The 57,671-nt window shown below is 60.9% G+C and carries 38 protein-coding genes and 1 pseudogene (1 of these 39 running past the window's edge); 6 read left to right on the top strand and 33 right to left on the bottom strand.

The features are described from left to right. Both E4O98_RS02750 and E4O98_RS02745 read left to right on the top strand, forming a co-directional pair. Positions 1 to 1,447: the 3' portion of a carboxy terminal-processing peptidase gene (locus E4O98_RS02750; protein WP_228309648.1), read on the top strand. Its footprint begins 635 nt before the window's first position; 1,447 of the gene's 2,082 nt are visible here — the last part of the coding sequence; the start codon falls outside the window, past its left edge; its stop codon occupies positions 1,445 to 1,447. A gap of 180 nt (positions 1,448 to 1,627) precedes the next feature. Beyond that, positions 1,628 to 2,668, top strand: a pseudogene (locus E4O98_RS02745) (GGDEF domain-containing protein); the annotation flags it as partial. Here the strand turns inward: E4O98_RS02745 and E4O98_RS02740 are convergent. The 4 genes from E4O98_RS02740 to E4O98_RS02725 form a co-directional block, all read right to left on the bottom strand. Beyond that, positions 2,665 to 3,036, bottom strand: a complete 372-nt coding sequence (locus tag E4O98_RS02740; protein WP_005786715.1) for a hypothetical protein — start codon at positions 3,034 to 3,036, stop codon at positions 2,665 to 2,667. The pseudogene E4O98_RS02745 and the gene E4O98_RS02740 overlap by 4 nt on opposite strands. After that, complete coding sequence (locus tag E4O98_RS02735) at positions 3,033 to 3,371, bottom strand: helix-turn-helix transcriptional regulator (RefSeq protein ID WP_103735457.1); 339 nt, start codon at positions 3,369 to 3,371, stop codon at positions 3,033 to 3,035. The genes E4O98_RS02740 and E4O98_RS02735 overlap by 4 nt, the downstream gene beginning before the upstream one ends. Positions 3,372 to 3,468: 97 nt before the next feature. Beyond that, positions 3,469 to 3,924, bottom strand: coding sequence for a DUF1232 domain-containing protein (locus tag E4O98_RS02730; protein WP_005786711.1), 456 nt, complete (start codon positions 3,922 to 3,924; stop codon positions 3,469 to 3,471). Between the two features lie 291 nt (positions 3,925 to 4,215). Further along, positions 4,216 to 4,956: an FKBP-type peptidyl-prolyl cis-trans isomerase gene (locus E4O98_RS02725; protein ID WP_005786709.1), complete on the bottom strand. Its 741-nt coding sequence runs from the start codon at positions 4,954 to 4,956 to the stop codon at positions 4,216 to 4,218. Positions 4,957 to 5,203: 247 nt separating this feature from the next. Between E4O98_RS02725 and E4O98_RS02720 the strand changes: the two genes are divergently transcribed. Together E4O98_RS02720 and E4O98_RS02715 are read left to right on the top strand one after the other, a co-directional pair. After that, positions 5,204 to 7,012 carry a di-heme-cytochrome C peroxidase gene (locus E4O98_RS02720; protein WP_148852238.1) on the top strand — a complete coding sequence of 603 codons (1,809 nt, stop codon included), beginning with the start codon at positions 5,204 to 5,206 and terminating at the stop codon, positions 7,010 to 7,012. Continuing rightward, positions 7,009 to 8,175, top strand: coding sequence for a catalase family protein (locus tag E4O98_RS02715; RefSeq protein WP_248134088.1), 1,167 nt, complete (start codon positions 7,009 to 7,011; stop codon positions 8,173 to 8,175). The genes E4O98_RS02720 and E4O98_RS02715 overlap by 4 nt, the downstream gene beginning before the upstream one ends. A gap of 270 nt (positions 8,176 to 8,445) precedes the next feature. Here E4O98_RS02715 and E4O98_RS02710 read toward each other — a convergent pair whose 3' ends face one another. Next, positions 8,446 to 8,637, bottom strand: coding sequence for a hypothetical protein (locus E4O98_RS02710; RefSeq protein ID WP_050549313.1), 192 nt, complete (start codon positions 8,635 to 8,637; stop codon positions 8,446 to 8,448). A 189-nt stretch (positions 8,638 to 8,826) separates the two neighbouring features. On the opposite strand from E4O98_RS02710, the gene E4O98_RS02705 reads away from it, so the two are divergent. After that, entirely contained in the window at positions 8,827 to 9,402 is a 576-nt protein-coding gene (locus E4O98_RS02705; RefSeq protein WP_050549314.1) for an acyl-homoserine-lactone synthase, read from the top strand. Here the strand turns inward: E4O98_RS02705 and E4O98_RS02700 are convergent. The 22 genes from E4O98_RS02700 to E4O98_RS02595 form a co-directional block, all read right to left on the bottom strand. After that, positions 9,395 to 10,933, bottom strand: coding sequence for an amidase (locus tag E4O98_RS02700; protein ID WP_078820789.1), 1,539 nt, complete (start codon positions 10,931 to 10,933; stop codon positions 9,395 to 9,397). The two genes, E4O98_RS02705 and E4O98_RS02700, sit on opposite strands and share 8 nt — an antisense overlap. Positions 10,934 to 10,970: 37 nt before the next feature. Further along, positions 10,971 to 11,675: a LuxR family transcriptional regulator gene (locus E4O98_RS02695; RefSeq protein WP_050549315.1), complete on the bottom strand. Its 705-nt coding sequence runs from the start codon at positions 11,673 to 11,675 to the stop codon at positions 10,971 to 10,973. Positions 11,676 to 11,866: 191 nt separating this feature from the next. Beyond that, positions 11,867 to 13,258 carry an aromatic ring-hydroxylating dioxygenase subunit alpha gene (locus E4O98_RS02690; protein WP_032877002.1) on the bottom strand — a complete coding sequence of 464 codons (1,392 nt, stop codon included), beginning with the start codon at positions 13,256 to 13,258 and terminating at the stop codon, positions 11,867 to 11,869. A gap of 39 nt (positions 13,259 to 13,297) precedes the next feature. Further along, positions 13,298 to 15,286, bottom strand: a complete 1,989-nt coding sequence (locus tag E4O98_RS02685) for an alpha/beta fold hydrolase (protein WP_050549316.1) — start codon at positions 15,284 to 15,286, stop codon at positions 13,298 to 13,300. A 34-nt stretch (positions 15,287 to 15,320) separates the two neighbouring features. After that, positions 15,321 to 16,898 carry a class I adenylate-forming enzyme family protein gene (locus E4O98_RS02680; protein ID WP_248134086.1) on the bottom strand — a complete coding sequence of 526 codons (1,578 nt, stop codon included), beginning with the start codon at positions 16,896 to 16,898 and terminating at the stop codon, positions 15,321 to 15,323. 69 nt (positions 16,899 to 16,967) lie between these two features. Further along, positions 16,968 to 17,351: a Rieske (2Fe-2S) protein gene (locus E4O98_RS02675; RefSeq protein ID WP_248089449.1), complete on the bottom strand. Its 384-nt coding sequence runs from the start codon at positions 17,349 to 17,351 to the stop codon at positions 16,968 to 16,970. Then, positions 17,341 to 17,583 (bottom strand): hypothetical protein, encoded by a 243-nt coding sequence (locus E4O98_RS02670; protein WP_032877005.1) that lies wholly within the window; start codon positions 17,581 to 17,583, stop codon positions 17,341 to 17,343. The genes E4O98_RS02675 and E4O98_RS02670 overlap by 11 nt, the downstream gene beginning before the upstream one ends. A gap of 144 nt (positions 17,584 to 17,727) precedes the next feature. Beyond that, positions 17,728 to 19,965 carry a polyketide synthase gene (locus tag E4O98_RS02665; protein ID WP_248134084.1) on the bottom strand — a complete coding sequence of 746 codons (2,238 nt, stop codon included), beginning with the start codon at positions 19,963 to 19,965 and terminating at the stop codon, positions 17,728 to 17,730. Further along, positions 19,962 to 20,282 carry an acyl carrier protein gene (locus tag E4O98_RS02660; RefSeq protein WP_032877008.1) on the bottom strand — a complete coding sequence of 107 codons (321 nt, stop codon included), beginning with the start codon at positions 20,280 to 20,282 and terminating at the stop codon, positions 19,962 to 19,964. The genes E4O98_RS02665 and E4O98_RS02660 overlap by 4 nt, the downstream gene beginning before the upstream one ends. Further along, on the bottom strand, positions 20,276 to 21,049 hold the full coding sequence (locus E4O98_RS02655; RefSeq protein ID WP_078820783.1) for an SDR family oxidoreductase: 774 nt from the start codon (positions 21,047 to 21,049) through the stop codon (positions 20,276 to 20,278). The genes E4O98_RS02660 and E4O98_RS02655 overlap by 7 nt, the downstream gene beginning before the upstream one ends. Beyond that, entirely contained in the window at positions 21,046 to 22,401 is a 1,356-nt protein-coding gene (locus E4O98_RS02650; RefSeq protein WP_032877009.1) for a fatty acid--CoA ligase family protein, read from the bottom strand. Before E4O98_RS02650 ends, E4O98_RS02655 begins: the two co-directional genes overlap by 4 nt. A gap of 47 nt (positions 22,402 to 22,448) precedes the next feature. Next, positions 22,449 to 23,378, bottom strand: coding sequence for a VOC family protein (locus tag E4O98_RS02645; RefSeq protein ID WP_032877010.1), 930 nt, complete (start codon positions 23,376 to 23,378; stop codon positions 22,449 to 22,451). Continuing rightward, a complete protein-coding gene (locus tag E4O98_RS02640; protein WP_103735464.1) occupies positions 23,375 to 24,739 on the bottom strand; it encodes a cytochrome P450 in 1,365 nt (454 codons plus the stop codon). The genes E4O98_RS02645 and E4O98_RS02640 overlap by 4 nt, the downstream gene beginning before the upstream one ends. A 125-nt stretch (positions 24,740 to 24,864) precedes the next feature. Further along, on the bottom strand, positions 24,865 to 25,716 hold the full coding sequence (locus tag E4O98_RS02635) for a 4'-phosphopantetheinyl transferase superfamily protein (RefSeq protein ID WP_078820780.1): 852 nt from the start codon (positions 25,714 to 25,716) through the stop codon (positions 24,865 to 24,867). 60 nt (positions 25,717 to 25,776) lie between these two features. Then, complete coding sequence (gene ileS / locus E4O98_RS02630; protein ID WP_078820779.1) at positions 25,777 to 28,869, bottom strand: isoleucine--tRNA ligase; 3,093 nt, start codon at positions 28,867 to 28,869, stop codon at positions 25,777 to 25,779. A gap of 82 nt (positions 28,870 to 28,951) precedes the next feature. Beyond that, positions 28,952 to 29,890, bottom strand: a complete 939-nt coding sequence (locus E4O98_RS02625) for an alpha/beta hydrolase (protein WP_103735466.1) — start codon at positions 29,888 to 29,890, stop codon at positions 28,952 to 28,954. 45 nt (positions 29,891 to 29,935) lie between these two features. Continuing rightward, the gene (locus E4O98_RS02620) at positions 29,936 to 33,511 is read right to left on the bottom strand and encodes a beta-ketoacyl synthase N-terminal-like domain-containing protein (RefSeq protein ID WP_248128358.1); all 3,576 of its coding nucleotides are present in this window, start codon (positions 33,509 to 33,511) and stop codon (positions 29,936 to 29,938) included. An 11-nt stretch (positions 33,512 to 33,522) separates the two neighbouring features. After that, positions 33,523 to 34,266, bottom strand: a complete 744-nt coding sequence (locus tag E4O98_RS02615; RefSeq protein WP_032877017.1) for a polyketide synthase — start codon at positions 34,264 to 34,266, stop codon at positions 33,523 to 33,525. Positions 34,267 to 34,319: 53 nt separating this feature from the next. After that, entirely contained in the window at positions 34,320 to 35,087 is a 768-nt protein-coding gene (locus E4O98_RS02610; protein WP_032877018.1) for an enoyl-CoA hydratase/isomerase, read from the bottom strand. Continuing rightward, the gene (locus tag E4O98_RS02605; protein WP_032877019.1) at positions 35,084 to 36,349 is read right to left on the bottom strand and encodes a hydroxymethylglutaryl-CoA synthase; all 1,266 of its coding nucleotides are present in this window, start codon (positions 36,347 to 36,349) and stop codon (positions 35,084 to 35,086) included. Before E4O98_RS02605 ends, E4O98_RS02610 begins: the two co-directional genes overlap by 4 nt. After that, on the bottom strand, positions 36,346 to 37,584 hold the full coding sequence (locus tag E4O98_RS02600; protein ID WP_032877020.1) for a beta-ketoacyl synthase N-terminal-like domain-containing protein: 1,239 nt from the start codon (positions 37,582 to 37,584) through the stop codon (positions 36,346 to 36,348). The genes E4O98_RS02605 and E4O98_RS02600 overlap by 4 nt, the downstream gene beginning before the upstream one ends. Next, entirely contained in the window at positions 37,571 to 37,807 is a 237-nt protein-coding gene (locus E4O98_RS02595; RefSeq protein WP_032877021.1) for an acyl carrier protein, read from the bottom strand. The genes E4O98_RS02600 and E4O98_RS02595 overlap by 14 nt, the downstream gene beginning before the upstream one ends. A 161-nt stretch (positions 37,808 to 37,968) precedes the next feature. Between E4O98_RS02595 and E4O98_RS02590 the strand changes: the two genes are divergently transcribed. Continuing rightward, positions 37,969 to 38,979 (top strand): SDR family NAD(P)-dependent oxidoreductase, encoded by a 1,011-nt coding sequence (locus E4O98_RS02590; RefSeq protein WP_248134082.1) that lies wholly within the window; start codon positions 37,969 to 37,971, stop codon positions 38,977 to 38,979. A 20-nt stretch (positions 38,980 to 38,999) separates the two neighbouring features. On the opposite strand, the gene E4O98_RS02585 is transcribed toward E4O98_RS02590, so the two are convergent. The 6 genes from E4O98_RS02585 to E4O98_RS02560 form a co-directional block, all read right to left on the bottom strand. Further along, a complete protein-coding gene (locus E4O98_RS02585) occupies positions 39,000 to 39,251 on the bottom strand; it encodes an acyl carrier protein (protein ID WP_032877023.1) in 252 nt (83 codons plus the stop codon). Positions 39,252 to 39,307: 56 nt separating this feature from the next. Then, on the bottom strand, positions 39,308 to 40,330 hold the full coding sequence (locus E4O98_RS02580) for a zinc-binding dehydrogenase (protein ID WP_032877025.1): 1,023 nt from the start codon (positions 40,328 to 40,330) through the stop codon (positions 39,308 to 39,310). Positions 40,331 to 40,353: 23 nt separating this feature from the next. Then, entirely contained in the window at positions 40,354 to 41,097 is a 744-nt protein-coding gene (locus E4O98_RS02575; RefSeq protein WP_032877026.1) for an SDR family NAD(P)-dependent oxidoreductase, read from the bottom strand. A 40-nt stretch (positions 41,098 to 41,137) separates the two neighbouring features. Next, complete coding sequence (locus E4O98_RS02570) at positions 41,138 to 41,416, bottom strand: phosphopantetheine-binding protein (protein ID WP_032881025.1); 279 nt, start codon at positions 41,414 to 41,416, stop codon at positions 41,138 to 41,140. Positions 41,417 to 41,494: 78 nt separating this feature from the next. Next, positions 41,495 to 42,754, bottom strand: a complete 1,260-nt coding sequence (locus tag E4O98_RS02565; RefSeq protein WP_032877027.1) for an NADH:flavin oxidoreductase/NADH oxidase family protein — start codon at positions 42,752 to 42,754, stop codon at positions 41,495 to 41,497. 32 nt (positions 42,755 to 42,786) lie between these two features. Continuing rightward, positions 42,787 to 57,633 (bottom strand): SDR family NAD(P)-dependent oxidoreductase, encoded by a 14,847-nt coding sequence (locus tag E4O98_RS02560; protein ID WP_248134079.1) that lies wholly within the window; start codon positions 57,631 to 57,633, stop codon positions 42,787 to 42,789. Positions 57,634 to 57,671 lie beyond the last annotated feature (38 nt).

Below are 57,671 nucleotides of genomic sequence, written 5' to 3'. Positions count from 1 at the left end.
CTTCCAGGCCTACATCAACACCTTCGCGATGTCCTACGACCCGCACACCAATTATCTGTCGCCGGATAACGCGGAAAACTTTGATATCAACATGAGTCTGTCCCTGGAAGGCATTGGTGCCGTCCTGCAAAGCGACAATGACCAGGTCAAGATCGTACGTTTGGTGCCGGCAGGCCCGGCAGACAAGACCAAGCAGGTCGCCCCGGCAGACAAGATCATCGGCGTGGCCCAGGCTGACAAAGAGATGGTCGATGTGGTCGGCTGGCGCCTGGACGAAGTGGTCAAGCTGATCCGTGGCCCCAAAGGCAGCGTGGTGCGCCTGGAAGTGATTCCGCACACCAACGCACCGAACGACCAGACCAGCAAGATCGTGTCAATCACCCGTGAAGCGGTGAAGCTCGAAGACCAGGCGGTGCAGAAGAAAGTCCTCAACCTCAAGCAGGATGGCAAGGACTACAAGCTGGGCGTGATTGAGATCCCGGCCTTCTACCTGGACTTCAAGGCGTTCCGTGCCGGTGACCCGGACTACAAGTCCACCACCCGCGACGTGAAGAAGATCCTGACGGAACTGCAGAAAGAAAAAGTCGACGGCGTGGTCATCGACCTGCGCAACAACGGCGGCGGCTCCCTGCAAGAAGCCACCGAGCTGACCAGCCTGTTTATCGACAAAGGCCCAACCGTGTTGGTCCGCAATGCTGATGGGCGTGTCGACGTGTTGGAAGACGAGAACCCGGGCGCCTTCTACAAGGGGCCGATGGCGTTGCTGGTCAACCGTCTCTCGGCCTCGGCTTCAGAGATTTTCGCCGGCGCCATGCAGGACTATCACCGTGCGCTGATCATCGGCGGCCAGACTTTCGGCAAGGGCACCGTGCAGACCATTCAGCCGCTGAACCATGGCGAGCTGAAACTGACGCTGGCCAAGTTCTACCGGGTTTCCGGGCAGAGCACCCAGCATCAGGGCGTGCTGCCGGATATCGATTTCCCGTCGATTATCGACACCAAGGAAATCGGCGAAAGCGCACTGCCTGAAGCCATGCCATGGGACACCATCCGCCCTGCGATCAAGCCGGCGTCGGATCCGTTCAAGCCGTTCCTGACGCAGTTGAAGGCAGACCACGACACCCGCTCTGCCAAGGATGCCGAGTTCGTGTTTATCCGCGACAAGCTGGCCCTGGCCAAGAAGCTGATGGAAGAGAAAACCGTCAGCCTCAACGAAGCGGATCGCCGTGCACAGCACTCCAGCATCGAGAATCAGCAATTGGTGCTGGAAAACACTCGCCGCAAAGCCAAGGGTGAAGATCCGCTCAAAGAGCTGAAGAAAGAAGATGAAGATGCCTTGCCGACCGAAGCGGATAAAACCAAACCGGAAGATGATGCCTACTTGGCCGAGACTGGCCGGATCCTCCTCGACTACCTGAAGATCACCAAGCAGGTGGCCAAGCAGTAAATGATGGCAATTTAATGTGACCGCTCCACGCAGTGTCATCATATAGACATCATTCTGTCGTGAAATGAAAGGACCGCAGGCTTAACGCCTGCGGTCCTTTTTTTTCGATCGAGATCGCCATGACCGTGACCGAACCGCTGAATGCATTGGGCTCAATCCTGGCTCAAGGCAGTTTGCACACCGCAGGAAGCGCGCCTGATGTTGCCCAAGCCGGATAACACCACGACTGCCCTCAGCGATGAAGGCAGTGACCTCAGCGCCCTGCTGAACGAACAGCCAGCGGTGGATCAAGACACCGCCACGGCTCAAGTGCTGGAAGCGTTCCATCACCAGGCCAATCTCAATTCACTGGCGGTGCTGGATGGCGGCGGTCGCCCGATTGGAATTGTGCACCGACACTCGCTGTCGGACGCGCTGCTCAAGCCGTTCGCGACCGACTTGTTTGCGCGCAAACCGATCAGCCGATTGATGAGCGATGATTTCCTGGCGGTGGAGTTGAGCCAGTCCTTGCAACAGGTCAGCCGTTTATTGACCAGCCGCGCACGGCAGCGCATCGAAGAAGATTTCATCATCACGTTGAACGGTGACTATCTGGGCCTGGGCCGGGTGATCGACGTGCTCAAGCTGATCACCGAACTGAAAATCCAGCAGGCGCGCTACGCCAACCCGCTGACTTTGCTGCCAGGCAACGTACCGATCCAGCAATGCCTGGCTCGGCTGTTGCAGCAACAGCGCGAGTCGCTGATCTGTTATGTGGATATCGACAGTTTCAAGCCGTTCAACGATATCTACGGCTACGGGCGTGGGGATGAAGTGCTGCTGTGCCTGGCGCAATGCCTGAACGACCAGGTAGACCCCAGCCGCGACTTTGTCGGGCATATTGGCGGCGATGACTTTTTGCTGGTGCTGGGCCCGCAGGATTGGCGCAAGCGGCTCAACCAGTTGCTGGACGACTTCCATACCCAATGCCGACGCTTTTACCGCGCCGAGCACGTGGATGCTGGTTGCTTCGTGTCACTCAACCGTCAGGGCGTGCGCCAGGAGTTCGCCTTGCTATCGCTGTCTATCGGTGTGGTGCATCTGTATCCACAGGCCTGTGCGCAACTCGATGCCAGCCAGTTGGCAGAACTGGCCTCGCAAGCCAAGCACCATGCCAAGGACGTGGCCGGCTACAGCATCCATGTGATCGACAGCCTGGACATGTACTCAGCAGCGCTTTAAGCCTCGGCGGATTCCGGGTATTCGTACTCGAACACCCGCACCACTTCCGAAGCGTGCCAGGACGCAGCCGCCACGCCATCGGAGGGTCCACTGAAGCGCCCGAGACGCTCCACACACTCAAAGAACCCGGTACGTGGCAGGCGGCTGGCACCCTGGCTGATCACCAGGGAACTGCGCAGCGGCTGCTCGGCCTTGGCATCCAGCGCCGCCAGGTGCTCCAGGGCAGCCGCCAGGGTCTGCATGGCTGGCGTCGGAAATTGCAGGCGCTCAAGCAGCGCCCGGTACGTCAACAAATGGCGCTGGCGACGGGCCTGATCCAATTCGTTGAGCAACCCATCCCAGTGTTGACGGCTGATACGTAGGCTCAAGACTCATCCCTCCAACCTGCCACGCCCAATTCCCAGGCCAGGCTGCGGCGAATGGCGGCATCCGGCTGGCGTTCACCACTTTCAATCAAACCAAGGTACGAGGGGCTGATCCCCACCGTGCGTGCCAGGGTCTCGATAGCCAGGCCCTTGGCTTCACGCAGGCCGCGCAGGTCTGCGAGCGGTCGCAGGTCCTGGTCGATGGCGGCAGAGGCGGCAGGAGAAGAAGCGGGTGTAGGTGGCTGCTGACCGGCAGCTCTTAGCAGTGCCTGGTACTGGTCCCATGGCAACACCGCATATTCGGGTGCGCCATCGCGTGAAATGATCTGAATATCCATGACTGCCCCGTAGGATAAAAACACTTACTAAGTAAGTTCTTTCCTTAGAAGTGTAATCCTAACAGCCGCGAAGGTCGCTGGGGGATCCCCGGCATCATTAGTTTTTTTGTGGGTTTTCCTGGGCCAGCAGCTCAGGCGTTGCAGGGAGGCGCTCAACCACCGCGAGTTTTTCCGGGCGTTGCGCATCCCGCCAGGCGCGAAAGGCGCTCAGTTCGCCGCTCAGGGTCTTCATGACCCATGCCAGCACCGCGATGTCGTCGAACATGCCGAACATCGGGATGAAGTCCGGGATCGCGTCAATCGGGCTCAGAAAGTACATCAACCCCGCCACCACCGAGATCAACGCCTTGGGGCTGATCGCTCGGTATTCGCCGCGCCAGTAAGCCAGGCAAAGGGCTTGGAGCAATTTGAGATCATCCTTGAGCTGGCCCAGGCGATTGCCCTGGCTTGAGCCTTTGGCCGCAACGGCAAACAGCAAGGTCGGCAAACGTCCACGGCCCAGCAGGCGCGCGGCCATGGGCAGAAAACGGGTGAAGTTGAAGGGTGGTTTCATCAGGCACTCCAGTTCCAGGCGAGGTAAAAGGTTATCCACACAAATTGTGGATAACCTTGTGAACAGAGCCTGTTTTATCAGCTGAAAGCCACGGTCTATAAGGCTTACAGTCAGATCGGGCGTTTTTTGCGCACATAAAAAAAACCCAAGATTTCATTGACTTGGCCTGTATGTGCGGCTACCCGTGCTCGAGTCTTACATCAGACTGCGCGCAATGCTGCGGGTTCTATCGGATTTACCCAGAAACAACAACGCCCCGTCGAGACGGGGCGTTGTGTGTTCAGGCGCCGATTACTTCTTGGCGGCTGGTGCAGCAGGTGCGTCAGCAGCTTCTGCCTTGGCTGGGTCCTTGATGCCCAGCAGTTCCAGGTCGAATACCAGCACGGAGTTGGCTGGAATCGCCGGGCTCGGGCTCTGGGCGCCGTAGGCCAGGTCGGACGGGATGTACAGCTCGACCTTCTCGCCAACGTGCATCAGTTGCAGGCCTTCGACCCAACCCGGGATCACGCCGCTGACCGGCAGGTCAATCGGGCTGCCGCGATCCACGGAGCTGTCAAAGGTGGTGCCGTTGGTGAGCTTGCCGGTGTAGTGCACAGTCACCACGTCGGTTGGCTTGGGCTGTGCGCCGTCGGCCTTCTTCACGATCTTGTACTGCAGACCGGAAGCGGTGGTGACGACGCCGTCTTTCTTGGCGTTGTCTTCGAGGAATTTCTTGCCGGCAGCTGCCGACTCTTCGCTCATTTTGGTCATGCGCTCTTCGGCACGCTTTTGCAGCGCGGCGAAGGCTTCAACCAGCTCGTCATCTTTGAGCTTCTGCTCTTTCTTGCCGACAGCATCTTCGATGCCTTGGGCTACCGCTTTGGAGTCCAGGTCATCCATGCCTTCTTGGGCAAGGCTCTTGCCCATGTTCAGGCCGATGCCGTAGGAAGCTTTTTGCGCCGGGGTTTTCAGCTCTACGCTGGTCTGCGAATCACAACCCGCAAGTACCAGGCTAACCAGGGCCACCGCCGCCGCCAACCGATGCTGTTTCATGCTATTTCCTTGTTCATGCGCCAAAAGGGCATTCGAATAAAGTCGCGAGCTTATCAGGCGGCCACGACCAATGGCTACCGGCATGTGAGCAGGAAACTTCTGATAAGTTCACGTGTTTAAAAGCATTTCCATTTATCATGGGGCACCGCGACGGATCGCGGGACCGCCTGCCAGCAGGCTCATCGCTACTTGCCGCACCTGTGGCGCAGTGGCATAACAACGCGACAATTCGACAAGGATAGTTATCTTGCGCACTTTTTCCCGTGTTTTACTCCTGATACTGATCGCCCTGGGCCTGATTCTGGCCGTGGTGCTCTATTACACCCTCAACCCCAAGCTACCGGACTACGTGCCAGTAAAGCAGGTGCACTACCAGGATCAATGGAGTGCCGCTGACCGCCAGACCTACTACTTCACGCCCCAGGGCACCCAGGTAAAGGGCCTGCACTATGATTGGTTCACGGCCCTGGAGCTGCCGTTCTCCGAGCAACGCTTTGCCGCGCCGGAGTACCTGGCGCGCTTTGGTTTTCTGGTCGACCCCAAGCAAGTGCCCACCCCGCAAAACCCTGGCAACCTGCCGGTAGGTTTTGCCCGACACCAGAACGCCGACAGCCAGGTTCAATACCTGGATATCACCTGTGCGGCCTGCCACACCGGTCAATTGCACTTCAAGGGCCAGGCCCTGCGTATCGACGGTGGCTCGGCGCAACACGTGCTGCCCTCCAGCGTACCCACCTTGCGGGGCGGCAGTTTTGGCCAAGCCCTGGTCGCCAGCCTTGCCGCTACGTATTACAACCCGTGGAAGTTCGAGCGCTTCGCCCGCAAAGTCCTGGGTGATCAGTACGATACCCAGCACAATCAGCTGCGCCAGGACTTCAAACAATCGCTGAACCAGTTCCTCAAAGTCGCCTGGAATGATACCCATCGCGGCCTCTATCCCACCGAAGAAGGCCCCGGTCGTACTGACGCCTTCGGGCGCATCGCCAATGCCAGCTTTGGCGACGCTATTTCCCCCGACAATTATCGTGTCGCCAATGCCCCAGTGGACTACCCGCAGTTGTGGGATATCTGGACATTCGACTGGGTGCAGTGGAATGGCTCGGCTCAGCAGCCCATGGCGCGCAATATCGGTGAAGCCCTTGGTGTAGGCGCAACCCTGGCCTTCTTCGACAGTGCCGGCCAACCGCTCCAGGGCGACGCTCGCTACCCGTCCAGCGTACGCGTGCGGGACCTGCACCTGATCGAAGAAACCCTGCAACGCCTCAAGCCGCCAACCTGGCCGGAGGACTTGTTCGGCGCCATCGACAAACCCCTCGCCGCCCAAGGCCGCGCACTCTTCGCCGAAAACTGTGCTGGCTGCCATATACCCGCGGTCACCGAGGAAAATGGCCGCCCGGTGCAGCAGTTGAAAATGCTGCCGGTGGACTACATCGGCACCGACCCCGGCACCGCCAGCAACATTGCCGACCAGCGTTATGACCTCAGCGCCCTGCAATGGGATCCGGCCGAACTGGCCCAACTCAATGTTGAACTACACCCTGCGCCCACCGCGCCACTGGATCTGAAAAAAATGTCCGTGGCCCAGGGGCTGGCCTACGTCACCGCCTTTGTCGAAGAACATGCCTACCGCGCTGCCGGCGTGACCCCGGCCGAGCGCCCGAGCCTGGACGGGTTCGGCCTGCCGATTGGCGTGCGCGAATTGCGTGCCTATAAAGCGCGACCACTGGCAGGCGTATGGGCTACCCCGCCGTTCCTGCACAACGGTTCGGTGCCGACGATCTACCAACTGCTTTCGCCCCAGGACGAACGCAGCACCACCTTCTATAAAGGCACGTTCAACTACGATCCACGCCATCTGGGTTTTGAAACCGCCTCGTTCAAGAATGCCTTCCTGTTCGATACCCGAATCACCGGCAATCACAACAGCGGTCACGAATTCCGCGCAGGCGCACGGGGCAATGGCGTCATTGGTCGTGGCTTGCTGCCCCAGGAGCGCTGGGCGCTGCTCGAATACCTCAAAGTACTGGGCGGCCCGCTGGAGCACCAACTGCCATGATTATTCGATCACAAAACAAGGAACGTTCCATGCTCGCTCGTCTCTGGCTGCGTCTCGGCGCTTTTCTCGGCAAGACCCTGTTGTGGCTGGTGGGCGTTGGGCTGTTGGGGTGGCTACTGGCGACCGTATGGTTCGCCTGGCAGCACAGTGGCCCGGTGTCAGCGGATGAACAGATCCCGCCGGGTGAAGCAGCGATGACCCAAGGCATCATCCAGACCGCCGTACGCATCGTTGACCAGCACCGCGAAGGCACTCGCTACCTGCGCGATGCCCATGCCAAGGCCCATGGTTGCGTGAAAGCCGAGGTCAGCGTTCTGGCGGATCTCGACCCGGCCTTGCGCCAGGGCGTGTTTGCAGAGCCGGGCAAGGTCTGGCAGGCGACGATGCGCCTGTCCAACGGCAACGCCTACCCGCAATTCGACAGCATCCGCGATGCCCGCGGCATGGCGATCAAGCTATTGGATGTGCCGGGCAAGCAACTGATGGCCGACCAGCAAGCCCGCACCGAGCAGGATTTCGTGATGTTCAGCCACCCGAATTTCTTTGTCAGCGATGTCGCCGAATACGCGCAGAACATCGGCGCGCAAGCGGATGGCAAGAAGGTCCTGGCGTTCTTTCCCAAGCTCGACCCGCGCAGTTGGCAAATACGTCACCTGTTTATCGCCCTGGCAACGCTGGCGCCCGCACCGGCCAGCCCGACGCAGACGACTTACTTTTCAGTGTCGCCCTACAAGTTTGGCGCGGCCAACGCCAAGTTTCGCGTCGCGCCCGACCCGCAAAGCTGCCCGGAATACGTACTGCCTAAACAGAACCAGGCCCTGCCGAACTTCCTGCGCAGCGCCCTCAATCAGCAACTGTCCACCGACCGCGTAGCGGCCTGTTTCGTGCTGCAGATCCAACGGCAGAACCCGCAAAAGTTCATGCCCATCGAAGACACCAGCATCGAATGGAAAGCAAGCGATGCGCCGTATGAAACCGTGGCCAAGGTCAGGATTCCTGCCCAGGATTTCGACACGCCGGCGCAGAACCTGGCCTGCGATAACCAGTCGTTCAACCCTTGGTTCGGTGTGGAAGCACACCGCCCCATCGGCGGCATCAACCGGTTGCGAAAGGCGGTGTATGAAGCGGTCAGCGACTACCGTCACAGCCGCAATGCGCCGTAGCGGCCGTTGCGCGTAAAGAGCGCGTAACAATGGGCCCGGCGCCGTAAGGTTTGCGTCGGGTCTATTGAAGCCAGGAAGCCGAGGCCCTAGCGTGATCGTCAACTCAAATCTAAGCAGGAAATCACCGTGGAAAGCTCAACTCTCGGCATGCTCGTGCTTTCAATAATTGCAGTGTTCGGCACCGCGTCGTTTATTTTCGAACACTTGGCCGTTCGCCAGACACGCAAGAAAAAACTCAAATAACCCAGCAGTACTCGCCAGGCTTGGGAGTCAGCCGAACCTGTCCGAGGCAGACTTGCCCATACGCTCGAACTCCAACTCAAGATCATCGTCTGCAATAACCCCTGCGCAGTACAAGCGCAGCAGCATGTACAACGGAACAAGCATCCGCCCCGTCTTTTCAATTCGACTTCCTGAACTCTGGGTGACACCAAATTTCGCCCAGAAATCCGCTTGGGTCATCCCTTTTTTCGTTCGAAAAAAAATGACCTCATTCACAAACTTTGAACATCTATACATACACGCCCAACTCCCGCTCAGAAGAAGGGGATCTTCACATACTCCTTGATATCAGGATACCTATCAACACTTATAGTTTAACGCTTATGCAATCTGCATAAAGCTATGCACTTCGAAGCCGAGGAAGCCAGCATGAAATATCTAATAGACAAACGCGAGAACATATCACCACGTTATCTGGAGGGCATGCATAAACTTCGGGCTTCAATCTTCAAGGATAAAAAAGGCTGGGATGTGTCGATAATTGCCGACATGGAGATAGATGGTTACGACGCCTTGGCCCCCACTTATATGCTGCTGATCGATGATATCAACGAAAACAAAGTGGCGGGCTGCTGGCGTATATTGCCAACCACAGGTCCCTATATGCTCAAAGACACGTTCCCCAACCTGTTGACCACTAAAAAACCTCCGCGTGCCGCCAACATCTGGGAGCTTAGCCGATTTGCCATAAGTGCCAGTGAGCGCGGCGGCTTCGGCTTTTCCAATACCGCCATGAAGGCCATTGGTCACCTCATCAGGCATGCGCACTCGCAGCACGTTGAAAAGCTCATCACCGTTACTTCCGTGGGTGTCGAAAAGATGCTGATGAAAGCGGGGCTGGAGTTGGTCAGACTAGGCCCGCCCCTGACTATCGGCGTAGAACGAGCCATCGCTGTTGAAGTTAACTTGAGCAACAAGACCCTGGACGCAGTCAATGCTATTTGATCTGAGTACTTGACGCCGCTGAAGAGTGAGGCGGGCTACGATGTCGCCAGGGCCGTGCAACTTCAAGCGAACGTGCAAGTTGCAGCAGCAAGGCCTCATTGCCCATCTTTGCGATGAACTGTGTGCCGATGGGAAGTCCTGTTTCGTTCCAGTACAGAGGCACACTCATCGCCGGTTGCCCGCTCATATTGAACGGTGTCGACCACCCCATATATTCCATGACAGTGCGCGAATGTTCTGCAAGGCGATTGCCCAGTCGCAGGGGCCAGTCCATTCCCCATTTACCTAATACTCTACGCGATAGGCGATCCTCCAACGGACTCAAGCGAAACGCTCCCACCTTCGATGCCAACTGGTTGGCTACCGGCGTCACCAGCACATCGTAGTGTTCATGAAAGGCGCTCATGATGCGCCCCTGATGAAGCGCCAACTCTCTCGCCCTGGCGAGATCGACCGCTTTGAGGATATGGCCCTGCCGGGCCAGGGCCCAGGTCCCGCTCTCGAAATCCGCGTAAGTCGCCACGCGATCAAGCATGCGCCCCGCGTTCTGCACCAGGCTCGCCATTTCCCCGCACACCAGGGTCAGCATGGCTTCGCATAATTGATCGGGGGATGCCAAGGGTGGATGGGCTTCAACCACCTCGTGCCCAAGGTCCGTCAACAGCTTCAAACTGCTTTCCAACGCGGCGCGACAGTCGGGACTCAAATCCCCACCCAGAAAAGGCTTGAAGGTGTAAGCAATGCGCAGCCTGCCAGGCGCATCGCCGATACCCGCAAGAAACGATTGAGCCGGTGCGGGCCAACGGTAAGCATCAGCATCATCACTCCCCGCAATCAGGATATCGAGCATGGCAGCACTGTCGCGCACGCTTTTTGAGACCGCGTGTTCAACTACCAGACCCTGCCATAACTCTGAAAAATGCGGCCCGCAGGGAGACCGACCACGTGTTGGCTTGAGGCCGAAAACCCCGCAATGGGAAGCGGGTAGCCGAATTGAGCCACCTCCATCGCTGCCGTGGGCAATCGGGGTCATGCCCGCCGCGACCGCTGCACAGGCACCGCCGCTGGAGCCGCCCGGCGACAATTCCAAGTTCCAGGGGTTACGTGTGGCACCGGTTGCATCAGACTCGGTATAGGGATGCAAGCCCAACTCCGGCGTCGCGGTTTTACCGACAAAGATCAACCCCGCCTGTCGATAACGCTTGATCGTCTGCGAGTCCTCCCTGGCAACATAGTGCGCGAACAGCCGGGAGCCGTTACGTGTGGGGCAGCCCTGAATCTCCGCAAGCAGGTCCTTGACCAATAGGGGGACGCCGGACAACGGGCCGTCTGCCAATGGCACCTCGCATTGTGCCTTGGCCTCGCGCTCAAGAAGATGCACCACCGCGTTGATCGCGCCATTTCCTGCGTCGATCCGCTGAACGGCGGCGCTCACAAGCTCCAGAGGGGTTACTTCTTTAAGGCGCACCATCTCAGCCAGCGCAATGCCGTCCAACTGGTCGTATTCAGGAAAGTGGAACGCGCTGACCATAAGAACCCTTAATTGAAGGCGTTATCGATAATCCGCATCAGGGCGTGACCAGGCCGGAACGGATGCCGCTGATCACGGCGTGCTGGCGTGATTCAGCATTGAACTTACGCATAAAGTTGGTGACATGGTAATTAACTGTAACTTCTGCACAGGACAGAATTCGCGAAATTTCCCAAGAGGTTTTACCGGCGGCCACCCACTTCAGACATTCCAGCTCACGAGCGGTCAACTTCGGTGGTTTTTCGACCTCCTTTTCAGCAGCACTCTGTATTTTCTGGAACGATTCGATCAGATAATCACGCATCAAGGCAAATTGTGGCAGCCCCTTGGAACGAATGACGTCGGCCGGTGACTTCTCATCCGTAATAAAGTTCAACATTCCGAACTCTCCGCGCGGCCCATGGATGGGCATACACAGCCCCGAACAAACACCACTGGCACTCGCAGCCTCATACAATTGCTGTTCGGGCTTGTTAATAAAATTTTCCTTTGTCCAGACCAACGGCAATGAACTGTTCAAGCAATGAAACACAACAGGGTCGACTTCGTAATAGGCATTCGCGTCATAGATACTGCGCCATGACCTGGAATAATTACTGATGATGGTCGAAGAGCTGAAAGGCGTACTGATCGTGGGCTTAACCCCAAACAGCACCGAAGAAAATCCATACTCTTTCGCCAAGGCAAACAGCACTTTACTCCAGGCCTCCAGCGTCTCACACATTAGAATGTCTTCAAGCATCTTAACCTCCTTGTTATATGGGGACTATTAGTGGCCGCCCCACATTGAATGGCCACTATTCGAAGAGCAACGCTCACCTTGTTAGGCAGGTTGGATCCAATCCACTTCAAGAAGTAAGTTAACGAAAAAACATAGATTGTCAAATTAAACAAAAGTCATAATGGCGCGCATTAAGTCCCGCGACGAATGGTTCAATCGCGCCTGTCAAGATAGTGCATAAGTGTGTTATGGAAGTGCCGTATCCTGGATTCATGAAGATCGCTCAATACCAGCGGGTCATTGCTCAAGGCTTGCAGGCCCGCACGCATATTCTTGATATTGTCCATGTCCTGATCGTATACATAGCCTAACCAGTCAGGCAGTACACCGGCGTGCTCATAGGTGTCGTCCGGCCCCATTTCCACGGTCGCTGCAGGCTCGGGTCGCTGCGCGCCCTTGGGTATGTCGACCAAGTAGAAAAGATCGAAGATGCAGCTGTTATGGTCGTTTTGGTTGGGGCGAAAACGCAGCACGGGCGGCAGAGAAATGCCGCGAAAGAAGATCATATTCGGGAACAGCGAATACTGCAGTACATCGACGGCTTCAGCGTCAGACAACCCACTGACATCCCTGCCACTGGCCAACCCGTATTGCAAACGCATCACACTGGCCATGTAGCGCCTTGCTGTCATGCCGGCCTGAAGGTGAGGGGCGTAGGGGCCGCTTTTCCCATTGAGTACGTTGCGATGAAATTGATCCATGATCGCCTGTTCGGACAGCGGCTCATGATCCTCGCAGACCGACAGCCCGACCGCGTGAAAACTGCGGCTCACATGACGCTCATCGGGTCGAACATCGTATTGCAGGGTATCGCTCAGATGGGCCCATGTATGCCCGTGCGTCTCGGGGGCATGCAACCCTTCCATGAAGGACTCCATGACGTTTTTCCAGTTCGCCGGGAGTATGTGCCGGCTGTGCCCCGCAATGTACTTGCCCTCATACTGATTGATGGCCAACTCACCGGGCAGGCTCTCCATATAATCGGCCAAAGGCTCGCAGGCAGGATCCATATTGATGAAAATGAAACCGCCCCAGGTGTCTGTCTTGACCTCCAGCAAACGGCGACCCTCCCAGTCAAGGTGGGCAAAATCCCATGCCGCCGGTATGCGCTTGAGGGTGCCATCCAGGTCCCAGGCAAATCCGTGATAGGGGCAACGCAGTTCTCGCACGCTCGAATCGCCCGAGCACAGGCGCCGGCCACGGTGACGACAACTGTTGTAGTAGGCCTTGATTTCCAGTGCTTCGTTACGAACGAGGATGAAGGATAACTCGCCGATCTCGTAGAGCGTCAAATCCCCCGCCTCTGGAATTTGCTCCTCCCGCGCAGCCATCTGCCAAACTCGAGACCACATCCGATCCATTTCCAGTTGATGAAAACCGGCAGACAGATAGGCGTCGCGATCAACCTCCATCCTGTACCGGCCTGCGGGAAAATGCTCCCGCATATCGGCCGGGACACTGCTCTGATCGTCGCGTGCCAGGACCTCTTGATAATCGATGGGCATGGACAAGTCCGCGACGTGCTCGATCAATTTGCTTTTCATCTTCCCTCCTTTGATGCCGTGTGGATGAGCAGGCTGGACTTATGCATCCGCCTGGGAACCCGGCATCACCGGGCTGAGGTTCTTGATATACGCCGTCACCACCCCCAACAACCCCAGGTGGTTATACAAACCAAAATGATCCATGCCAGCGATTTCCGAATAGTCAGCACCCTCATGCAGTTCGATAAAGCGCTTTGACTCATGGGGGCTCACAGCTTCATCACAGGTGCCGGCGATGACATGGCACGGCACCCCGAGTTGCTCATCCTGCAGCGGGTACTCGCCGACTTGCAGCGCGGTAATAGCCCGGCTATAGCAATACAGCGACTCCGCGGATTCAAAGGGCAGGCTCGTCAGGTGGATAAGGTTCGGATCCGTCGCGTCGAGGATCTCGCTGGATTGGCGGCTCTGTGTCGCACTCTCGGTATTTTCACTGCCGGAGCGCGCAAAAAACGACGCGTGAAAGCGCTCTGCCTGGCTACGCGACTGTGAAATAAGCGGCAACACCTGCCGCAGGTTGCGCATGAAAGCGGTCTCCTCTTCCTCTGCGCTCACCAGGCCATACGCGCCACTGATGAGCGTCAGGCTCGCGACTTCTTTCAACTTGCGGGCGTGATAGGCGATGTAGGCCCCCGAACACCAGCCGATCAGATGTGCTTTTTCTATATTGAAGTAATCAAAAATCCGCTGCAGGTCGCCGATATGCGCCGCAACACTGACGTCAATGGTGTCGATATCATCCACGGGGCTGGGGATACCGCGGCTTTCCCAGGTAACAAAGCGGAAGTCATCTTCCAGGGCCTCCCTGAGGCGGTTGGCCAGTTCCAAAGGCATGCCGACTGCGTTGATGAAGACCACGGTTTCCTTGCGCTTGTCCGCCGAGGCATAGACATTGAGGGGCACCCGGTCTTGTGTATCGATCACGTATTGACGCAAGAGGTCAGGTTTGCGTTGGCTCAGCGCCACCACCCCACCCTTGATGTAGCCCTCGACGTCTGCAATCGTCAGCGCACAGCCGCCTCCGTCGGCCCGAAGAAAGGTCTTGGTGTTGTGGATGTAGGGGTTGTAAAACACGGTTTTACGGGCCAGCAGTTTCTCGATGGCCGAGGGGTTTTCCAGCCCGCTTTCATCGATCTGCAAACCACTGAGCTCAATGGCCCGGGAAATAATATCGAGCAACACGCGCACTTCGATATTGGTCGACGACGTGGCGTGGAAGATGCCCCGCGGGCAACTCGCCAGATTGTCGTACACCCGCATGATGTCCTGGCACACCTGATCTACTGGCACCAGGTTGACCCTGGCGTGGGGCTTACCCGACAGGCGCACGGTTTGTTCAGTGTTGCGCATGGCGCGCTTGAGGCGGTTGACCTCCCTCAGGAACCCATACAGGCCAGTGGTGCTGCCACCTGCGGATTGAGTGGCCTGCGGACCGATAACAATCGACGGTCGGATAATCACCAACTCAATTCCACTGGCAGTGCACAGGCGGTCAATCAAGTGCTCGGCCGCACATTTGGTTTCTTCGTAATAGTTATTGAATTCAGTGCTCTGGTGCAGGCATTCCTCCACCTCACCCGAACCAACGCCTGCGGTATAAGCAGTCGAGATATAGAAAAACGTCTGGCAGCCCAACGCCTGTGCTGCATGGAACGCATGGGTCAGGCCGTTGATATTGTGCTCATAGATAATGTCGCGGTTCTTTTCTTCGAAATTGAGCGATGAAGCAAAGTGCAGGAAGACCGCCTGCTCCGAGGCCTGCGCCCGGGACTGAGCGATATCCATCCCCGCCAACGGCTGGGTGATATCGGCGCGCCGGGCTTTCAAGCCGGCAAAAGAGAGTCGCGCGTCAGTGGCAGGATAATGCTGGCCCGCCGAGAGCACCGCATCGCGGATACGATGTCGGCACTCATTGTCGTCGCGCCCCCTGACCAGGCAGGTCACATCGAACTCACCGGTGAGCAAATGCCGATAGATAAAATGGCTTCCCAGAAAACCAGTGCCGCCGGTCACATAGAGCTTTTTCATGTCGCCTTCCTCAAACGGTAAATGACGGGCCTGCTCAGGCCGGTTCATGGGCCTGTTGCAAAGCCATCTGGCGCAATTGATTTTTGGCAATCTTGCGCAAGCCGGCACGGGGAAAATCTTCCAGGAAAATAATTTCGCGAGGCCGCTTGAAGTCGGCCAGGCGCTCGCGGCAGGCCTGTTCGATATGCCGCCTGGCGAGCGCCTGGTCCTCACGACCTCTAGCGTTGAGCACGGCAAACAACACCGGTGTTTCCGTCAACAAGGGATCGGGGCGCGACACTACCGCCACTTCGCTGATCATGGCGCTGGCGTACGCAGCGAACTCAATCTCCGAAGCCGATACGTTTTCCCCGCCCACCTTGATGATGTCTTTCAAGCGCACATCAAAAAACAGCACGCCCTCGGTAGTCTCGAAAAAGCGGTCGCCGGTGATGTACCAACCGTCCTCTGTGAAGGCGTCGCGGGTTTCGCCAGGCTTGTTGAGATAGCCCAGAAACAGATTCTTGCCGGGTTGCGCGTTGAACTGCAGATCGGCACTGATTCGCGCATTGAACGGCCCGGCATTCGTGACGGGATCGGTCAACCGATAGCGGTAGCCACTCACTGGCTTGCCAATCGAATAATTGAGGTCCGCGCTGTGCTGCTCGCTCGTCACACTGCCAATGGCAAACAGCTCAGTCATGCCCCACCACCCTACGGTCTTCACACCAAACAGCGCCTCCACGTCGGTGTTGCGGCTGGGAAAGCCCCAAAACCTGAAGCTGTGTCGAACCGGTTTCTCCAGGGCTGCCAGGGCATGACAAACGAACGGCAGGATCGCGGCCCATGTGCATTCAAAGTGTGCCGCATCGCTCCAGAAGCGTTGGGGGTTGAACACCCGCCGTAGCACCATGGCGGCTCCCGAAAACAATGAGGTGAGCACTTGATAGGAAAAAGCCATGGTGTGGCAGAGCGGAAAAAACACCAGCGTCACATCGTTTTCGGTGACCTGCAGGTGCTCGATATTGGACTGCGCTGACCACACCAGGTGCGCGTGGGAGATGACGACGCCCTTGGGCTGGCTGGTAGTGCCCGACGTATAGAGGATCAGCGCTGGATGATCGCCTGCGACGCACGCCATGCCGACGCAGGCCCCCCGCATGGAGACGAGCTCATCGATGCCAGGAAAAACGGAGCACTCGCCGGTGTCCTCGTCCGAGGCTGCCACCACTACCATGGAAGTATGCAGGTCGCCGGCAAACAACCCCAGGTCATTGAGTGAGGTGACGACCATCTTCGGCGCAGCATCGCTGACGATGTAGCGCATTTCTTCCTGACTGAGGCGATTACCCACTACTACAGCGGTCGCTCCGAGATAGGCGCAGGCGAATACCAGGATCAAGGCATGGGCTTCGACATCGAGGCACAGCACGATTCGATCGTCACGCTTGATACCCAGCCCGGCCACGGCCACCGCTGCGTTGCTGATAGCTTGATGAAGCTGGGCATAGGACAGCTTCGCGGCACTGCCCAGATCCGGTAAGTGCAGCGCGGTACGCTGGGCATGCCGATCGCACACCTGCGCGAATGCCAGGCATACATTTGCACCGACGCCAGGGGTCAACTGTTCCATCTCACATTCCCTTGCCATACCAAAAATAGAAGACGCACATTGCCAGCCGCGGTGCCAGGCGAAGCAGGCTCACGTACCGCACTCCGGCCTGGCCTGTGCGCGTTGCTCGATCATCACGTCGCTGTCGATCAGATGCACCTTGTAGGTCGTCAGTGCGCAGCGGGTATGCGGCCCCAACGCCTCGCCCGTCTCCAGGTCGAACCTGGCGCCGTGGTGCGGGCAGATCAGTTGGCCGCGCCGGATCAAGGCGCCGTCCATCGTCTTACCCTGATGCGGGCAGCGGTTTTCCACGGCATAGACCGCCTGCCTGGCCTGGCAAAGCAATATCGGCTGCCCTTCTACTTGAACAGCCAGCGTGCCGCCTTCCTCCAGCGCATCCCGCTTCGCGGCGAACTGACAAGCGGGCGGATGCTCTACCAACGGCGACGACGCCTTCACGACCTCACTGCTCACGTTGGGCGAACCACTGGACGATCTGGTCGATACTGCAACCGTAGAGGCCAACTGCATCTTTTTGCGCAACGGTGACCTGGCTGACACGCTCAAGCTGCGCGAACAGTGCCATCATGGTCAGCGAGTTGATTTTCAATCGAGTCTCGATCAGTGGCACATGTGGCTCGACCGTCACGGCTCGGCCCAGGGTGGCCTGCAACGCGTCCTGGACGGTCTGGCGAGTGATCTGCATCTACGCCTCCTGTGGATGCCGGCGACCCGGGCATCGGTGCGGATTGGATTTTTATATTCCCCATCTTCCTGGCGGCCATCAACCTATAAGCCTTATGGGGAGACATCTTCCCGCGCCCATGAAAAACTTACCGCACGCGGGCTTTCAGTCTTCAACTGGCCAATAGCGTTGACGGGCGAACGGATACGTGGGCAGTGACAGTTTCTGTGCCTTTACCAAGCGGTAATAATCCAGCCAATCAAAGCTGATTCCGGCCTGCACAACGTCGCAGGCAAAGCGTTCCACGTCAGCGAACGTCAGCATTTCCTCGGCCAGATGCACGCAACGCCCGGACGATGGCACGGTTACAGCCCAGGCCTGGCGGCTGACGACGAGCACTGCAACCTGGGCCGAATCAGGCCAGCCAGGGGAAGCAAGCTGGGCGGCGCCCTGCCCCTCCTGCACAAACGCGCTCAACCACTCAGGGCTAGCGTCTAGTGCCGACGATGCGCCGCACCCGAGCTGCAGACAGCGGTTGATCCAGTGGCCGTAACCCCTGTCGATCACGGCCTCGAACACCATCCCCCAGCGCACCAACTGTTGATACAGCGCCACTTCGAACGCTAGTTCGGCGCAGCGAGCCGCCGCTTCAACGGTCTGTGGCGTACTGGAGAGACGGCCCAGGCACTCTGCGTAATCATCGGCCATGCGCTGGTATCTCGGCGCCACCAGCCATGCCTGCCGACTGGCATCGTCAAGGTGCTGCGGCTGCTCGCACAGGTAATACACCAGGCGCGGCGTGAACGTCGCCGGCGCATCCAGCACGCTGTGTGCGGCCTCTTCAAAAAACCTGTCCACGTCTATGCCTGCTTTCAACACACCAGCGAACCGCTCGCGATGTGCGCTGCGGCTGATGTTTATGGTATGCGCCAGCGCCAGACGATCAATTGGCCCGCTGTCACGGACGAAATGGGCGAACCGCAGCAGGTATTGGCGTAGTTGCTCTCGCGTTGCGGCAGACAGACAAATCGGCACGTCCACCGCTGCGTCGGTCCCGCGCACCAGAGCTGGCGCAACGGACTGCAGCACGCTGAACACATTGGTGCCGCCGATCCCCAGGCAATTGATCGCTGCCAACCGCGCAGTGTCGGCGGGTTGCTCCAGCGCCTGCGACCACACCCGGGTGTCCTGGCTGACCCGGAACGGCGAATGCTCGAAATCGATGCGCGGATTGGGCGTGGTGAAATTGAGTGAAGGCACCAGGGTGTCGTGCTTTAGCATCAACGCCACTTTGATCAGGCTGGCGATGCCGGCTGCCTGTTCAAGGTGACCAATATTGGATTTGACACTGCCTATCGCACAAAAACCGTGGTCCTGGGTATCCAGGCGGAAGGCTTTTTCAAGCGCCTTGATTTCCAGAGGGTCGCCCAGGCTGGTGGCGGTACCATGACACTCCACATAACTGATCTGCCGCGCATTGGCGCGCGCCAGCGTGATCGCCCGCACCATGGCTTTGGCCTGCCCTGGCACACTGGTGGCGGTGTAGCCGATTTTCATCGCCCCATCATTGTTGACATGGCTGGATTTGATCAGCGCATACACATGATCACCATCGCGTATCGCGTCGGCGTGGCGGCGCACGATGACGCTCGCCACGCCGCTGCCGAACAACGTGCCGCTGGCATCACTGGAAAACGGACAGCAACGACCGTCGCGAGACAATAACGGGCTCTGTCCGAGGGGATAACCGGTATGGTGCGGAATACGAATGGCGGCTGCCCCCACCAGCGCAGTGTCGACCTCCCCCAGGCGCAGAGCGTTGCAGGCCAGGTGCAACGCCACCAGCGAACTTGAACACGCGGTCTGCACGGTCATGCTCGGGCCTGTCAGGTTGAGCTTGAAGGACAGGCGCGTGGCGAGAAAATCCTTGTCGTTACCCTGGTGAACCAGGCTGGCGGTTTCATGATGCAAGGGGTCGAGACGGTCACCAAACTGATGCAAATAGCTGGTGGTGATGCCCCCCATGCATGCATAGACACCCGTCACGCCGGCTTGAGCCGCCTTGACATGCCCGGCATCCTCAAGCGCCTCATACCCCACCTCCAGCAACAGTCGATGCTGCGGATCGAGCAATATGGCCTCGCGCGCGGAAACCCCGAAGAACCGCGCATCGAACCATTCGATGCCTTCAAGCACCGGGCTGCGCCGGATATAACCAGGCTCGCTCCATTGCTCGCGGGTGACACCCGCCGCGCTCAGTTGCTGATCGTCAAGGTCAACGATCGACTCGCGGCCCTGGCGCAGGTTCTCCCAGAACACTCGCTGGTCAGGTGCACCCGGAAAGCGGCATGCCAACCCGACAACGGCCAGGTCGCCCAGATGGCTCTCTAGGGCCTGGCTCACAGTTGGCGCAGATCACGCAGTTGGGCGTCCAGCGGGTCCGGACTCGGCCCCGGCACACCCTGTTGCGCATACGCTCGACACAAGTCCGCCACGGTCACGATGCTGGTGATCGCCACGGCATCGGCGAAGGGGTCTGTTCCATAAACCGCTTCCAGGTTGCTGATCAGCGTCGCCAGATCCAGGGAGCTCAGGCCCAAGTCGCTGAAGCGGCTGTCAATTTCCACCGCCACCAAAGGCCCACCCTTCGCCCCCAGAACCTGAGCGATCTGGTGCTCTACTTGATCGAATACTTGATCCATGACTTGATGATTCAGCATGTGAAACCTCCATCGACTGCGATGTTTTGACCGGTGACAAAGGTGCCCCGGTCTACCAGGTACAGGATCAGATCCGCGACTTCCTGCTGGGTACCCAGACGCCCCAACGGTGTGCGGCGCTCGATCCTGCTGAGTGTCTGGGGGCTCAGGTCCTTGACCATGTCGCTGGAAAAGTAGCCAGGCGAAACTGAGTTGACGCGAATGCCCCGTGGGCCCAGCTCCTTGGCCAGGCTGCGGGTCAAGCCATCCATCGCGGCCTTGGTTGCGCTGTAAACCGTCAGGCCGGAATGACCCCGCAGGGCATTGATAGATGACACATTCACCACGCTGCCCGCGCCACGCTTGAGCAGCTTGGCCGTGACCAGCTTGGTCAGGTACAACTGGCCCTTGAGGTTGATATCAAGCGCACTGTCGATGTCCGCCACGCGCATCGTGCTGAGGATGCCTTCAACACCGGTGGCGGCATTGTTGACGAGCCCGTCGAGGCCACCGAAGCGCTTTTCCACCTGCTGGACGAAGGCGGTGAGCGCTGAGTAGTCGGTGCAGTCCAGTGCCTGCCAATGAAAGTCGGCACGCTCGCTCAACTCCGTGACAGCCGGGGACTCTCGACGACTGAAGGTCGCGACGTTATAGCCTGCCTCCAGGAAACATCGGACCGTCGTCAATCCCAGGCCCTGGCTACCGCCACTGACAATGATGGTGCCCTTTACCGCAGATGGAGCGCTGTCATGGCGAGTGTGTAAAGCGTCAGAAACTGCATCAGTCATTGCGAGGCCACCTTGATTTTCTTGAATCGATCGCTGTGCAGGCGCCCGGTCACAAATTCGATATGACGCGGCACCTTGAAATCTTCCAACCCTTGCTGGCAATGCAGCATGATCTGGCGCTTGGCGTCGTCGGTGTCCAACTCACCCTCCAGAACGACCGTGGCGGCCACGATCTGCCCGGTGACCGGACTCTTGCGCCCCCATACCACGGCATCCTTGACGAAGGGGAGGCTCAACAGCCGACTCTCGACTTCTACCGGCAGCACTTTGAGCCCTCCCACATTGATCAGGCTTTCTCCACGCCCGAGGATGCGGAAATAATCGCCACGGGTTTCAACCAGATCCCCCGTGCATAGCCAGCCCTCCTGATCGATCACCGACGGCGCGTTCAGATAGCCGAGCATCGCGGTGCGGGTCTTGATCCACAGAATCTGATCAACCACCTTCACCTGCACATCGTCAGTGGCAATTTGAATCCACAGCGAGTCACTCGACTCCGAGCGCGTGGAGAGGATGCCCAGCTCGCTCATGCCATAGGTCTGCTTGAAACGCACAGCCGGGAACACCTCGTTCAGCGCGGCCAGGGTCGATTCGGGCATGGTCTCGGTGCCGTAGGTCACCAGTTCCAGGCTGGAAAGATCGTAGGTCTCGTACGCCCGTCCCCATAGCAGCATGTTGAGAAATGTAGGGGTGGCGGGAAGGAGCTGGATCCGGTGTTCAGCAATCTGCCGGCAAATGCTCACGGCGTCGCGGGAATCGAGCTTGACCAGTGTCGAGCCGCTGAATAAACAGTGCAGCAACGTATTGAAACCGCCGATATGGTCCAGCAACAGGAATGCAGCCGTGGTACGAGGCCTTGAGCGCGGCGCATCGCGGTATTTGGCAAAAAGCCTTTCGAGGCTGAGCAGGATGGCCTTGGGCTCGCCGCTGCTGCCTGAACTGAGCAATATCAGACCGGCTTCTCGGCGATCGAACAGGCCTGCCACCAACTCGTGGGTGGGCAACTGTGTGGTTAACGCCTGCAGATCGCCGGGGTGATCGGCGTCGATGATCCAACTGGCCCCTGTCGTACGTGCCACCGCCGCGCAGCGTTCAGACGAACTGCGATTGAGTGGCACCACCACGCAATGCCGGGTGTACAAGGCCAGAATCGCCCCCACCATCGCGCAGCTATAATCACCATTGACGATTACCGTGCAGCACGCGATGTTCTGGTGCGCCAGAAGCGCCTGCCAGGACATCATCGCTTGCCCTATGGCGTTGAAGGAGGACTGCTGGCCATCGGCGATCAGCGCAATGCCGTCGCCGAACGAAGCCAGGCGGTCGCTGATCCAATTACGTTCCTCTCTCATGTCTGCCTGTGCTCCTGTTGCTGTTTGCCAAAACACCGCACGAACGCTCAAGGCGATGCGCGAGCCATCCTGGCCGACAACCCGACCAGCCCTCCAATCAGTAACCGCGCCAGCCTGGCCAACCTTCCGGGAGCGCGAAAGCCCCAGATGGCATCCATCCAGGCGGGCAATTGCAGCAACTCCACCGACAGCCCAGCGCGGCTGCGCAGGTACACCACGTGGGATAACCCACCGCCAACCGGCGGCGTGCTTGAGCTGAAGCCTTCACGCAGCACGCGTCGGTAAAGGGCATTGAAGTGGCTTGGGCGGCGTACGCCCAGGGCGACATTCATCAGTCCGGGTTCATTGAGTGGTCGTACGGCGCCCACGCCTTGGCGGTGCACCAGTTCGATCCAGTGCTCACCCGCATCCAGGGCGCAGCGCGGCGTGTCGCAGCTGACCGTGGCCGAGGGCTGGCACGCCGACAGCGGCAGCCCCAGCGCCCGATGAAAATAATCCACGGCGTCCTCCAGATCTTCGACCACCAGCCGTACGCCGATAATGCGCCCGACCGCGCCGCCAGCCTCAGCCTCCACCAGTTGCACCGGTACGCCATCGGGGTCGCGCAGCACTGTGCCGGTGAGGTCGACGGGTATACCGGCCGCCTGCAAGCGCGCCACGGCGGCGTCTATATCGGCTACCGCGACAAACAAGCGCTCGTAGCCGCTGCGTGTGCGCGTTGCCGCCGGCAACCGGCACGGTTGGCTGAACTCGAAGAATTCAAGCTGAAAAAATGCCTGTGCGTCAGCCATCCAGTAATTGACGCCCTGCACCGCCGTCATCTCGAACAGTCGGGCAGCCATGGGTCCGCGAACCTGAAAACTGCCGGTGGCACGCAAACCCAACAACGCGGCATAAAACTGCATGCTGGTGGCGGCGTCGGCGGAGCAGATTGCGACCTGGCACAATCGCGGCGGCGCAAGTTCGGACCTGCTCACGGGCGATTCCGTGGCGTAAAGGAAATGGCAAATCGCTCGCTCAAGCCTGCGGCGGGGTTGGAGAAATCCATCTTGATATCGCTGAGCTTGCACGCCGGGCGCAAATCGGTGTGATACAAAAACAGCGCCAGGTTCAACGACAACAGGATATTGGCCAGCCCCGCCCCGATGCAGGTGTGCGGCCCACGACCGAAGGGTGCCCAGGCGCCGCTGGCGCGGTGTTCAAGCCGCGGCTCTTCATAGCGAGTGATGTCGAAGACCTGAGGGTTCTTGAACCACGCAGGATCCGTGTGGTTGGCAGTGGTGAATAGAATGATGTCCTGCCCTTTGTCGATCGAGTAACCCTGGAACTCGAAGTCTTTCGCTGCCGTACGGCGCACGGCGTAGGCCGTTGGATAAAGACGCATCACCTCGCGGATGAAGTTCTTCAGGGTCTCCATGTTTTCCAGGCCATCAGCGTCCGGCAATCCCTGGCTGAAACAGGCATCCACTTCATCACGCAACGCCTGGTGCAAGTGCGGCTGCTTGAAAAGCTCCAGCAGCATGAAGCTCAAGGTGGCACCGACGGTGTCGATGCCTGCCAGGTAGGAGATGATGGCGTGGTTGCGCATATCTCCTGGGGTAAACCACTGGGGCTGGACCATCTGCCCTTTTTCCTTGAGCGTCTGGAAGTAACCCTGGGTTTGCTCCTGGGTCCGTTCCGACTCGATAATCCGGTCAGCCAGCGCCTGCACCTGCTTTTTCGCCGCCCGGTAACCCGGCAGGCGCAACGCCAGCCGCGGCCACTTTTTCAGGGCACAAACGTTCATCGCGGTATTCTGATACCGCATCAGCGCCTCGACTTCATCCGGCGTGGGTTGATAACCCTGCAGTGATCCACCAATCTGCTGCGACAGCACATGCCGAAACAGCGCCGACACCTTTTGATCAACGCCGTAGCGCGCTTGCAGGGTATCCGTGAAGATCTGCGCAAGCATGGGAATGCGCTCGTTGAACGCCGACTTGGAGAACAGCGGCTTCATCAGGTTGCGCTGGAAGCGATGGGCATCACCATCCACGCCGATGAACGAATGCGGGCATTGCATCTCTTGCAAGGTCGCTTCCCAGAACCCGCTTGAGACAAAGCAATCCTTGCCCTTGTCCGCCACGAATCGGTTCGCCTCCATGCCGGCCAATACCACGAAGTTCATATGCGCGGCCTTGACCCGGTAGACATCGCCATAGGTACTGCGCGTGGTTTGCAAGAAGCCCAGGGGGTTGCGGATCAAGGCAAACGCACTGCCGAGCAGTGGCCAGCCCTTGACCACGGGAAGCTGGCGGTTGCCGGCCCCACTCGAGACCTCTCTTTCCCACGATGTCATCGTTGCTCTCCCGGATGGCGTTTGGTCTATGCATTGCCGCGCCCTGCCTGCGACACATCAGTGCCCAGCGAAAAAAGCATAACCAAAAGCGGCGCGATCCAAACCTATAAGCACTGATAGGTAAATTAGCCGAGGTCGATCTCGGGTGTGGCGCAGATGCCCGGCAGCCTCCATGGCGGCGTCACCGTGTGGGGGGCCGCTTGGCGCCGACACAGGCAGGCCAGGTCGAGGGTACGCACGCGGGGAATGACTTCCTGCACGCGCAGGCAAAACCTGGCCCGAGGCGATTCATGACAGGCAGCCACAGCCAGGCAGTAGCGCGCCAGCAGCAGTGTTGACCAGAATTGCCAATGCCGGGCGTCGGTTGTCGGTGGGTTGAATTGAAGGGAATGCCCGCAGCTTGGCCCCAGCCGGAAGGCAAAGCTGTCGAGCGGTACAGCAAGACCTTCGCCGCGGGCCTTTATGTAGGCTTCCTTGAGTGTCCATATCTCGAAAAATCGCTGCGCACGGTGCGCTGCGCCACACTGCTGCAGGTCGTGGCGCTCGGCGGCCGCAAAGAACGTATCGGCCACCGAAACGCCGTCGCCCTGGCGCTGCAGGTCTTCAACATCGATGCCGATTGCCTGTCGCGACACGGCCATGACGATCAAGCCATCGGTATGGGAAACATTGAAGTGCAGGGACTGCGAGGGGTCCAACACCGGATCGATACACGGCTTGCCGTGATCGTTGTAGGCAAAGCACCAGTGCTGCGGGGGAATACCGGGGCGATACATCGACAACACATGACGCACAAGCGCCCGGGTAACCAGGTACTGATGGCGATGTCGGGCAAAATGAAATTGCGCCATCCGCTGGCGCTCACTGTCACTGAGCACCGCGGCATATTCGGCCAACAGGTCAGCCGCGACGATCAACTCATCACGACAGACCCACAACTGGATATCGCCCGGTGGTAACGGCCACTCACGATCCATCGTGACTCCAGCGGCACCACCTGGTGCCGCTCGACAGCGCGGCACCAGGTCGGCATTGCCTCAGGCCAGTACGCTACGGCGCAGTTGAATACGCACAGGGTCGCCCTCGGGCAGCTCGACTTCGTCCACTGCCAGCGGCGCCTCAAGATCGCTGCGCAACAAGCTCTGGACCAGTAACTGGCTCTTGAGCCAGTCCTCGTGGTGCACCAGGATCTCATCGACATAGGCACCGCCGAGCACGGCGATGTCGACTTTTTCGGTGTAGCCCAGCTTGGCTTTCTTGCGCAGGTCTTGCAGCCTGCGGTTGAGCTCACGTACGGCGCCTTCGCGCTTGAGCGAGGCATCGATGTCCAAGTCCAGCCAGACCACCATGTTCTCGACAATCCCGACGTTATTGAGCGTGTCACGCACGGTCAGGCGACGCTCGAACTCGTGGGGCTGGATCGTCTGCCCTGCGGCAACCAGCCCCCCCTGTTCATCGATTACATACTCTCCGGCCTTCACCGCTGTGGTGACCGCCTTCATCGCCGGGCCCAGTCGCTTGCCGAGCAAGGAGAAGATCAATACCACCACGGGCTGCGCCCACTCGTCGGCATCGGCGGCCCACTGGACCTGCTTGACGTTGAGTTCCTCCTCGAGGAACTGTGCATAGCGCTCCAGTACGGCCTGTTCGATACCCGCGACGCGAATGCTGCGCAACGGAAACTTCTGCGAAACCCCATTGGTTTCGCGCACATTGCGCACGCTGGCGATCAAGTTACGCAGGCTGCTCATCTCATCGGCCAGCTCGTACGACAGGTACTGGCGATCGATGCTCGGCCAGTCTTGCAGGTGCACAGAGTCGGCATACCCCAGTTCGGTGTAGACCGCCTCAGCCAGAAACGGCATGAAGGGCGCCAGCAGACGAGCAAAATTAGATAACGCGTAGTGCAGCACTTCATAGCACTGGCGCTTGTCGTCATCCAGGCCATCGCGCCAGATGCGTGCCTTGTTCAAGCGCAGGTACCAGGTACTCAAGACGTTGATGAACACTTCGATACGCGAATAAATCTTGGAAAAATCCAGAGACTCCATCCACATCTTGATATCCGATTCCAGCGCCGCCAACTCATGCAACAAGTAGTGGTCCAGGACATTGTCCAGGGGCTGGCCAAGGTCGCCGGAAGGACTGAACTGGTCGATTTCGGTGAACGTTTTATAGAACTGCAGGCAATTCCAGAACAGCAGATGGTAGCGGCGCACCACGTCGCGCACCGACTCTTCACTGAACTTGATGTCCTCTCCCTTGCAGACCGGCGATGCCAGCAAGGCCACGCGCAAGGCGTCCGAACCGTGGGTCTGCATGAGATCCATCGGGTTGGGGTAGTTCTTCAGGCGCTTGGACATCTTGCGACCGTCCTTGGCCAGAATCACCCCGTGGCACATGGCGTTCTTGAAGGGGTTCTGCTCGAAACAGCCGGTGGAGATGACCATCATCGTGTAGAACCAACCGCGGGTCTGCGCAAGGTACTCGACGATGAAGTCGGCAGGGAAAGTCTGTTCGAACTCCTGCTTGTTTTCGAACGGGTAGTGCCGACTGGCGAACGGCATTGCGCCCGATTCGAACCAGCAATCGAAGACACCGGTCACCCGACTCATGGTGCCCTCGCAGCACTGGCAGGCGAAACGATGCTCGTCGATATGAGGCACATGCAGGTCTTCGACCTTGCGCCCGGAACGCGCTTCGATCTGCGCGATGCTGCCCATCACCTCGACGGTGCCGCACTGGTCACAGCGCCATACCGGGATGGGCGCACCCCAGAAACGGTTGCGCGACACCGCCCAATCGCGGGCATTACGGATCCAGTCCCCGAAGCGCCCTTCCTTCACATGCTCGGGCACCCAGTTGACCTGGCTGTTGTTTTCCACCAACTGCTCGCGCAGCGCCGACGCGCGGATGAACCAGGACTCTACCGCGCGATAGATCAGAGGGTTATCGCAACGCCAGCAGTGTGGATAGTTGTGTTCGATCTGTTCTTGCTTGAACAGCAAGCCACTGCTCTTCAGATCTGCAAGGATGCGCGGCGTGGCCTCGAAAATATTCTGCCCGGCATACTGCGCCACCGCATCGGAAAAGGTACCGTCGTCGCGAACAGGGTTAGGTGCAGGCAACTCGTATTGCTGCCCGAGCAAGGCGTCGTCCTCACCGAACGCAGGGGCAATGTGGACAATGCCAGAGCCATCGCCCATCTGTACGAAGTCGGCGGTGACCACGCGATGGGCCGAGGCATCGATCACCTCGCCGACCACCGGCAGATAACGCAGCCCCGCCAGCTCTGCGCCGGTACAGCGTTCCAGGATCACCGGCTCATCGAACAAGCCGCCCAGGCAACCTTCGGCCAGCCATAGGCGCTCTTCGCCGTGCTCGATGCACACATAGTTTTCATCGGCGGCCACGGCCAGTGCGACGTTGGCAGGCAACGTCCAGGGTGTGGTGGTCCATGCCAGGAAGAAAGTGTCCGGGCGGTCTTGTTGCCTGAACTTGACATAGGCGGACATATCGCGGCGCGGGCGGAAGGCGTCGTCCAGGCGCGCCTCGAAATTCGACAACACCGTCTGGCAACGCACGCAGTAAGGCACGATCTTGCCGCCCTCGTAGACATGCCCCTTGTCATGCAAGGTTTTAAAGCCCCACAGCACCGACTCCATGTAGTCGTTATCCATGGTCTTGTAGGCGCCATCGAAATCGACCCAACGGCCCATCCGGTTGACAAAGCCACGCCAGTCATCGGCGTACTTGAGCACCAGCTCCCTGCACTCGTCGTTGAACTGCTCCACGCCAAACTCGAGAATATCGCGCTTGGACTTGAAGCCCATGGCCTTCTCGACTTCGAACTCCACCGGCAAGCCGTGGCAATCCCAGCCCCAGCGGCGTGGGACCTGTTTGCCGAGCATCGTCTGGTAACGCGGTATGACGTCTTTGATATAGGAAGTCAGAATATGGCCGTAGTGCGGCAGGCCGGTAGCAAACGGCGGGCCGTCATAAAATACGTACACCGGCTTACCCTCACGGGCGCTGATGGATTGCTCGAACGTCTTTTCTTTTTCCCACCGCTCGAGTACCGCATCTTCCATTGCCGGAAATCTAACCGGCCCACTTCCTTCCGTACTCATCAGTCACACCTGTCAGTAAAAACAAAAAAAGCACCCCCTCGGGGCTTTACCTTACCTGGCGGTCTGCCGCCGCCATCGCCCGTCAATCCACGTCTGCCTCACCCTGTCGACTGGCGGCCGATACAACTGACGGCGCACAAAAAGGGGTGAGAAAAGCAGGTGGCACGGTACGACAGTCAAACGCTTCCAGCGTTTGCAGAAACCCCAGCATAACCTTGGATACACTCTCTTGTGTATCAGAGAAAAGCGTGTAGTGCCCCCAATCGTCCATGATGCGCACCTGCGCATTGGGCAGAATCTCTCCCAGGCTCAGTGAGTCCTGGAACGACACCATGGTGTCTTGCCGCCCCCCTATCACCAGGACTGGCACGCTGATCGGGGCACACCACTGGCGATCCACTTCAGGCTCAGCGGCGCTTTGGATCAGGTACATATAGCGCAGCAATGCCTGGGGGCCGCTTTTGAAGGGAGCCTCCACCAAGCCGCGGATGCGCGCATCGGCCAGCCCTGTGAGGCGGGTGGCTGTCTGTTCCGTGTTATTGGCGAAGATGGTGTGGTACATGAAATCGAGCTTGGACTCATCTTCGACCAATATGCGACTGACCTTGCCAATGGCATCGCCAGCCACTGCGCTGTAGCGGCTATTGAAGAAATTCGGACTGTTGAACAACAGCAGCGCCTCCAAGCGTGCGGGCCATCTGCGCGCATAAGCCAACGCGGTATGAATGCCGGTGCACCAGGCGGCCAGTACCACCGGGCCAGGAGCGAGCATGGCCATCAGGTGTTCCAGGTCGCGCACCTGATCGTCCAGCGCATATTCGCGAAACCTATCGTCATACGCCCCCGGCAATCCGCGCCGTTCCCAGGTGACAAAGCCAATACCGGCCGCCTGCAGCGCCTGGGCCACGCCCTGCGTCACGGCGTTGCCGATGCCCAGGGCATTGACGAACACCACGGTGCCACCCGGCGCCTGCGTGTGTAGCACCTCCAGGCTCAAGCCATCGTGCGTGATCAGTTGCATGCTGTGTGTCCCTCTCTTCACTGTGCCTGCTTGCCCCAAGGTGCCTCATGTACCGGTTTGTCGCTGCCCCGCCACGCCTGCTGCCAGATTGTTGATCTCGTCCCAGATGTGCAGCGAACGGCTTTGCCATGCCAACGGATAGCGGCTGGCGGCGGCCTGATAGAAATCCGCCGCGGCCTCCCGATCCGTCGCAGCCCGCCGGCAATACTCGTTCAGGGCCCAGCCATAGGCCGAAATCGCCAGGCCCGAACCCAGGCCGGCGTTGGGCGAGCCGGTGCCGGCTGCATCTCCTACCAACAACAGGTTGCCATCAACTACCCGTTCGGCCCTGCTGTGATGCACCGCAATACGTTGCGTCAACCAGTTGATCCCCTGGTGCTCGACGCCCCAGCTTTTGGCGAAGAAGTCAGCTTTGTCCAAAAGCAGCTCGAGCGCCGGTGGCGTCGGTGTGCTGCTGTAGAACGCCACGCCAAACTCTTTGCGCACAGGGTAGGCCAGGCCAAAAGCGCAGTGATCGAGACGCCCGCGCGAATCGAAGGCGAACTCATAGCTCAAGCGTGACGTCGCAACCTCACTGGCGCAGTGAAACACATACCAGCTCTCACTGCCCTGAGGGGTCTGCAGCAGCGTGCACTCGATACCCGCGGCCTGGGCCACGGCACTGCGCGCACCGTCAGCGACCACAACCAGATCGGCATCGAGGGGGAATGACGGCGCACCTGCCGTTGCACTCAGCAACACTTGCCAGGTAGCGGGCCTGCTGTCGTCGGCGACCACCGTCGCCTGATGGTCGGCGATAAACCGCACGCCCCGCGCGCAAGCCTGCTCCATCAACACCGCCTGCAAGTCGGCCAGGGAAATGGCCATCACCGACTCACCCACGAACAGCTCGGCGACTGTCTCGTCTCCATACGCCATGCTTGCATCGATACTGTCGAGAATGCCGGCCGGCAACTCGCGGGAGAAATACCGGGTGCGCTGCCCGGCGCTATTGAGGTAGAAATCGTGTCGCACGATCCGTGCGGCGCGCCGTGCAACGGCATCCAGCACCCCGATGCTTTTCAGGTAGGGCAAGGTGTGAGGGTAAAGCGTGACCATTTGCATACGGTTGATCGCGGTACGCTTTTCGACCACATACACCTGCTCGAAACCATTGGCCGCCAGGGTCAGGGCTGCCACCAGGCCAGCCGGCCCGGCCCCCAGCACCACACCGCGTTTGCCGGCCCATGCCCGCTCCGGCAGCGCGGCGGGTTGGTGGGCAAAATCGAAGGCGTAGCCGTTGCGGTGGTACACCTGCAATTGTTCCGGCGCAACGTAGTTACTCGCCGCAGGCACACTCGGCACGATCGGCGTAGCGGTCGACGGCATCGGCTCGCTGACCGGAGGCGGCATGGGAGCGAGCATTTGCTCAAGCTGTTCGATCAGCGCGCCGGCTGTCCTACACAGCACTAACTGCGGGCCGTCACGACTCTCATCCAGCCCCTCCAATGCCTGGCAAAGGCAAGCCGCCAGCACCAGCATGGTCACTGAATTCAAACCGTAATCAAGCAACGGCTTGCCCAATTGCAACGTGTGCGGATCGATTTGCGTCAGTGCGGCGATTTGCGCACGCACCACCTCATGCACATCCTCGGCGTTCGCCTCCAGCGCGATGGCTATCGCAGGCGCAGGCGTGGCGGATGTGTCAACGGTCGGCAGCCAACAGTGAACCTTGGCAAACGGATAAGTCGGCAGCTCGACGATGCGGCGGCCAGCACGCAGGCTGGCCTGGCGAGACACCTGTTGCAGGCTGATCTGTCCAACAACCCAGGCCCGGGCCTGCTCTTCCAGGCTCAACGTCTGGCGCTCAAGGGGCGCGGTATCCGGCACCTCGACCTCCTCAAGGTCACCATAGTGAATCACCACGCCGTCCACACTGCCCTGTTGCCGGTGAACACAGGCCAGCGCCGCATCCAGAGTGTCGAGCAAGGTGCCAGGTTGGCGCTGCACCCATGCCACCCGGCAGTTCATGGCTTCACGACCCTGGCTGAGGGTAAACGCCAAGTCATCCAGGGTGAGCGAAGGGGTGGCAGCCAATGCTTGCCGAGCACTGCCAAGCACAGCCTGCAGGCGCTCGTTAGTCGCTGCGGAAAAAACCAATAGCCACGGGCCTGGCGTTGAGACCGGCTCAACGGCGGCGGGTGCAGCGTCGTACGCCTGCAACAGCAGGTGGGCATTCGCACCGCCAGCGGCGAATGTATGCACAGCGGCACGGCGCGGTGTCGGCCAGGGCATGCCGCCAGGTGCATCGCTGGGATGGTGCCAATGCTCCAGGCTGCGCTGGGCCCGCAGCGGCGCCTCATCAGCGCGGGTTTGTGGATTAAGCGGTTCGGTCAGAATCGACGGCACCAGCACCCGGTCACGCAGTTGCAACGCCACCTTGATCACCTGCGCCAGGCCAATCGCGGCTTCTGCATGGCCAATGTTCGACTTCACCGAACCCAGACGGCAGTGTGGCAAGTGCGTATTGCGCGGCCCATAGACGCTTCGCAACGCCTGGAACTCAGCGACATCGCCCAGGGTTGCACCTGAGGCCGAGGTCTCGACGTAATCGACACTCCGGGGGTCGATGCCCGAGCGCTGGAAATGCCGCGACAGCAGGGTCTCGAACGCAGCAGCACTCGGCACGCTGTAGCCGGGTGTATAGCCTTTGTGGCTGATAGCGGTGGACTTGATCACCGCAGTGACCGTGTCACCTTCTTCAATCGCCTGTTTGAGCGGCTTGAGCAGCACCGCAGCCACGGTTTCACCGGGCAGGAACCCGTCTGCCTGCCCGTAGGCTCGAACCCCCGGATGACTGGCGAGCAGTTGCCCCTGGCACAACGCAATATATTTGAACGGGTGGATAGACAGATTCGTCGCCCCCACCACCGCCAACCGGCAACTGCCGCTGCGCAGGCTTTCGCAGGCCAGATGCAGCGCCGTTGCCGCCGAGGAACACATGGTGTCGAGCGCCAGGCTGGGACCCTTGAGGTTGAAAAAATGCGAAATCCGGTTGGCCATGCTTGCGGTCGATGACAAGGCTACCGTGGCCTTGCGCGGCACATCGGCGTCGAACGCGTGGTACTGCTGATACATCGAACCGGTAAACACCCCGACCTCGCCGTCGCAGGACTCAGCCAGGTAATCGCGGGTGTAGCCGATGCGTTCGAACAAGGTCCAGACCTCCTGCAAAAGCAGGCGCTCCTGAGGGTCCATCAACTGGGCTTCGCGCGGAGAAATGCCGAAAAACAGTGAATCGAAACGGTCCACATCCTCGATGAACCCGCCCCATCGGCAATACGCCCTGCCCGGCTCACCCTTTTGTGCACTGAAATACGTGTCGGTATCCCAGCGGGTCGCCGGCACTTGCGTAATGCTGTCTACGCCAGCACGCAAATTGTCCCAGAACTGCTCCACCGACGCCGCACCAGGAAAGCGTCCCGCCATGCTGATGATGGCAATATCGCCAGCTTCCACCGCCACGGGATCAGGGGTTTGCGCCGTCGGCTGGGGTGCCGGCAGCATACGCAGGCGTGCCTTGGCCTGCTCGATGCTCAGCCGGCCCTCGCGCAGTTCGTCGAGGATGGTCTTCAGGGTCATAAGGGTCTCTCTCACCGGCCAAACAAGGTTGAGATTCGCTCGCCGACTTCCGGCTGATGCATTGTCAACGCGTGCATCGCCAGCTCACGCTCAATGACCGCGGGGAGGTCTTCGCGCAGCTTGCGATTTAGATGGTGCTTGAGCGTGACCAGCGACAACCGGGGCTTGTCGGCCAACTCCATCGCCAACTCCAGGGCGTGGGCCAGCACCTGGGCACGCGGTAACACTGCAAACGGCGCGCCGCGTGCTTCAAGTAGCGCACCACTGTAGCTCTGCGCCGCCAGGAGCATTTCCTGGCCGAGGCTACCGAGCCGGGAGGGCAGGATATAGGTCGCGCCCATGCCGGGGGTAAAGCCGTACTTCATGAAGTTGGCGGTATACAGGCTCTCGCGGGACAACACCACGATGTCGCAGAACAAGCCCATTACCAGGCCGCCGCCGATAGCATGCCCCTGCATCGCGGCGATCACCGGGATCTTGCATTCAAATGCAAGGCTGTAGACATTGGCATCGGTAAAATCGCCACGCGTCTGGTTCAAGGCAAGCAGCCCTTCGCGGGTGCCGCCACTGCAAAAAAAACTGTCGTAGCCCGTGATCACCACTGCCTTGTAGGCGTCGCTGGCGTTGATTCGCGCATAGGCCTGTATCAATCCGTCGATCAACGCCGGCGTGAAGGTATTCTTATGCTCACGGTCCTGGAGCGTGAGCACCACTACCCCGTCGTCACGCGCCTGAAAATCGATGACACTGTCCATCGGCACTCCTCTTTGCAACGACTCGCCAGCCATGGGCGCGCCCGTCAGGCACATCAATCAGGCTCCCATGGGAACAGGCCGTGGCTGACATAGCGGTGGATGTTTTCGCGGGTGCGCGGGTTGCTGAATACCTGGTGATTTTGCTCGATGGCCATCTGTCGGGCGTCGAACGGTAACGTGGACAGCCTGTTCATATAGCCCTTGTATTGCTCGACGCCATGCTTGGACAGGCGCCGCAAGCGCAACAGGTGGCGGCGCAGCAACGCATCGCTATCGCTTGCCACGTCGTCCGCCAGCCCCCACTGGCTGGCCTGTGCCGCACTGACCGGCTGGGTCGACAGCGTCAGGTAATGCGCGCGCTGGAAGCCCACGCGACGAATCAGAAACGGCAACACACACGCCGGCATTACGTCAAAGATGAGTTCCGAGAGGCTGAACTGGGCATCGGTATGGCTGAGAACGATGTCACTCGCAGCCACGAAGCCCATGCCCCCGGCGTTGGCCTTGCCCCGTACATGACTCACCGTGATGAACGAACCGGTAACCATACGCTGCCAGATTTCATAGAGCCGCTCTGGTTGATGGCGTTCGCTGGCGCCGCGCACGGCGTCGTCATGCATGCCTTGGAAATCTGCGCCGAAACAAAAAACCTCGGGCCCGCCTTCAAGCACCAGCACGGTCGAATGCGCCTGGCAGTGTTCCAATACCCATAGGCATTCGTCGACCATTTGGCGGTTGATCGTATTGTTCGACTCAGGACGCGCAAAACGCAGGAATGCCAGGCTGCCTTCAGTGCGAAACTCGGTGGCCTGGAAGTTCATGGCTGGAAACTGTATTCGCGGTGGTAACCGTTGATCGCGCTTAACAGTAACTTGCCCGACAACCCTCCCGCCGCGATTACGCTGTCGGTGACTGGACAGGCGACGGTGTGGTCGCGGGTACCAAACCGCACGGCGTCATTGCCCAGCAGGATTGACTCGTACTCAGCCAGGCTCAGGCTATAGCGACTATCGAGTTGTTGTGCGATGGCCTGGGCAGACAGGTGATCACGACTCTGGGGCGTGACCGTACCGCTGAAAAACTCCGAGCAGCAACCCGAGCCATAGGAAAAGCATCCAATACGCCGAGGCTCATCGAACCGCGCGGTGCTGATGATGCCGGCCAGGGACAGAAACATCGTGGCCCCCATGATATTGCCCACGCGTTGGCAGTACGCCAGCCCGGGCGCCACACGCTGGGCGAAATCAGCTTCGATGGCTGGCGGGTCGGCTGGCGCGAACTTGCGCATCATCAAGCGGTGCGCGCCTTTGACCATGCCACCAAAAGGCGTGTGAAACGCCAGGTAGTCGAACGTGCGCGCATAGTCCACGTCGTCGACCCGAAGGCGATATTCATTGAAGGTTTGCTCACAGCAATCCAGGTACGACATCAACGATAGATCTGCGTCCCCGGCTTCGCTGTCGGGCTCCGGCCGACAGGTGTCCATCACCTCGAAGCTGTAATAACCACTGGCGCCGATGTCGAGGCTGAATACATGCGGCTTGTCACTGATCAACATGGCCACTGCGCCCGCACCGCCACTGGGTTCCGAAAAAGCCCAGTCCTGCGCTGCGGCGCCGCCTTCACCAATCATCAGGAAGCGACACAGGTCCACTGCGACCACCAGTGCCTTGGCATTGGGCGAGGTCTGGGACAACACGAACTGCACCGCGCTATGAAAACCGGCAGTGCCCGAGTAGCAGGCCTGCTTGAGTTCGAAAACCCGGCAGTTTTTTTTCAGCCCCAAGTAGTCATGCACATAAGTACTGACGGACTTGCCGAAATCGATTCCCGACTCGGTACAGGTAATCAACAACTCAATCTGATCGCGCTCTTGCGGGCTCAAGGCATCGATCAGTGGCTTGGCGGCATTCACGGCAAACGTCACCGGGTCTTCGCTGTGCAACGCCACGCTCTTTTCGTGCATCAACAGGTTGCCGAAACGCTGGGAGTCCAGCTTGCGGTGTCGCGCAAGCATGGTCACATCCAGGCTCGCCGCGCCGCCAAATACGTTCATTGCCTCGATACCCACTTGCCTCGTCATTGCAGCCTTCCTGAGTTTTCCAGACACAACGCTGTATTGATGCCGCCGAAGCCATAGCTGAGGTTGAGTGCACAGCGCAGGGCGTGCTGTTCAGCGCGGTCGCAGACCCATGCGAACCCGGTATCCAGGGGGTGATCCAGGTTGCGGTTGGGGTGCAGTTGCCCGGCCTTCATTTGCAGTACCGTGGCTATGGTCTCCACCAGCCCGGCAGAAGCCAGGCCATGACCGATGAGGGACTTGGTCGCGTTGATCGACGCCTCGCGCAAGCCGCAATGAGCCAAGGCACGCAGTTCGGTTTCATCACCCAGTACCGAGCCACTGCCGTGCGGGTTGATATAGTCCACCTGGCGCGCCTGCCAGCCCGACTTGTCCAGGGCCTGGCGGATCACACAGGACTCCCCGTCAAACGAAGGGTTGGGGTTGCGATTGCCGTCCATCGCCACTGACCAGCCGGCAATCCGCGCATACGGCGAAACGCCACGGCGGCGCACGCTGGCCTCGCTTTCAATCACCACGACTGCACTGGATTCACCGTAGATGAACCCATCGCGATCACGGTCAAAAGGGCGGCACGCCAGGGCCGGACTCTCGGCAAAACGGTCCGAGCCCATCGCCCCCAGGGAGCGAAAGCCATGGCACTCCCAATACGACAGATCCATCACCGGCGCCAAGGCAATGCACACGTCCACATCCCCGGCTCGCACAGCCTGGGCCGCATTGATAATCGCCATCTGCCCACTGGCCGACGCAGCCCCCAGAGTGTAAGCGAACCCCCGAATGGGGAAGCGCTCGGTGCAAACTCCACACAGGTCGGTATCGAGAAACTGCGTCGCGTAGCTGGGCTTGATGAAGTACGGGGTCAGCGCGCAAGGCGCATGGGCCTGCTCGATGGCGCGCTGCTGGAAGTTAGAGCCACCGACCACCAGGCCGATACGCGTCGGGTCACACTGATCCAGCTGCGCATCCGCCCACGCTTCTGCCAAGGTCGCCAGGGCAATGCGCGCAGAGAACGACATACCCCGCGAACCGGATTCCAGGTTGGCGCCGGCTTGCTCGTCCACATCGATTTCAGCACCGATGAATGTGCTTTCCAACTGACGACCCGGGCGGCGCATCATCGAAAAAGCATGATTGCCAGCCAGCAAGGCCTGGATAAAGTCATGCTGACCGGTGCCGATGGACGAAGCCACGCCCAGCCCGCTGATCAACAGCCCTTGCGTGTCAGAGCTTGCCATGAAGCAACTCGGCCAATTCGCCGATATTGCGAGCGGCCTGCGTCTGCACCATTGGCATGCGCAACCCAAGGGCGCTCAAAGTCATGGCGACGATGTCGGCGCGGTCCATCGAATTGGCGCCCAGGTCCACCAGGCGGTCGTTCCGGGCGATGGGTTGTTGAAGCTCAGGGAGGGTTTCGCGGGCATGCTTGACGATCAAATCGAAGACTTCGGCCTGGGTCATTTATCTATCCTTTAGCCGGCTCAACCGGTGGTTGCTCAGGGGGTGCAGCGACTAACTTAGCGGATCGAAATCGGCGGGAAACCTATAAGACCTTGTAGTAGTCAGTGATCGCGGTCTGGGCTATACCCAGCAACCGTGTGAACACCCAAGGATCGCTACCGATGCCCCGACACATCTGTATCACCGGCGCCTCAGGCTTTCTGGGCAGCCATATTGTGGAAAAGCTGCTGCACCACGGCTGCACCGTCTACGCCCTGTTGCGCCGCCCCACTGCGCATTTGCAAGGCCTGGCAGCCCGCCACGCGCAACTGCGCCTACACGTAGTCGACCTGGCGCAGCCAGGCGCGTGCAATGCCCTGTTCAGTGAGTGCGACACCGTTATTCACTGCGCCGCCAGCGTCACTAACAACGCCCGGCCTGGCTCGCGGCTTTGGCAGCAAACCCTGGAAATGAATGTCAACGGCACGCAAAACGTAATCGACGGCATACGCCAGGCCGCCAGCGTGCGCACCTTCGTGTACACCTCGTCGATGGCGGCCATTCTGTCGCCAGACATGCCTGCCGGGCACGCCTTCAGCGAGGCCGACTGGAACCATGCCTCCCTGGAAGCCAGCGACCCATACTGGTATTCCAAGACAGCCGCCGAGCGACTGGTGACGGACGCCTTCCAGCCCTGGCCCTGCGAGCCTCGCGTGGTGTGCATCAACCCATCGGTGATCATCGGGCCGGTGCTCGACCCCCGGCATGCTGCCACCAGCATTGCCATCCTCCATGACCTGCACACGGGCAAGACACCGGCCTGCCCGGACCTGAACTTTCATTTCGTGGATGTGCGCGACCTGGCCGAACTGCATGTGCGCGCGGCGCTGGATGACGTCATTGAGGGGCGCTTTATCGTGCCGGGCCATGAGGCTTCGATGCTGGAACTGGCCACAATGATCAAGCAGCGCTTTCCCGACAGCAAGGCCCCCCAAAGACGAGCACCCGACTGGTTGATGTACCTCAGCGCGATGCTGAACCCACGCCTGTCGCGTCGCTATCTGCGACAGAACCTTGGCGTGCGCCGGGTATTCGATGACCAGCGCGCCAGGCGCGCCTTTCAATTGAGCTATCGGCCGCTGGAACACAGCGTCGCCGATACCCTTCAATCATTATCCCCGACAGCACCCTGAATCAAGGTTGCGCAGGGCACCTAGCCATGCGCTACCAGGAGATTGACCAGATCGCCTACGGTGTCAAACTTGTAGGCCTCGTTGTTCAGTTGTGCAAACTGGAAATTCGAGCGTTCCTGCAAGCGCGTGAGCAATATCAGCTTGTGCAGGGAATCAATGCCCAGTTCACCCTGCAAGTGCGTTTCAGTCTCGATCGACGCCGTCTCCCATCCCGGCAACTTCAACTCACGGATCGACTCACTGACCGTTTGCTGCGCCACGTTGATTTCCATCTTCACCTCCTCCTACAAGCGACAAAAACGCCGGCGCGTGCAGGCGCCGGCGCGGATTAGAATTGCAATACGATCTTGCCGAACACATCCCGCTCGCGCAGGCGCTGCAAGCCACTTTCGAAACCGGCCACCGGCATCACGCAGTCGATCACGGGCAACACGCCCTGCTGGATCAACGCCAATGCATCGCGCAGCCCACTCAGGGGCGCACCGAAAGAGCCATGAATGTGAATTTGCTGATTGAACAGGTGCATCAGGTTAGTGGGCGCCTCCACGCCTGTGGTCGAGCCGCAGATCACCAGGCGGCCGCCACGCGCCAGGCTCAGGAGACTCTGCTCCCAGGTATCGGCCCCCACATGCTCGAACACCACGTCGACCCCGCGGCGTGCCGTCTGCTCGCGAATCACCCGCAGGAATCGCTCCTCACGGTAATCAATCACATATTCGGCGCCCAATGCCCGGGCACGCTCAACCTTGTCGGCACGACCAACCGTTGCGAATACCGTGACGCCCAGGTGACGGGCCAGGCGAATGGCGATTGAGCCGATCCCGCTGCCTCCCGCGTGCACCAGCAGGGTTTCGCCGCTCATCAGGCGTGCGTTGTCGATCAACATATGGTGCACCGTGGCGAAGGTCACCGGCGCGCAGGCCGCCATTTCCATGGGCACGCCAGCAGGTATCGGCACCAGCATACGCAGCGGGACATCGACGTACTCGGCGGCAACCCCGTCGCAATGAAACCCCATTACGCCGGGCGAGTCGGCGCACAGGTTCTCCCGGCCGGCTAGACAGGCCGGGCAGCACCCACAAAATACACTGGGGTAGATCGCCATGGCCTGCCCGATCAGTTCGGGGTCACTACCTGGCCCCACGTCCTGCACAAAGCCTGCGCCTTCGGCACCCACCGTGACAGGCAATGTCCGTCGTGCGAAGGCCATCCCGCGGTAACCGAAAAGATCCAGGTGATTAAGCGTCATGAACGCCATGCGCACCCGTGCGTGACCCGGCGCGGGCCTGGCAGGCAACACCAGCTCGCGCAGCGCCAGGCGCTGTTTATCAACCAGTTGAAGCGCCCGCATCAAACCTCCTCATTACAGGTTGGCTAGCCGGCCATGCTGCGTGACAGGCCACCATCGACGGTGAGATGTTGCCCGTTGATGTAGCTGCCGGCCTCTGAAAACAAAAACGCCGCCAGCCCCGCCACTTCTTCCGGCGAACCATAGCGACCCGCTGGGATCCGCCGGTCGATGGCCGAACGCTGTTCGGCGTAGCGATCCAGCAGTGCCGTCTCGATAAAACCCGGCTCGATACAATTGATCGTGATAGCGCGCGAGGCGACTTCGGTCATGCTCGAACGTACAAAACCCCGCAGCGCTGCCTTGCTGCTGGCGTACAACGCATTTCCCTTCATACCGAAGTCGGCTGCGACCGAGCCGATGCACAGGATTCTGCCTGCGCGGCGCATGGACATGGGCCGCACCAGGGCCTGGTACAACTGCACAAATGCCCAGAAATTGACTTGCATCATGTGCCGCGCGGTATCCAGGTCCGCAACGGCGGCCAGGCTGTCCTGGCTGACGCCCGCGCAATGCACCAGACCATAAATGTCTTCTGCCTCCAGCGAGCGGCACAGGCCCTCCACGGCCAAGGCATCGCCCAGGTCGCAGCCAACCCAGCGTGCGCTGCCTGCGCCGTATCGGGCGTCCAGCTCTTCGCACAAGGCAACGCCCGCGCTGATGCCACGGTGCCCGACAATCAACACGACAAACCCGGCCTGCACCAACGCCGTGGAAATACTGGCGCCAATGCCTCGGCCGCCGCCGGTAACGACTACCTGCCTACGCATGCCTGAATCTTCCGGGGCCAACCGACGGCCCAGGTATCACTCATGCCGAGGCTGCCGCACGAGCAGCGATCTGGGCAACGAAGTGTTCCATCACGAAGTAATCAGTCATTGCCGCGTTGCCTTCGTTGACGGCACTCATCCATTGGCCCACCGGGATACGGATGTCGTAGTGCTTCTCGATGCAGAACACCGCATCGAGAAAATCCACGCTATCGATCCCCAGATCGGCGAACAAGTTGGTGGTCGGTTCGATATCGCCGGGTTGAACCTTGCAACTGGAAGCCAGCGTACTGACTACGAACGTATAGATTTCTTCCATGTACATGTTCCGCCTTTCAGGGTTCATGGGAGGGACTGTCGGGCGCAATGTACAAGAGTGCCCGAGGGCTGCCACCTATCAGCGCTTATAGGTTGAGCACTGCGTACTGCGCTTTTTCCTGGCGCAGGCGGCAAAATCCAGCAGGGTCTTGCCCAGGCTGAGCCACTCGCTCAGGCCGGGCTTAGGCAACTGGTGGCGGGCCATACGTTGCAATTGATGTTCGTACCACGACACATCGAGCGTCGCGATGCGGTCCAGGGCGGCAAAGCCTGTACTCAAGGGCCGCAGGTCGACACGGTAAGTGGCTTCGGACAACAGCTTGACCGGCATGTCCGGCTCCAGCGCCAGTGGACGTGCCAGCCCAATGAAGTCGGTGGCCGCGTCTCGCAGCGCCGCGGTCATCGCAGCGCCAGAGCGGAAACCACCGGTGACTACCAACGGCAGCGTACTGACCTCGCGCACCCTGGCCGCGTAATTGAGAAAGTAGGCTTCGCGCTCGCGGGTGCTGGCGGCCTGGTTGCCGACCATCACCGGGCTTTCGTAGGTGCCGCCGGATATTTCCAGTTGATCGAGCCCCAAATTGCCAAGGGCTACCACCACCTGCAACGACTCCTCTTCGGTAAAGCCACCCCGCATGAAGTCCGCCGAGTTGAGTTTGATCCCCACTGGAAACGCGTCACCCACCACGCTGCGGATCGCCTGGTAGACCCGGACCAAAAAGCGCATGCGGTTGGCCAGGCTCCCGCCCCACTGGTCGCTACGCTGATTGTGCAGCGGTGACAGGAACTGGTTGATCAGATAGCCATGGGCCGCGTGGATCTGCACGCCAGTGAACCCGACGACCTTGGCCAGTCGCGCACTGGTGGCGAACTGCGCAATGATCTTTTCGATGCCGTCCTCAGTCAGTGCGCGCGGGCAATTGAAGTGTTTTTCCAGCCCGCTGCCCAGGCTGATGGCCGATGGCGCCACCGGCTCGTCGCACAGCAGCTTGATGATCTGCTTGCCCGGATGGTTGAGTTGGGCCCATAGGTGCGTGCCATGGCTACTGCCTGCCAGGGCCCAGCGCCGGAATGCATTCAGGTCGCTGTGGGCATCCAGCACGACGTTTCTCAACTCGCCGATGGCATTGCGATCGACCATGATGTTGCCGGATATCGACAAACCTATGCCGCCCTGTGCCCACTGGCGGTAGAGGTTCTCCATGCCAGACCCTGGATCATGGCGTCGATCTCCGAGCTGTTCGCTCATGGCGGCCTTGACCAGGCGGTTTTTCAGGCGCACGCCATTGGGCAGCACGAAGGAGCTGCCCAGATCGGGCAGCGCTGGACTCTGGTCCATGGTCACATTCCTTGAGAGTGAAGAGTGATCGGTCATTGGGTGGCGGCCTCGTTCCGGCTTTGCAGGAATTCGGCCAGGGCACGAATGGTGGCGTGCTGTACCAGCCAGCGCGGCTCCACCAGCCAACCCAAGGCCCGACTCAATGCCGAAGACACCTGCATGGCGCCCACCGAGTCCATGCCATACCGGGAAAACGCGGTGTCCAGGTCAGGCTCATCAACCACCAGCACCCGCTCAATCACTTCGCGCACTTGCTCAAGCAGTGCACCCGCGCCGACCGTTGCCGGCCGGGGTGCGCTGGGGAAGAACAAGCGGTCGAGACGGTCAATGGTCGCCTCATCCAGAGCGTCGAGTTCAAAACGGCTGAGCACTTTGCACCATTGCGCGGCATCCGGCGTCGCCCCGGCCTCGCACGCCTGTTCCCAGGCGTGCAGTTGGGCGTGCAAGCCGATGGCATCGCCAGCCGGCGGCACACTCGACGCGGGTAAAGGTTCGATGCCCAGACCGCGACAGGCCAGGGCCGGATCGAGCACTTTCATCGCGCCGACCACACCCGGTTCGGCGCCGGTATGCAGGTACTCGAACGCCGACTGCATGTCGATCAGCCCTAACCCAAGGGCCTGCAAATGCGCCGGGCGATTGGCCGGCATGTATCGATCCACGCACCAGGCACCCCAGGTGCAAGCACTCGATACGCCATGACGCTTGCCCTGGCGCTCAAGCGTCTGACGGTAGCGCACGAAAGCATTCTGGAACGCGGCGGCATACCCGTAATCGGCTGAACCACGGATGCCATAGGCCGCCATGGACGAAAACACGGTGAAAAACGTCAGGGGTTGATCGGCAGTGGCCAGATCCAGGTTTATCGTGCCCTTGACCTTGGCCCCAATCGAGCGTTCGAACGCCTCCCACTGCTTGGCCACAATCAAGCCGTCATCCACTAGCCGCGCCAAGTGAATCACACCCTGCAAAGGCCCGGCCGCCTGCACGCGACGCTCGACCACCTGTTGCAGCGCCGGCAGGTCAGTGATGTCGACGCTGCTGTAATCGACCGTGGCGCCCAATGCGCGCAGCACATCGCAGCGAGCCTGTTGCTCGGCGTTCGGCGCCGAGCGCGAGACGATGCTCAGGCGCGCCTGGAAGGTGCCCGCCAGTTCCTGGCACAACAACTCGCCCACCGGCCCCAGCCCGCCCACTACCAGGTAATGGCCATCGCGGCGAAAGCGCGGGGCTTGCGCCTCAGCCGCCTCACGCTGAACCAATAGCCGGCGCAAACGCTGGGTACCCTGGTACTTGACCACGGCTGGCGCACTGCCCTGACGGTCGGCGGCCAGCCATTCACGCACAATCAGCTGTAAATCGCTGGCGGGGCCGGCCACGGCGTCACATTCCAATAACGTCCAGCCGTGCCGAGCATTCTCCAGGCTCGCGGAAGCCGCAAAACCGCTGATTGCCTGGGCGTCACAGTCGCTGCCGGAACCGCTTGCGCGATACACGTGGAAGCACTCCACGGCATGCTCCCAATCGGTCGCCATCAGATGCCGGCTGACCTCCAACACTTGCTTGATCGCGTCCAACCCTCCGGGTGGCGACGCCCTCCCGTCGCTGGAGTTCTCACCGATGAAGAAGATCACCTCGGGTAACGCCCCCCGAGCCGGCAGTGCATCCGGCAGCAGGCGCTGGACGGACGGCGGCGGGCTCCCTGCCTGCGCCCACAGCGTGCAGAGCAGTTGGCTGAAGGCATCGAAACGCGCTTGTTCACGGGTGACCACCGCCACGCGCGCGCCAGACCTGGCCTTGATGCTTGCTGCCCAGTCAAAGTTGCTCGGCAGGTCGTGAGCCCGCCATTGCTCCGCGCAGAACAACCACTGGCCCGCCACCTCCTCTGCCGGTACCGCCGTCGGCTCCTCGACCTCGGGCGCCGATACCCAATAGGACTGACGCAAGAACGGATAGGTTGGCAATGGCACGCGACGCCGCTCATCGGCCATGAACAGGCTGGAATAATCCAGCTCATACCCTTGTACAAACGCTTGCGCCAGGGAGGTCAATGCCTCGCCACGTGTCGATTGATCGCGATTGCCCATCAGACGAATCAGGCACTCGCGGGCCGCCTGCAGCACCTCCTGTTGTTCAACGAAACGGCGTACGTCCCAATGCCCGCTGTGCACCGTCGCCTCGTCGCGCCCCTGCAACCAGCCTTCAAGACTTTGCTGCAATTGCCCGGCGTCATGGGTGACCATGGCCAGGCGCCATTCGTGGTGCTTGCGCCCCGCCATCAGCGTATAGGCCATCGCTGCCATGTCCAACCGTTGCACGGCCACACAGTGGGCAGCCAGATTGCTCGCCTGCTCGCGCAATTGCTGCGCGGAGCGCGCCGACAGCACTACCAGCCAGGGCCCGGCCCCGGACGCGCCGCGCTGTTGTGGAAGCGGCGCCTGCTCCATCACCAGGTGAGCGTTGGTACCGCTGAACCCGAAGGAGCTGACCGAGGCACGCCGTGGCACACCGTCGAGTGTGGCCCAGGGACGCAGTTGATCCGGCACATAAAAGGGGCTGCCCTGAACGGCGATGGCCGCATTGGCCTGGGTGAAACCTGCTGCCGGAGGCAACTGGCCGTGGCGCAGCGCCAGCGCCACCTTCAGCACACCGGCGACTCCGGCCGCAGTCACACAATGCCCAAGGTTGGATTTGATCGACCCCAGGGCACAGTAGCCTGCCTGCTGCCCAGGTCGGGCGAACGCTCGCGTCAAGCCTTCGAATTCGATCGGGTCGCCCAGCGGTGTACCCGTCCCATGGGCCTCCACCATCGAAATCGTACCCGGCTCAATCGCGAAGTCACGGTGCACCTGGCGAATCAGCCGCTCCTGGGATTGCGCGCTCGGCGCAGTGATGCCATTGCTGGCGCCATCCTGGTTACTGCCAATACCACTGATCACGCCATGAATATAATCGCCATCCGCCTGCGCCTGGCGAAGGCGCTTGAGGATCAGCACACCGACGCCTTCGGCGGGGACGAAACCGTCGGCACGCGCATCGAACGCGTGACAATGCCCGCTGGGCGAGAGCATGCCGGCGGTTTGCGCCGCCTGATAAAACCCGGCGGTTGACTGCACGAACACACCGCCGGCCAGGGCCATGTCGATCTCCTCGGTCCAGAGCGCCTGGCATGCCAGGTGGATCGCGACGAGCGAACTGGAACAGGCGGTATCCACGGCAATGGCCGGGCCCTGTAAATCCAGATGGTAGGCGATACGTGCAGGAATGATCGAGCTGGCGTTGCCCCAGAAGGCTTGCGCGGGCGCAGCTTCAGCGAACAGGCTGCGATAGTCGCTGGCACTGGCGCCTACATAAACCCCCACCGGTTGCCCCTCAGTCGCCTGCCCTACGTAGCCGGCATCTTCCAGTGCCGTCCAGGCCTGCTCGAGGAACAGCCGCTGCTGCGGATCCATGCAAGTGGCTTCAAGGCCAGAGATATTAAAGAACGACGCGTCGAACTCATCGATCCGGGATAACAGGCCACCGCGCTGGCACAGGCCCTTTCCTGACACATCGGCCTGGGAGCCGCGCAGGTCCCAGCGCTCGACCGGGGTGGTCAGGTCGCGGCCTTGGGCCAGATGTTCCCATAATTGCTCGAGGGATTCGGCGCCGGGAAAGCGGCCGCTCATACCAATGATGGCAATGGGTTCTCGCACGAAGGACTCGGGCGACTGAACCCTTGGCGCCGGGGCGGCGGCAGGCGAGGACGCTGTCGGCACTGCAACGGCCAAGGGCGCGACCGGTGCGGCTGCCGCACGTGTCACCGCGGGCTGCGGTAAGTGCGCGCCATGTTGCTCGACAATATGCCGGGCCAGACGCGTGGCGGTAGAAAAGTCGAAGAGTGCCGTAGTGCCCAGGTCGATGCCCAGGCGCTCATTCAATACCCGTACCAGGTTGACGCCGGTGATCGAGTCAAGCCCGTAATCGGAGAATGACTCCTGTGGATCGATCACCTCCAGGGCGACCTTCAATGCCTTGGCCACACTGGCCATGACTTCCTGGCGCACCTGGGTAAATTGATCCGCGGCCGCGGCCGGTACCGGTGCCGCCACGCCGTGTTGCAGCGCAGCAGCAGGCTGGGCGGCCAAAGCCACCTTCGGCGCCGCTGGTTGGCTGACACGCCGAGGCACCTGCACGACCCCGTTGCTGCGCGCCATCACCACTTGCTGTCCCAGCCCATGAAACGCCTGGCACGGGAACATCACCCCGCGATAACCCGCCTCTTCCAGCACCTGTTGCCAGCGCTCACTGGACAAGCCCGGCGTACCCGGCAGCCGCAACGCCTCGTCGCGATAACGCCACCAGCCCTCCAGCAGGCCGAAGGTCAGGTGACTGAACAGTGACGCCTGGCTCAGCTCGTTCAACAACAACCAGCCATCCGTCTTCAGCGCTGCCTTGGCGTGCTCGACCACTTGACGAATATCGGCGGTGGCATGCAGGACATTGGTCGCGATCACCACATCATAGCTGCCCAGTTCCAGGCCCTGCTGCACCAGGTCTTTCTCCACATCCAGGATGCGGTAATCCAGGTAAGACCGCCCCTCGCCATAAGCCGTCTGAGCGTGCATCAAAAACGCCCGCGACAGGTCGGTGTAGGCGTACTGCCCCACCTCGACACCCAAGCTATCCAGGCCCTGCAGCACCCTTGCACTGGTGCCGCCGGTGCCGGCGCCGATCTCAAGGATGCGCACCGGTGCCGCCCCGGCCTGGTGACCGGCGCGTACCCGCGCCAGCACCGCCTGGGTGATCACCTCGTTGAAATAGTCGGACACCGCATTGTGCTTGTAGATGCCCTCGACCCGCGCCATGGAACCCTCGGGGAACATCACCTCGGTCGCACGCAGGCGCCCACTCAGCACCGCAGGCAAGGCGCGCAGGCAGGCGTCAACCAACTGCGCCTGGGCACGCCGGTCGGCGTCGCCCTCGGCCTCGCGCAACGCACTGTCCCAGGCGGCCCAGGCACTCTCGGCGGCCACCACGCGCTGCACGCGCCAAGTGTCGCCATCAGTGGCCAGCCAGCCCTCATCGGCCAGCCAGCGCAGGCTGTGGGCCAGCCAACGAGGATCGACACCTACCGTCCCGCTGGAGCGTTCCTGCAAGCGCTGATACAGGGCTTGGGTGGTCTGCGGTGTGGGTTGGTCGAACAGCCCGGCTGCCTGCAATTGCACCAAAAGTACCTGGCATTGCGGCAGTCGTTCGCGCTGTGCGTCGCGGCGGTATTTGTCTTGCAAGGCCGCAGCGTGCGCACCATCGGCAGCTACCCACTGCGCCACATCAGCCTCAATGTGCAAAGGCCCGTTGGCTACCATTGCCTGGCTGACCCACTGATCGGCCTCGGCATTGCCGTCCAGGGTGATCGGCCGCAACGTCTTGATGAATGCCATCTGGTCCAGTGGGCTGGCCAGCAACGTGCGCACCGCCTGCATGGCCTCACGCGGCTCGATGGAGCCAATGCCTTCACGCTCCATGCGTTGCCGGTAGGCCGCTGACGACACCACGCCGATGCTCCCCCAATAGCCCCAGTTCAACGTTTTGACCGGTACCGACCCGCTGCTTCCCCAGCGCCGCGCCAGGGCATCTTTGAACACGCACCCCATCGCGTAGTTGGCTTGCCCGGCATTACGCGTGAAGGCGATCAAGGACGAAAAGAACAACACGAAATCCAGTGCCTGGCCACCGAACACCTGGGCCATGCGTACACTGATATCGACTTTGGCCTGCAAACTGCGCCGCAGTTGGTCTTCGCTCATATTCGCCAGGCTGCGGTCGTCCAGCACGATGGCTGAATGCACCAGGCCATCGATACGGCCGAAGCGGCTCAGGATCTGCTCGCAGGCTTGTTGCAACTGCCCGGCATCTGTGGCATCGACGCTCATGTAAAACGGACGTGGGCCGTGCAGCGCGACCTGATCAAGGGCTGCCTGAATGGAAGCATCCAATGCCCGGCGCCCCAACCAGACCACCTGGGCGGCGTGCTCGCGAGCCACGCTTTCGGTCCACACCTGGCCGATGCCGCCACTGCCGCCAATCACCACATACACGCCGTTGCTGCGATAAGCCGGCTGCGCGGACGCCTGCGGCCGATGAAGCAGCAACTGCCGGCCCTCCCAGACGCCATCGCGCAGGCGCCGCGAGGTATGCGCAGGGTCAACGGGCATCACCGCCAAATGTGTGGGGGCCAGACGCTCCTGATGCGCCAGATCTACGGCCTGTACCGTCCAATGCGGCATCTCCTTGGCGAGACTGCCCGCCAGGCCGTGGACGGCGGCGTGTACGGGTTGGGCGTCATGGGGCGTCCAAGCGTCGCGAGTCACCACCACATAATGCAGCGCACGCTTGTCAAACCCGCAACGCAGCAACGCTTGCACGATACGCAGCTGCTCCAGGGCGCACGCGTGCTGTTCATCGATCAGGCATTCATCGCCCGCGTGCCGGGCGGCACTCGGTGGGATGACTAGCACCAGGCGATCGAAGGCCGGCAACCCCTGGAACCGCGTCACCCACTGCTCGACACTGTCCGAGGGTACCGACGCACAACTGAGCAACGGCCCCTGCGCGCCCTCCAGGCTGCGCAGTTGCGAAGCATCGGCACCGATGACCAGTGTGGCCGTCGGCGAGGCAGTGACGGCCTGCATGGCCAACGGGCTCCACTGCGGCACCAGTAGCAGCTCGCCAGCCGGCAGCCCGACCTCTTCGTCCCCCTCGACAAGCCCCCCATTACCGGGCGGCGCCCACTGTCGAACCTTCAGGCCGCGCAGGCTGGCGCACAACCAGCCGAGCTCATCGAACAACTCAAGGTCATAACTCTCGCGCTGTGGGTCGCGGTTAACCTGTACCCACATGCGCGGTTCACACGCAGCAAACACCTGCAACTGGTCCAGGGCGAAAGGCACTTGCAGTAGTGCGCTTTCGTCGCTCAATACGCGCGTCGCTTGCAGCGCCGCATCCAACATTGACGGGTGCAGGCCGTAACTCGCCTCGAACGGCTGCGCTGCAGGCCACTCGATCAGGGCCAGGGCGTGCCCGTCGCCGACATACACCGCGCTGAGGCAACGGTGCGTTGCGCCATAATCGATGCCCAGGCCTGCATAGGCGTCGTAGAGCTGTCCGGGGTTACGCTCATGGAAGTCGGCGCTGCTGCGTAGCCGCGCGAGCAAGGCGGGTAGGTCCACCTGGGGACGGGTCGGCATGGGCACCTGTTCAATGACACCTCGTACGTTGAGCGCCTGTGCCTGGGCGCCGCTCGTGGCGATCTCAAAACGCACACGTGCGGTGTCATCGGGAAACAGGCGTACCCGCAGTTGTGCATCGCCGTCTTCCAGCACCAGGGGTGCCAACCACACCACATCGCTCAGGCGCACCAAGGCGCCCTGCTGGTCAGGCGTGGCCACCGCTACTGCTGCTTTTCGCGCCAGTTCCAGAAACGCGGAGCCCGCCATCATGGCCTTGCCTTGGACGTGATGATCGGCGAGAAAGCTGTCTCGCCCACTGACCTGGCAGGTAAAGCCCAGGCCCGTCAGGTCGGAACAGTTGAGCACGCTGAGCGGTGCCGCTTGCACACCGGGGCTGCGAGGGTGCTGCTGGCCGATATCGGAATTGATCCCCGTGTACCAAAAGCGTTCGCGGGCAAACGGATAGCCTGGCAAGGAAATGATCCTGCCCCAGCGTCCGGGCAACAGCGCCTGCCAGTCGATATCGCCGCCGCTGACCCACAGTGCCAACAGTTTGTCCTGCTGCCCGGTGGCCGCCCATTGCGCAACCATGGCCGACAGATCGTCTTCGCCCAACAGCCGAACCAGCGGGTTCTCATCCTGCCGGGCCGACCCGACCTGCACACGCCCGGATGTCAGCGCCCCTTGCAGATACTCGCGCAAACACGCCTGCACATCGTCGATAGAATGTGCCAGGAACCCCAGCCGCGCGTTGAGCGCTTCTCGACCGGTTTGCAGGGTATAGGCCAGGTCGTGCAGGGACAGGTCGTGCGCTTCTGGCGCGGCGCAAAATGCCAGGAGGCGCCGGGCCGAGGCTTGCAGGCGCTCGGCGTTGGCGCCGCTCAACAGAACGGCCACCGGCAGTGGCTGCCGGCTTTGCGACTCAGGCTGCGTCGGCGCCAGGTATTCCTCGATGATCAAGTGTGCATTCGAACCGCCGGCGCCGAAGGACGATAACCCGGCCAGGCGTGGGCGCTCCTCGGTGACGCCCTCTACGCGGCGCACCCGTCGCGGCCAGGGCGCCAAGTGGCGCTGGACTACGAAGGGTGACTGGGCAAAATCGATGGCCGGGTTGAGTACCTCACTGTGCAGCGAAGGCACCAACTGGCCCTTTTGCATTTGCAACAGGACTTTGGTCAGGCCGGCGATGCCGGCAGCACTTTCGCAATGACCGAGGTTGGATTTGACCGAGCCCAACGCGCAGAACGCTGTCTGGCCGGTGTAGTGCCGGTAAGCCTTGGCCAGGCCCGCCAGTTCGATAGGATCGCCCAGGGCCGTACCAGTCCCATGGGCCTCGACATAGCCCACATCGGCGGCGTCTACGCCGGCGGCGGCCAACGCCTGGGTGATCACATCGGCTTGGGCATTGGGGTTGGGTACGGTGAATCCATTGGCCTTGCCACCATGGTTAATCTGGCTGCCACGTATCACGCCGTAGATACGATCGCCATCGGCCACCGCCTGGCTCAAGGACTTGAGCAAGACCGCACCGACCCCCTCGGCCGGGACATACCCATCGCCGCCCTCACCGAAACTCTGGCAGCGCCCCTGGCTGGAGGCAAAATTCCCCTGGGCCAGGCCCAAGTATTTGTTGAGGTGCACGCTGACGTTGACGCCGCCTGCCAGTGCCACGTCGCAGTCACCGCTGCGAATGCCCTGGCACGCCAGATGGATCGCCGTCAGCGACGCCGAACACATCGAATCCACAGCCAGGCTGGGACCACTGAGCCCGAGGCTCCAGGACACCCGGTTGGCGATCGACGCACTGCTGCCGGACAACGCCATAGGGCGCCCCAGCAAGGTTTGCTCGGCACCGAACAGTTGGTACTCCTGGTACATGACCCCTACATAGACACCGGTGCGCCGCAATGCACCGGGGCTACGCAGGCCCAAGGCCATGCCGGCATCCTCAAAGGTCGCGTAGGCGCACTCCAGGAACACACGCTCCTGAGGGTCCATGTATTCGGCGTCGTGGGGTGAGATGTTGAAAAACAGCGGGTCGAACTTGTCCACGTCATCCAGGAAGCCTCCCCACCGACTCAGGGTCTTACCGCCGGGCAAGCGTCCCGGTTGCGCCAGGTCGCCCAGGCTCCAACGTTCGGCCGGCACTTCAGTGACACAATCGACACCCTCGGCCAGGTTACGCCAGAATGCCTGCAAGTCCTCAGCCTTGGGGTAGCGGCCGCTGAGGCCGACAATGGCGATCGGCTGCGCGAGCGAGGCGTCCGGCAGTGCGTTCACGGGCGCTACGGGCGTCGACTCGGCGACCGTAGGAGCCGGAGCCACGGGCCCACTACCGGCCAGTTCGCCGAGCCGCTCGGCATGCCTGCGCGTAAAGTAATCGGCCAGCTCTTTGATCGAGCTGTGTTCAAAGAACAAGGTCTTGGATAAGGAGCCAAAGGACTTTTCCAACTCGGCGGTCATCTGGATGACCATCAGCGAGTCAATGCCGTAGTGTTCGAAATGCCGGTCATCCTGGAGCTGGGCCGGGCTGACCCGGGTCACGGTCACCAACACGGTCCTGAGCAGTCCGATAATGAAATCCCTGGCGTGTCGGGTCTGGCTGTCGTCGCGTGTATCCATGGCGGGAGTCTTCTCCGTCAAATCGGTAAGAGGCGGCTGCACGATATGGTCGAGCAAAGCCTGGAGGCATTCGCAGCGCAAAAGGCGGGCGCCCTGCCCTGCCAGGTCACGTGTCTCGCTCAGGCGCTGCACCAGGGCCTGGCGCATAGGCAGGTCGAAGCCGTAATCGGCAAACGGCTGCTGCAGGTCAATGTCAGCTACGGGCACGCCGGTCAGCGCTGCCACGTTGGCCAGCAGCCACTGCTCGAGCGGCTCGACACGATGCGTCGTCGGCGTCAGCAGACGCCGCACACTCGATGCAACGCCGTAGTGCACCAGCGTGTTCGCCTGGCGGTGCTTGAACGCCTGATAAAGCGCGTGCAACCCGGCGTCGCGTGGCATAGGCAGAAGGCCCCAGGCCTGCTTGAGCAAGCCCAGGGACAACGCATCGATACGCATGCCGCCGTCGGCCCAATATCCCCAATCCACAGCCATGCTCAGGCCGTGTCGCAGGCCCTGCTCGGCTTGACGTTGGCGCGCGCGCACGACCCCATCCATAAAGCAGTTGGCCGCTGCGTAGTCGGCTTGACCGACATTGCCCAACTGCGCGCTGATGGACGAAGACACCAGGAAGAAATCGAGCACCACCTCAGCGGTGGCCGCATCGAGGTTCAACACGCCCTGGACCTTGGGCGCAAACACCTCGCGCACGTCTTCGGCGGTCTTTTGCAACAGGTAAGCGTCGCGTGTCACCCCCGCGTTATGCACCACGCCATCCAGCCGCCCATAACGCTCAAGGATCCGTTCGACCAGGGCCTGGGTGGCCAGCCGATCGCTGACCTCCAGGGTGACCACTTCGACCCGCGCCCCACGCTCACGCAAGCGATTGAATGCGGGGTGTAAGTGCGCCAAGCCCTCTAGCGTTGTTGGCCGATGCGTGGCCAGCACCAGGGTCGCCCCGGGTGCATGGCGGAAAATCTCTTCGGCCAGCACCTGGCCCATGCCGCCTGCGCCCCCGGTAATCAAATAGACCCCGGTCGCCTTCCAGGGCACAACACCGGGGCCGCTCGGCAACTGGCGCCAGACAAAGCTCTGCCACTGCCCGTCACACCAGCGTAAGCGTGGATCGCCCAGGGCCAGCGCCTGATTCACGACATTCACAAGCGACGCCGATGGCGCCTGGATCTCCACCAGCAGGCACTGGACCGTCAGCGCCGGGTTCTCCAATGCCGCCGTTTCGAGAATAGCCGCCAGGCCTTCGAAAAGTGCCCAAGGCCCATGTGGCTCCACCAGCAGTTGCACGTGCAACGGCCGGCCGTCAGCCTTGCGCAGGTGCGCCTGCAAGTGTGTGATCAACGAAATCGCGGCCTGGGTATAGCCCTCGCCCACAGGCCATTCACTCTCCACCAGCGAATGCCAGGGCAAGCCGTGCAGCGCCTGCTCCATCAGCAGTCGCTGCGGCGCGGCGGCCACCATCAACAGGCGCTCTCCAACAGAATCAGGTAACGCCATGGTGGCCTCGCGAGGCTGCCAGTCCCCCGTCCACAGGGTGCTCTCCCCGGCATCCAGCGAAGTACCGCCGGGATGCTGCGGTGGCGGTAGGGCGCGAAAACTCAACCCCTGCAATTGCGCACAGATCGTGCCGTTGGCATCGGCCAGTTGAATATCCACGGCCGGAACGCTCGCCCAACCTGCCGCCTGGCGGCGCACTGCATACGCCCATACCGGTTCAGCGGCACTGAACACATCCAGGCGCTCCAGGGAAAACGGCACCAGCGCCCGCGGCTCCGGCCAATCGCGCGCCAGCCAGTGGGCGGCGGCCTGCAGCGCCGAATCAGTCAGGCCTGGTTCGAGCAGCCAGCCGGTGTTGGGGGTCGCACCGGGGTTGCGCGCCAAGCGCACCAACAGTTGCTGCGGATGGTCGATATCGGCGCTGGCGGCGTACTCCACCAGGCAGCGAAAATTCACCCCGTAATCCACCCCCAGGCCAGTGAAGTGCCGGTAACAGTCATGTGCTGAATGAGGTGCCGTTCGGCAGGCCTCACGCAGGGCGGCCAGATCAAGCGCAGCGGGTGCGGTGGCCGGCGCAGCGTAGTGGCCGGCGCAGTGCACCTGCGCAGGGTGCCCGGAGTGGACCTCAACACCGCCAAGCCCTGTGTGTCGGCTCTGAACATCGAGTGTCACCCGTACCTCGACGGGCTCCGAGACCACGCGCAAGGGTGCCTGCCATACCAGGTTGATCAGGCTCAGTGGTGTCAAAGGTGTATGTGCAGCACGTGCAAGGGCGAGCACCTCCAGAAAAGCCACCCCGGGCACCACCGGCTCGCCGTTGATGCGGTGTTGATCAAGGAAGTATTCGTCACCCTCCAGGCGCAAGACCATGGCCGCCCCGTCATTGGGCATCATGGCGGCCGACAGCGGATGGGTAGCCTTGTCCTGGGCGGGCATCGCCTCCACTACCCAATAACGCTCCCGAGCAAAGGGGTAGCCCGGCAGGGGCATGCGCTGGCAATCCAGGGCGTCGAACAGCGGTGCGAAGTCCACTGCCTGGCCGGCTGCCCAGGCATCGGCAAATACAGCCAACTGCTGCAAGTAGTACAGAGACTGACCCGTGGCGCGAGCAGACAAGCCTTGCAATCGGCGCTGGTGTGCTTCGGCCAGATCGGCCGTGTCAGCCGGCATGCCTCTGCGCAGCGCAGCGATCAATTCGGCGCGGTCCGCGACCACAACATGGAAACGCTGCTCGAAACGCTGGCGCCCGGTGAGCAGGCTGTAGCTCATGTCTACGACTGCGAATGACGCGTCCCGCTCACATAACGCCAACAGGTCCGCCATGCGCTGGTGCAGTTGTTCGCGGGTGCGTGCATCGAGCACGATCAGTACCGCCGGCACCAGACTGGCCTGGTGGACGCGCAGGGGTGGCTGCTCCAGGACCATATGGGCATTGGTGCCGCTGAACCCGAAAGAACTGATCGCGGCGCGGCGCGGGGCCCCGTCAATCGCGGGCCAATCGCCCAGGTGCTGATTGAGGAAAAAGGGGCTGTCGGCGAAATCGATGGCCGGGTTGGTGTGTTGGAAATGCAAGGACGGCGGCAGTTGCCGATGCCGCATCGCCAACAGGACCTTGAACAGTCCTGCCATGGCGGCGGCGGTGGCGGCGTGCCCCATGTTCGACTTCACCGAACCGATCGCGCAGTAACCCTTGCGCTGGGTGTAACGGGAGAACGCCCCCTTGAGCGCCTGGAATTCGATCGGGTCACCCAGGCGCGTCCCGGTGCCATGGGCTTCGACCAACTGCACGGTGGCCGGGTCAATGCCATAGCGTGCATAGACCGACTCATGCAGACGCTGCTGGGACAACGCGCTCGGTGCAGTAATGCCATTGCTGGCGCCGTCCTGATTGATACCGGAACCGCGGATCAACCCATGGATGTGATCGCGATCAGCCAGGGCATCGGCGAGGCGTTTGAGCACCACCGCGCCTGCCCCTTCGCCAGGGACGAAGCCGTCCGCCCGGCTGTCGAAGGTATGGCAGGCGCCAGTGAGCGACAGCATGCTTGCCCGGTTGGCCTTTTGGTAAAACGCAGGTGTGGACTGAATGAAAACCCCACCCGCCAAGGCCACCTTTGTATCGCCGGCAAGCAGGCTCTGGCAGGCCATGTGGATGGCCACCAGCGCGCTGGAGCAAGCGGTATCGACGGTGATGGCCGGCCCTTGCAAGTCCAGGTAGTAGGCTATGCGTGCCGGCACGATCGAGGGGGCATTGCCCCAGAACGACTGGGGTGGCGGCATGTCATCGAACAGCTGGTCATAGTCGCCCTGTTCGCACCCGACGTAGACACTCACCTCGGCGCGGCGCTGTTCGCCCAGGCACCCGGCATCGGCCAGCGCGTTCCAGGCTTCCTGCAGGAACAGACGTTGCTGAGGGTCCATATAGGTCGCCTCAAGAGGCGAAATATTGAAAAACAGTGGATCAAACTCATCGATCCTCTCAATGAAGCCACCGCGGTCGCAGCCCTGGTCTGCGCCGGCATAGCAATGCCGAGGGTCCCAACGTTGCACGGTACTGACCAGGTCGGCACCAGCCGCCAGGTGCTCCCAGAAGGCATCCAGATCTCGGGACTGCGGGAACCGCCCACTGATACCGACAATGGCAATGGCTTGGTCATCAACCGCTGGCTGTGCCGGCTCGCCAGTCGGCGGGGTTACCGGCAAGGCGTCCGTAGGCTCGGTTGCAGGCGTTGCGAACTGCGGGTATTGGCCCAGCATGTAGTCGACGAGCCGGTTGATACTCGGGTAATCGAAGAGGCACGTCGTGTGCAGGTCAATTGCCAGGCGTGCATTCAGCTGGCGAACCAGCGCCACGCCAGTGATTGAGTCCACGCCGTAATCGGCGAACGGTTCATCGTCGCGAATGTCGCCCAGTTCAAATTGCAGGCTGCTGGCGACCAATTCGCGTACCGATGCCAGCAGCAGGAGCCGCCCATCCTCGGCGCGCCTGGCAGGCGCTGACACTGGCGCGTGACTCTCGGCCGAAGGTGCAGGTGCAGGCGTTGCCTGCGGTTCCCGGGCATGGCGCACCACTCCATCACTGCGCGCCATCACCACTTGCTGTCCCAGCCCATGAAACGCCTGGCACGGGAACATCACCCCGCGATAACCCGCCTCTTCCAGCACCTGTTGCCAGCGCTCACTGGACAAGCCCGGCGTACCCGGCAGCCGCAACGCCTCGTCGCGATAACGCCACCAGCCCTCCAGCAGGCCGAAGGTCAGGTGACTGAACAGTGACGCCTGGCTCAGCTCGTTCAACAACAACCAGCCATCCGTCTTCAGCGCTGCCTTGGCGTGCTCGACCACTTGACGAATATCGGCGGTGGCATGCAGGACATTGGTCGCGATCACCACATCATAGCTGCCCAGTTCCAGGCCCTGCTGCACCAGGTCTTTCTCCACATCCAGGATGCGGTAATCCAGGTAAGACCGCCCCTCGCCATAAGCCGTCTGGGCGTGCATCAAAAACGCCCGCGACAGGTCGGTGTAGGCGTACTGCCCTACCTCGACACCCAAGCTATCCAGGCCCTGCAGCACCCTTGCACTGGTGCCGC

The sequence above is a fragment of the Pseudomonas sp. W2Jun17 genome, assembly GCF_023127795.1.
Lineage (GTDB): Bacteria > Pseudomonadota > Gammaproteobacteria > Pseudomonadales > Pseudomonadaceae > Aquipseudomonas > Aquipseudomonas synxantha_A.
The sequence above is the reverse complement of the archived record's forward strand: the minus strand, read 5'-3'. Positions and strand labels throughout refer to the sequence as shown.

Excerpts from the sequence above, each read along its gene's own strand:
- E4O98_RS02680 (WP_248134086.1), bottom strand. The coding sequence starts at position 16,898 with ATGGAACAGTTGACCCCTGGCGTCGGTGCAAATGTATGCCTGGCATTC.
- E4O98_RS02565 (WP_032877027.1), bottom strand. The coding sequence starts at position 42,754 with ATGGACCAGAGTCCAGCGCTGCCCGATCTGGGCAGCTCCTTCGTGCTG.
- E4O98_RS02585 (WP_032877023.1), bottom strand. The coding sequence starts at position 39,251 with ATGGAAATCAACGTGGCGCAGCAAACGGTCAGTGAGTCGATCCGTGAG.
- E4O98_RS02695 (WP_050549315.1), bottom strand. The coding sequence starts at position 11,675 with ATGCTTGAAGACATTCTAATGTGTGAGACGCTGGAGGCCTGGAGTAAA.
- E4O98_RS02575 (WP_032877026.1), bottom strand. The coding sequence starts at position 41,097 with ATGCGTAGGCAGGTAGTCGTTACCGGCGGCGGCCGAGGCATTGGCGCC.
- E4O98_RS02580 (WP_032877025.1), bottom strand. The coding sequence starts at position 40,330 with ATGCGGGCGCTTCAACTGGTTGATAAACAGCGCCTGGCGCTGCGCGAG.
- E4O98_RS02590 (WP_248134082.1), top strand. The coding sequence starts at position 37,969 with ATGCCCCGACACATCTGTATCACCGGCGCCTCAGGCTTTCTGGGCAGC.
- E4O98_RS02670 (WP_032877005.1), bottom strand. The coding sequence starts at position 17,583 with ATGCAGATCACTCGCCAGACCGTCCAGGACGCGTTGCAGGCCACCCTG.
- E4O98_RS02735 (WP_103735457.1), bottom strand. The coding sequence starts at position 3,371 with ATGGATATTCAGATCATTTCACGCGATGGCGCACCCGAATATGCGGTG.
- E4O98_RS02705 (WP_050549314.1), top strand. The coding sequence starts at position 8,827 with ATGAAATATCTAATAGACAAACGCGAGAACATATCACCACGTTATCTG.
- E4O98_RS02610 (WP_032877018.1), bottom strand. The coding sequence starts at position 35,087 with ATGAACTTCCAGGCCACCGAGTTTCGCACTGAAGGCAGCCTGGCATTC.
- E4O98_RS02715 (WP_248134088.1), top strand. The coding sequence starts at position 7,009 with ATGATTATTCGATCACAAAACAAGGAACGTTCCATGCTCGCTCGTCTC.
- E4O98_RS02600 (WP_032877020.1), bottom strand. The coding sequence starts at position 37,584 with ATGGCAAGCTCTGACACGCAAGGGCTGTTGATCAGCGGGCTGGGCGTG.
- E4O98_RS02725 (WP_005786709.1), bottom strand. The coding sequence starts at position 4,956 with ATGAAACAGCATCGGTTGGCGGCGGCGGTGGCCCTGGTTAGCCTGGTA.
- E4O98_RS02570 (WP_032881025.1), bottom strand. The coding sequence starts at position 41,416 with ATGGAAGAAATCTATACGTTCGTAGTCAGTACGCTGGCTTCCAGTTGC.
- E4O98_RS02625 (WP_103735466.1), bottom strand. The coding sequence starts at position 29,890 with ATGCAACTGATCACGCACGATGGCTTGAGCCTGGAGGTGCTACACACG.
- E4O98_RS02595 (WP_032877021.1), bottom strand. The coding sequence starts at position 37,807 with ATGACCCAGGCCGAAGTCTTCGATTTGATCGTCAAGCATGCCCGCGAA.
- ileS (WP_078820779.1), bottom strand. The coding sequence starts at position 28,869 with ATGAGTACGGAAGGAAGTGGGCCGGTTAGATTTCCGGCAATGGAAGAT.
- E4O98_RS02685 (WP_050549316.1), bottom strand. The coding sequence starts at position 15,286 with ATGAAAAAGCTCTATGTGACCGGCGGCACTGGTTTTCTGGGAAGCCAT.
- E4O98_RS02605 (WP_032877019.1), bottom strand. The coding sequence starts at position 36,349 with ATGACGAGGCAAGTGGGTATCGAGGCAATGAACGTATTTGGCGGCGCG.
- E4O98_RS02650 (WP_032877009.1), bottom strand. The coding sequence starts at position 22,401 with ATGAGAGAGGAACGTAATTGGATCAGCGACCGCCTGGCTTCGTTCGGC.
- E4O98_RS02635 (WP_078820780.1), bottom strand. The coding sequence starts at position 25,716 with ATGGATCGTGAGTGGCCGTTACCACCGGGCGATATCCAGTTGTGGGTC.
- E4O98_RS02640 (WP_103735464.1), bottom strand. The coding sequence starts at position 24,739 with ATGACATCGTGGGAAAGAGAGGTCTCGAGTGGGGCCGGCAACCGCCAG.
- E4O98_RS02690 (WP_032877002.1), bottom strand. The coding sequence starts at position 13,258 with ATGAAAAGCAAATTGATCGAGCACGTCGCGGACTTGTCCATGCCCATC.
- E4O98_RS02660 (WP_032877008.1), bottom strand. The coding sequence starts at position 20,282 with ATGCTGAATCATCAAGTCATGGATCAAGTATTCGATCAAGTAGAGCAC.
- E4O98_RS02700 (WP_078820789.1), bottom strand. The coding sequence starts at position 10,933 with ATGGTCAGCGCGTTCCACTTTCCTGAATACGACCAGTTGGACGGCATT.
- E4O98_RS02615 (WP_032877017.1), bottom strand. The coding sequence starts at position 34,266 with ATGGACAGTGTCATCGATTTTCAGGCGCGTGACGACGGGGTAGTGGTG.
- E4O98_RS02620 (WP_248128358.1), bottom strand. The coding sequence starts at position 33,511 with ATGACCCTGAAGACCATCCTCGACGAACTGCGCGAGGGCCGGCTGAGC.
- E4O98_RS02730 (WP_005786711.1), bottom strand. The coding sequence starts at position 3,924 with ATGAAACCACCCTTCAACTTCACCCGTTTTCTGCCCATGGCCGCGCGC.
- E4O98_RS02655 (WP_078820783.1), bottom strand. The coding sequence starts at position 21,049 with ATGACTGATGCAGTTTCTGACGCTTTACACACTCGCCATGACAGCGCT.
- E4O98_RS02710 (WP_050549313.1), bottom strand. The coding sequence starts at position 8,637 with ATGACCCAAGCGGATTTCTGGGCGAAATTTGGTGTCACCCAGAGTTCA.